Origin of the sequence: Streptomyces rapamycinicus NRRL 5491, assembly GCF_024298965.1 — a bacterium.
In the GTDB taxonomy this organism is placed as follows: Bacteria; Actinomycetota; Actinomycetes; order Streptomycetales; family Streptomycetaceae; genus Streptomyces; species Streptomyces rapamycinicus.
Map to the genome: position 1 here is coordinate 6,231,388 of NZ_CP085193.1, position 56,026 is coordinate 6,287,413.

General features: G+C 70.4%; 50 protein-coding genes, 2 tRNA genes and 2 pseudogenes (2 of these 54 running past the window's edge). 28 read left to right on the top strand and 26 right to left on the bottom strand.

Going from position 1 to position 56,026, the window contains the following annotated elements:
• Together ribD and LIV37_RS26110 are read left to right on the top strand one after the other, a co-directional pair.
• Positions 1–667 carry the 3' portion of a bifunctional diaminohydroxyphosphoribosylaminopyrimidine deaminase/5-amino-6-(5-phosphoribosylamino)uracil reductase RibD gene (ribD, locus tag LIV37_RS26105; protein WP_020870090.1) on the top strand. Its footprint begins 218 nt before the window's first position, so 667 of the gene's 885 nt are visible here — the last part of the coding sequence; its start codon lies off the left edge, out of view; it ends in the stop codon at positions 665–667.
• 1,326 nt (positions 668–1,993) lie between these two features.
• Positions 1,994–2,986, top strand: a complete 993-nt coding sequence (locus LIV37_RS26110) for a Shedu anti-phage system protein SduA domain-containing protein (RefSeq protein ID WP_158634886.1) — start codon at positions 1,994–1,996, stop codon at positions 2,984–2,986.
• Between the two features lie 1,128 nt (positions 2,987–4,114).
• Here LIV37_RS26110 and LIV37_RS26115 read toward each other — a convergent pair.
• Positions 4,115–4,516 (bottom strand): hypothetical protein, encoded by a 402-nt coding sequence (locus LIV37_RS26115; RefSeq protein ID WP_121824497.1) that lies wholly within the window; start codon positions 4,514–4,516, stop codon positions 4,115–4,117.
• Positions 4,517–4,664: 148 nt separating this feature from the next.
• Here LIV37_RS26115 and LIV37_RS26120 point away from each other — a divergent pair.
• Both LIV37_RS26120 and LIV37_RS26125 read left to right on the top strand, forming a co-directional pair.
• Positions 4,665–4,814, top strand: a pseudogene (locus LIV37_RS26120) (XRE family transcriptional regulator); the annotation flags it as partial.
• 2 nt (positions 4,815–4,816) lie between these two features.
• The gene (locus LIV37_RS26125) at positions 4,817–5,287 is read left to right on the top strand and encodes an NUDIX domain-containing protein (protein ID WP_020870096.1); all 471 of its coding nucleotides are present in this window, start codon (positions 4,817–4,819) and stop codon (positions 5,285–5,287) included.
• 121 nt (positions 5,288–5,408) lie between these two features.
• Here the strand turns inward: LIV37_RS26125 and LIV37_RS26130 are convergent, their stop codons facing one another.
• Positions 5,409–6,860, bottom strand: coding sequence for an amidase (locus LIV37_RS26130; RefSeq protein WP_121824496.1), 1,452 nt, complete (start codon positions 6,858–6,860; stop codon positions 5,409–5,411).
• Between the two features lie 394 nt (positions 6,861–7,254).
• Here LIV37_RS26130 and LIV37_RS26135 point away from each other — a divergent pair, with 394 nt between their 5' ends.
• The 4 genes from LIV37_RS26135 (at position 7,255) to LIV37_RS26150 (ending at position 12,995) form a co-directional block, all read left to right on the top strand.
• Positions 7,255–7,875, top strand: coding sequence for a hypothetical protein (locus LIV37_RS26135; RefSeq protein WP_020870099.1), 621 nt, complete (start codon positions 7,255–7,257; stop codon positions 7,873–7,875).
• A 522-nt stretch (positions 7,876–8,397) separates the two neighbouring features.
• Positions 8,398–10,701, top strand: a complete 2,304-nt coding sequence (locus LIV37_RS26140; RefSeq protein ID WP_121824495.1) for an MMPL family transporter — start codon at positions 8,398–8,400, stop codon at positions 10,699–10,701.
• Between the two features lie 207 nt (positions 10,702–10,908).
• Complete coding sequence (locus tag LIV37_RS26145) at positions 10,909–12,318, top strand: sensor histidine kinase (protein WP_020870101.1); 1,410 nt, start codon at positions 10,909–10,911, stop codon at positions 12,316–12,318.
• Complete coding sequence (locus LIV37_RS26150) at positions 12,315–12,995, top strand: response regulator transcription factor (protein ID WP_020870102.1); 681 nt, start codon at positions 12,315–12,317, stop codon at positions 12,993–12,995. The genes LIV37_RS26145 and LIV37_RS26150 overlap by 4 nt, the downstream gene beginning before the upstream one ends.
• A gap of 55 nt (positions 12,996–13,050) precedes the next feature.
• Here the strand turns inward: LIV37_RS26150 and LIV37_RS26155 are convergent, their stop codons facing one another.
• Entirely contained in the window at positions 13,051–13,530 is a 480-nt protein-coding gene (locus LIV37_RS26155) for a hypothetical protein (protein ID WP_020870103.1), read from the bottom strand.
• Between the two features lie 142 nt (positions 13,531–13,672).
• Here LIV37_RS26155 and LIV37_RS26160 point away from each other — a divergent pair, with 142 nt between their 5' ends.
• Together LIV37_RS26160 and LIV37_RS26165 are read left to right on the top strand one after the other, a co-directional pair.
• Entirely contained in the window at positions 13,673–14,101 is a 429-nt protein-coding gene (locus tag LIV37_RS26160; protein ID WP_243146163.1) for a hypothetical protein, read from the top strand.
• 70 nt (positions 14,102–14,171) lie between these two features.
• A tRNA-Met gene (locus LIV37_RS26165) sits at positions 14,172–14,245 on the top strand.
• A gap of 101 nt (positions 14,246–14,346) precedes the next feature.
• Here the strand turns inward: LIV37_RS26165 and LIV37_RS26170 are convergent.
• Positions 14,347–14,970, bottom strand: coding sequence for a hypothetical protein (locus LIV37_RS26170; protein ID WP_020870105.1), 624 nt, complete (start codon positions 14,968–14,970; stop codon positions 14,347–14,349).
• Positions 14,971–15,211: 241 nt separating this feature from the next.
• On the opposite strand from LIV37_RS26170, the gene LIV37_RS26175 reads away from it, so the two are divergent.
• Positions 15,212–16,078 (top strand): amidohydrolase family protein, encoded by an 867-nt coding sequence (locus LIV37_RS26175; RefSeq protein ID WP_121825263.1) that lies wholly within the window; start codon positions 15,212–15,214, stop codon positions 16,076–16,078.
• Between the two features lie 242 nt (positions 16,079–16,320).
• Here the strand turns inward: LIV37_RS26175 and LIV37_RS26180 are convergent, their stop codons facing one another.
• Positions 16,321–17,193 carry an LLM class F420-dependent oxidoreductase gene (locus LIV37_RS26180; protein ID WP_020870108.1) on the bottom strand — a complete coding sequence of 291 codons (873 nt, stop codon included), beginning with the start codon at positions 17,191–17,193 and terminating at the stop codon, positions 16,321–16,323.
• Positions 17,194–17,366: 173 nt separating this feature from the next.
• Here LIV37_RS26180 and LIV37_RS26185 point away from each other — a divergent pair, with 173 nt between their 5' ends.
• The 6 genes from LIV37_RS26185 to LIV37_RS26210 all read left to right on the top strand — a co-directional run bounded on the left by LIV37_RS26185 (position 17,367) and on the right by LIV37_RS26210 (position 26,355).
• Entirely contained in the window at positions 17,367–18,104 is a 738-nt protein-coding gene (locus tag LIV37_RS26185) for a response regulator transcription factor (RefSeq protein WP_254807116.1), read from the top strand.
• A gap of 62 nt (positions 18,105–18,166) precedes the next feature.
• Positions 18,167–20,113, top strand: a complete 1,947-nt coding sequence (locus LIV37_RS26190) for a sensor histidine kinase (protein WP_214663811.1) — start codon at positions 18,167–18,169, stop codon at positions 20,111–20,113.
• Positions 20,114–20,139: 26 nt separating this feature from the next.
• On the top strand, positions 20,140–21,438 hold the full coding sequence (locus LIV37_RS26195) for a bifunctional glycosyltransferase family 2/GtrA family protein (RefSeq protein ID WP_121825262.1): 1,299 nt from the start codon (positions 20,140–20,142) through the stop codon (positions 21,436–21,438).
• Entirely contained in the window at positions 21,435–23,777 is a 2,343-nt protein-coding gene (locus LIV37_RS26200; protein ID WP_121824493.1) for a glycosyltransferase family 39 protein, read from the top strand. Before LIV37_RS26195 ends, LIV37_RS26200 begins: the two co-directional genes overlap by 4 nt.
• A 172-nt stretch (positions 23,778–23,949) precedes the next feature.
• Positions 23,950–25,473: an MFS transporter gene (locus LIV37_RS26205; RefSeq protein ID WP_020870112.1), complete on the top strand. Its 1,524-nt coding sequence runs from the start codon at positions 23,950–23,952 to the stop codon at positions 25,471–25,473.
• 81 nt (positions 25,474–25,554) lie between these two features.
• On the top strand, positions 25,555–26,355 hold the full coding sequence (locus LIV37_RS26210) for a TetR/AcrR family transcriptional regulator (protein WP_020870113.1): 801 nt from the start codon (positions 25,555–25,557) through the stop codon (positions 26,353–26,355).
• Positions 26,356–26,380: 25 nt separating this feature from the next.
• Here the strand turns inward: LIV37_RS26210 and LIV37_RS26215 are convergent, their stop codons facing one another.
• From LIV37_RS26215 to LIV37_RS26225, 3 genes are all read right to left on the bottom strand, one after another.
• Positions 26,381–27,232: a YceI family protein gene (locus LIV37_RS26215; RefSeq protein ID WP_121825261.1), complete on the bottom strand. Its 852-nt coding sequence runs from the start codon at positions 27,230–27,232 to the stop codon at positions 26,381–26,383.
• A 269-nt stretch (positions 27,233–27,501) separates the two neighbouring features.
• Positions 27,502–30,021, bottom strand: a complete 2,520-nt coding sequence (locus tag LIV37_RS26220; protein ID WP_476718417.1) for an MFS transporter — start codon at positions 30,019–30,021, stop codon at positions 27,502–27,504.
• A gap of 128 nt (positions 30,022–30,149) precedes the next feature.
• A complete protein-coding gene (locus LIV37_RS26225; RefSeq protein WP_020870116.1) occupies positions 30,150–30,638 on the bottom strand; it encodes a MarR family winged helix-turn-helix transcriptional regulator in 489 nt (162 codons plus the stop codon).
• Between the two features lie 211 nt (positions 30,639–30,849).
• Between LIV37_RS26225 and LIV37_RS26230 the strand changes: the two genes are divergently transcribed.
• Positions 30,850–31,053 (top strand): hypothetical protein, encoded by a 204-nt coding sequence (locus LIV37_RS26230; RefSeq protein WP_020870117.1) that lies wholly within the window; start codon positions 30,850–30,852, stop codon positions 31,051–31,053.
• An 88-nt stretch (positions 31,054–31,141) separates the two neighbouring features.
• Here the strand turns inward: LIV37_RS26230 and LIV37_RS26235 are convergent, their stop codons facing one another.
• The 4 genes from LIV37_RS26235 to LIV37_RS26250 all read right to left on the bottom strand — a co-directional run bounded on the left by LIV37_RS26235 (position 31,142) and on the right by LIV37_RS26250 (position 34,216).
• Positions 31,142–31,969, bottom strand: coding sequence for a hypothetical protein (locus tag LIV37_RS26235; RefSeq protein ID WP_020870118.1), 828 nt, complete (start codon positions 31,967–31,969; stop codon positions 31,142–31,144).
• 66 nt (positions 31,970–32,035) lie between these two features.
• Entirely contained in the window at positions 32,036–32,866 is an 831-nt protein-coding gene (locus LIV37_RS26240; protein WP_020870119.1) for an RNA polymerase sigma factor SigF, read from the bottom strand.
• Positions 32,867–33,054: 188 nt separating this feature from the next.
• The gene (locus LIV37_RS26245; protein ID WP_121824492.1) at positions 33,055–33,882 is read right to left on the bottom strand and encodes an RNA polymerase sigma factor SigF; all 828 of its coding nucleotides are present in this window, start codon (positions 33,880–33,882) and stop codon (positions 33,055–33,057) included.
• Between the two features lie 169 nt (positions 33,883–34,051).
• On the bottom strand, positions 34,052–34,216 hold the full coding sequence (locus LIV37_RS26250; protein ID WP_020870122.1) for a hypothetical protein: 165 nt from the start codon (positions 34,214–34,216) through the stop codon (positions 34,052–34,054).
• A 232-nt stretch (positions 34,217–34,448) separates the two neighbouring features.
• On the opposite strand from LIV37_RS26250, the gene LIV37_RS26255 reads away from it, so the two are divergent.
• Entirely contained in the window at positions 34,449–35,474 is a 1,026-nt protein-coding gene (locus tag LIV37_RS26255; RefSeq protein WP_020870123.1) for a 6-phosphofructokinase, read from the top strand.
• 157 nt (positions 35,475–35,631) lie between these two features.
• On the opposite strand, the gene LIV37_RS26260 is transcribed toward LIV37_RS26255, so the two are convergent.
• Positions 35,632–36,516: a universal stress protein gene (locus LIV37_RS26260; RefSeq protein WP_020870124.1), complete on the bottom strand. Its 885-nt coding sequence runs from the start codon at positions 36,514–36,516 to the stop codon at positions 35,632–35,634.
• 330 nt (positions 36,517–36,846) lie between these two features.
• Between LIV37_RS26260 and LIV37_RS26265 the strand changes: the two genes are divergently transcribed.
• Positions 36,847–38,214: a DUF6777 domain-containing protein gene (locus LIV37_RS26265; protein ID WP_121824491.1), complete on the top strand. Its 1,368-nt coding sequence runs from the start codon at positions 36,847–36,849 to the stop codon at positions 38,212–38,214.
• A gap of 107 nt (positions 38,215–38,321) precedes the next feature.
• Positions 38,322–38,870 carry a potassium channel family protein gene (locus LIV37_RS26270; protein ID WP_121825260.1) on the top strand — a complete coding sequence of 183 codons (549 nt, stop codon included), beginning with the start codon at positions 38,322–38,324 and terminating at the stop codon, positions 38,868–38,870.
• A 133-nt stretch (positions 38,871–39,003) separates the two neighbouring features.
• Here LIV37_RS26270 and LIV37_RS26275 read toward each other — a convergent pair whose 3' ends face one another.
• The 5 genes and pseudogenes from LIV37_RS26275 to LIV37_RS26295 form a co-directional block, all read right to left on the bottom strand.
• The gene (locus tag LIV37_RS26275) at positions 39,004–39,927 is read right to left on the bottom strand and encodes a CPBP family intramembrane glutamic endopeptidase (RefSeq protein ID WP_020870127.1); all 924 of its coding nucleotides are present in this window, start codon (positions 39,925–39,927) and stop codon (positions 39,004–39,006) included.
• Positions 39,928–40,200: 273 nt separating this feature from the next.
• Positions 40,201–41,400: an SMI1/KNR4 family protein gene (locus LIV37_RS26280; RefSeq protein ID WP_020870128.1), complete on the bottom strand. Its 1,200-nt coding sequence runs from the start codon at positions 41,398–41,400 to the stop codon at positions 40,201–40,203.
• Between the two features lie 78 nt (positions 41,401–41,478).
• Positions 41,479–41,718, bottom strand: coding sequence for a hypothetical protein (locus tag LIV37_RS26285; protein ID WP_208928764.1), 240 nt, complete (start codon positions 41,716–41,718; stop codon positions 41,479–41,481).
• 43 nt (positions 41,719–41,761) lie between these two features.
• Positions 41,762–43,326: pseudogene (locus tag LIV37_RS26290) on the bottom strand (alpha/beta hydrolase).
• 165 nt (positions 43,327–43,491) lie between these two features.
• On the bottom strand, positions 43,492–43,803 hold the full coding sequence (locus LIV37_RS26295; protein WP_148717798.1) for a hypothetical protein: 312 nt from the start codon (positions 43,801–43,803) through the stop codon (positions 43,492–43,494).
• A 153-nt stretch (positions 43,804–43,956) separates the two neighbouring features.
• On the opposite strand from LIV37_RS26295, the gene LIV37_RS26300 reads away from it, so the two are divergent.
• The 3 genes from LIV37_RS26300 (at position 43,957) to LIV37_RS26310 (ending at position 46,831) form a co-directional block, all read left to right on the top strand.
• Positions 43,957–45,138: a sensor histidine kinase gene (locus LIV37_RS26300; protein WP_020870131.1), complete on the top strand. Its 1,182-nt coding sequence runs from the start codon at positions 43,957–43,959 to the stop codon at positions 45,136–45,138.
• Positions 45,139–45,816: a response regulator gene (locus LIV37_RS26305; RefSeq protein ID WP_020870132.1), complete on the top strand. Its 678-nt coding sequence runs from the start codon at positions 45,139–45,141 to the stop codon at positions 45,814–45,816.
• Between the two features lie 136 nt (positions 45,817–45,952).
• Complete coding sequence (locus tag LIV37_RS26310) at positions 45,953–46,831, top strand: LysR family transcriptional regulator (RefSeq protein ID WP_020870133.1); 879 nt, start codon at positions 45,953–45,955, stop codon at positions 46,829–46,831.
• Between the two features lie 96 nt (positions 46,832–46,927).
• Here the strand turns inward: LIV37_RS26310 and LIV37_RS26315 are convergent, their stop codons facing one another.
• The 5 genes from LIV37_RS26315 to LIV37_RS26335 all read right to left on the bottom strand — a co-directional run bounded on the left by LIV37_RS26315 (position 46,928) and on the right by LIV37_RS26335 (position 49,351).
• Positions 46,928–47,359 (bottom strand): ester cyclase, encoded by a 432-nt coding sequence (locus LIV37_RS26315; protein WP_020870134.1) that lies wholly within the window; start codon positions 47,357–47,359, stop codon positions 46,928–46,930.
• A gap of 431 nt (positions 47,360–47,790) precedes the next feature.
• Positions 47,791–47,877, bottom strand: a tRNA-Ser gene (locus tag LIV37_RS26320).
• A gap of 69 nt (positions 47,878–47,946) precedes the next feature.
• Positions 47,947–48,447: a tRNA adenosine(34) deaminase TadA gene (gene tadA / locus LIV37_RS26325; RefSeq protein ID WP_020870135.1), complete on the bottom strand. Its 501-nt coding sequence runs from the start codon at positions 48,445–48,447 to the stop codon at positions 47,947–47,949.
• An 18-nt stretch (positions 48,448–48,465) separates the two neighbouring features.
• Positions 48,466–49,002, bottom strand: coding sequence for a tRNA adenosine deaminase-associated protein (locus LIV37_RS26330; RefSeq protein ID WP_165556255.1), 537 nt, complete (start codon positions 49,000–49,002; stop codon positions 48,466–48,468).
• 181 nt (positions 49,003–49,183) lie between these two features.
• Positions 49,184–49,351, bottom strand: coding sequence for a hypothetical protein (locus tag LIV37_RS26335; RefSeq protein WP_020870137.1), 168 nt, complete (start codon positions 49,349–49,351; stop codon positions 49,184–49,186).
• A gap of 178 nt (positions 49,352–49,529) precedes the next feature.
• On the opposite strand from LIV37_RS26335, the gene upp reads away from it, so the two are divergent.
• Positions 49,530–50,165, top strand: a complete 636-nt coding sequence (upp, locus tag LIV37_RS26340; RefSeq protein WP_020870138.1) for a uracil phosphoribosyltransferase — start codon at positions 49,530–49,532, stop codon at positions 50,163–50,165.
• A 24-nt stretch (positions 50,166–50,189) separates the two neighbouring features.
• On the opposite strand, the gene LIV37_RS26345 is transcribed toward upp, so the two are convergent.
• Positions 50,190–50,873: a LytR C-terminal domain-containing protein gene (locus LIV37_RS26345; RefSeq protein ID WP_121824490.1), complete on the bottom strand. Its 684-nt coding sequence runs from the start codon at positions 50,871–50,873 to the stop codon at positions 50,190–50,192.
• Between the two features lie 132 nt (positions 50,874–51,005).
• Positions 51,006–51,305 carry a type II toxin-antitoxin system VapB family antitoxin gene (locus tag LIV37_RS26350; RefSeq protein WP_014061825.1) on the bottom strand — a complete coding sequence of 100 codons (300 nt, stop codon included), beginning with the start codon at positions 51,303–51,305 and terminating at the stop codon, positions 51,006–51,008.
• Between the two features lie 353 nt (positions 51,306–51,658).
• Here LIV37_RS26350 and LIV37_RS26355 point away from each other — a divergent pair, with 353 nt between their 5' ends.
• A complete protein-coding gene (locus LIV37_RS26355) occupies positions 51,659–53,239 on the top strand; it encodes an SDR family oxidoreductase (protein ID WP_020870140.1) in 1,581 nt (526 codons plus the stop codon).
• A 33-nt stretch (positions 53,240–53,272) separates the two neighbouring features.
• On the opposite strand, the gene LIV37_RS26360 is transcribed toward LIV37_RS26355, so the two are convergent.
• Complete coding sequence (locus tag LIV37_RS26360) at positions 53,273–54,586, bottom strand: cytochrome P450 (RefSeq protein ID WP_020870141.1); 1,314 nt, start codon at positions 54,584–54,586, stop codon at positions 53,273–53,275.
• Positions 54,587–54,748: 162 nt separating this feature from the next.
• Between LIV37_RS26360 and LIV37_RS26365 the strand changes: the two genes are divergently transcribed.
• Together LIV37_RS26365 and LIV37_RS26370 are read left to right on the top strand one after the other, a co-directional pair.
• Positions 54,749–55,162 carry a BlaI/MecI/CopY family transcriptional regulator gene (locus LIV37_RS26365; RefSeq protein ID WP_020870142.1) on the top strand — a complete coding sequence of 138 codons (414 nt, stop codon included), beginning with the start codon at positions 54,749–54,751 and terminating at the stop codon, positions 55,160–55,162.
• Between the two features lie 3 nt (positions 55,163–55,165).
• On the top strand, positions 55,166–56,026 hold the 5' portion of the coding sequence (locus LIV37_RS26370) for a M56 family metallopeptidase (RefSeq protein ID WP_121824489.1). The gene runs 87 nt beyond the window's last position; only the first 861 of its 948 coding nucleotides appear in the window; it begins with the start codon at positions 55,166–55,168; its stop codon lies off the right edge, out of view.

Consider the following 56,026-nt stretch of genomic DNA (forward strand, 5'->3'; position numbering starts at 1 on the left):
CGTGACCCTGGAGCCCTGCAACCACCACGGCCGGACCCCGCCGTGCCGACAAGCACTGATCGATGCCAAGGTCTCCCGCGTCCTGATGGCCGTCATGGACCCCACCTCGCGAGGGGAGGGCGGCGCGGCGGTGCTGGAACAGGCCGGCATTGAGGTGGAGCGTGGCGTCCTGGAGCAGGAAGCGCTGCTTGTCCTCGGCCCGTGGCTGCACTCACTCCGTACGGGCAGGCCGCACATCACCTGGGCGTACACCGCCGGGGCCGACGAGGACGACGGTGACCAGGCCGCGAAGCTGCGCGGCACATACGATCTTGTGATTCGGCGAAACGGAGCGATTGAGGAAGGAGCCCCAGGCGGTCACGGTGAGGGCACCTTCTGCGTCCCGCTTCACCTGGCTGACCACAAGCCCCAGCAGACTTTGCGCGCGTTGGCTGAAGCAGGGGCGCGTGCAGTGCTGATCGAAGGCACCCCCAACGAAGCGGCACGACTGCTCGCTGATGCTGTGGACCGAGTGATCATCGATGTACCGCAAACGACCCCGTCGGCCCGACCGACAGCAGTGAGCGGGAGATTGCTCCCCGACGGGTTCAGTATGGCCGCCATACAACCCATCGGCCGATACGTGCGGCTCACTGCGGAACGGGCGGCTCAGAGCGTGTCTCTTTGATGGAGTGATCACCCATCGGATGCGTCCGTCCGATGGGTGATCACTGATGCGATGTGGGATTGGAACGAGCCGTTGATGCAGGCCGATCCGCCCCAAGGACAGTGGTGAGCCGACCTCGTCTCACGTTGGAAGCTGTCGCGTGACTTGTCAGTGCGGCGTGCCACAGTGCCGCCATGAGTTACGACCTGGCGGTGTGGGAAGGCGAGAGGCCCGCGGACAACGTAGCTGTGGGAGAAGCCTTCACTCGCTATAGCTGCTACATCGCTGTGGACGAGGGGTTCCAGCCGTCACCGTGCATCGCCGAATACGTCGCGGGACTGTTGGCGCGATGGGTGGATTGCACGGAGGCCAAGGAGAGAACTTTTCCTTGGCCGACGGGCTCACTGACACGCGACGCCGCTGGCCCGTTCACTACTTCTCGAAGTGCTACAGCATGGCCGAAGGGGCTTCGGCCTATGCCGCAGAGCTCGCGGCATCGATGGGATTGGCTTGCTACGGCCCCAGGTTGGGCGTTGCGGCCGTGAAGACTGCCCTTCAATGGACTCCGAAAGACGAGCGATCCCCCTTCAGCATGGAGAGAATTTTGGTTACGACGATGTATCGATCCACATCATGTTTTGGCTGTTAGGCGTTGGAAGGGGACGCGTGAGGTATTGGCTATTCGCTGCCGAGAATAAGACATCAGCCTACGAAATGACTCGGGAGACATCCCGGACGGATGAGAATTGGGACTCATCGACTACAACGATCACCCACCTTGAAGCCGAAGTGGGTGATGCGGTCCTCCTGTGGCGTAAGGGGCGTGGCGGTGGTGTTGTGGCGCTGGGGGAGATTGCCAACACGACTCCCTTGGAGGACAGGCTTCCCTGGGCTCTCGCACGGCTACAAGAGAGGGGCGAGGGCGGCGTGGTTCCCCCGCATGTGAAGGTCCATATCTCCTTCGGAAGGCTTTCATTCGCAACCCCCGTCTCAGCCCCGGCCCTTCGGGCTTCGGAACTTGGACACGTGGCGAAGCAAGCACGTTCAACTACTGAGGGGCGCAAACTTATATCGCTCGATCTGACTGCCAAACTATGGGGCGACTTGGTTCAACTCGTAGATCAAGTGCAGCCGCCGGACGAAATGCCCACCGCGTGGAACATCCCGCCCGGTGCGGTAGTCAAGCGAACTCAACTGCATGACGTCTACGGGGGTAACCCACGCCTCACAGCCGGAGCTAGTGGAAGGACGCCCAACGCATTCCTGTTCCTGGAGTGCGGAAGTGTAGGTGATCTCGCACCACGGTGGCAGGGTCCTGTGCTGGTGGCTCCAGGACAAGCGCAGTGGATGGACGGCGTCTCGTACGACAATCTGGCTGTTCTCGCGCACCGTCGGCGCGGCGTGCCACTCAGGGTGTTTATGGTGCATCATGGCGAGTGCCTGTACGTTGGCGAGTTCGCGGTTGAGCCCGAATCGCCCATAGAACGCTGGGTGGATACCGGAAAGCGGGACATCGCGACCCCCTATTCTCGTCGACGACCGAACATGGTGGATACCCGGGCGCCCCTGTTCCGACTTCGTCAATTGCATGGTGTGTCAATTCCGGCAGGCCACGTGGATCCATTTCAGAAAGCTCATCGCATCAACCTTCGCCCCCAACCTGGCGCCGATCAGTTTCCTGCCGCCACTGCTATTCGCGATCTGCTGACTGCTTTGGAAAGCGAGCCATCGACTGCTGCGTCACTCGGGGAACTGGATGAGGCTCAGCTGCTCGCAACTTTGGTACAACGGGCCAGAAGGCAGGCCGACCTGGATGAGCTGCGCGCTGTCGTCGAGAACCTCGACAGCCGCGAGAGTGACTTGCAGCGACTCGTCGAGCGGATGACTTGGATCTTTGGTGGCGAGTTCCTGCCGGGTACAGCCCGCCGCAACCTCACCCTGCGGGACCAGCTCGACCTCACTCTGCTTCGGCCCGACGGAACCTTGCACGGTGTCGAACTGAAAAAGGCCAACATCGAGCGGCTCGTCACTGGCCAGCGTAACCATCTGATCGTCGGGGCGGAAGTCAACAAGGCCGTAGGTCAGGCGATGAACTACCTGCGCGAACTGGATGAAAAGCGGCCGCAGATCCTGATCGACCTCGGTATCGACTGTAGGCGGGCCTCAATGACGGTTGTCATTGGACACACTGCATTCGCGGCCACGGATGCGTCGCCCGAGGAGATTGACGAAGCCATTCGGACCTACAACTCACACCTGACCCGGGTGAGCGTTACAACGTATGGTCGCCTGATTGAGAATGCGCAGCGGATGATCGACCTGACATCTTCGGAGCGTTAGGGCCTGTCTCCTTTATCAGACTCGAATCAGTGGCTTAGTAAGGCCGCGAGATTGACCGTATGGCGCGGGCTCCGACCATGAGTTTGGTCGGAGCCCGCGCCTTAACAGCGCTGTCCACGGGAGACCATTGGGCTTACCCGTCTTTTCCTACTGACTGACGCGGTCTGCCATTGGGAGTCGTACTGCTGTCGGTCAGTCGCTGGTGCCCAACGCCGCGTGTACATCAGCGGCCCTGAAGGGAACGACCCAGGCCATGCGCCCAATGGAAGCCTGTGCTAGCCACACGGAGTTGAGGACGATCAGCGACCAGATCAACTCCTGAGCTTGTGGAACGGCTGCCCACAAGATGCAGATGATCACACTGATCACCAAGACTGATTGATGGTTACGAGTTGACACCCGAGGGGTGGACGGGGGGACACTCAATCGGACCTCCTAGGTTCCTTGCCCACCCTGCCGCTCTCGTTGGGAAGCCTGCGCGGCTATGGGTGGGCGTTTTCGTTGTTGGGGCCATGGTGGCCTGTCGATTGGCTGTCCGAGAGGTCGAGCTTGAGTTGGCACGGAAGGCCGCCTGAGTAGACATTGGTTTGGGACCCGCAGCGATTGTTTGAGACGCGACTGTCCCGTGCAGCCCTCTGACCTGCAGGTTTAACCCTCTAGTCAGGCTTATACCGCACGACACCGACAAATCTGTGGTCTCGCTGCACCCCCATGACGCAAATGACCTCTTTGCCCCTTCTTGGCTTTACTCAGTCTTTGACGTCTTGCTTGGGCTGAGCGTAGGAAATAGCCCTTGTTTTGAGGAAGTGGGCATGGCGCGACTGTCGTATTTCGGTGTAGTCAAGATCGTGAAACGTTCCGTGAAACCGGCCGGATCTCGATGTCCATGTCCCCGTAGGCGGGCCGTCACTTCGGTCGTGACATCAGCGCTGACATCAACGACGGCACACGCTGCCCTCCATCGGTCCCCCACGGGCACCGGGCCGGACCGCCGCCGAGGCGCGCACCAGGCCCCCGCCCGAACCTACGGATCAAGAGGTTGCAGGTTCGAATCCTGCCGAGCGCGCAGCAGCCTCTTGCGTATGCGATGACGGCAACGGTGAGAGCAGCTCTCGGAGCGATCACTCTTTATCGCTCTGTTGGTGCGGTGGGGCGGAGCAGTGTCAGGAAGCCGCCGAGCAGAGCGAACGCGAGAAGGAACAGCTCCGTTTCCATCCTGCTGATGCCGCCCTCGGTCAGCTGGGTCCCGAGAATGATCCAGGTCGCTGATCCCATGCACACCAGCAGCTGATTGTCCCGCTCCCGCAGCATCCGCATCCCCGCCCACAGCAGCACGGGTACCAGTGTCAACCAGGCGAGTGTGGCCAGCGCTCCTTCTATGAACCCTGCGCCGACACCCGCGTCCGGATTGGCCCGTCGCGCTTCCGACTCCCACCGCTCGGCGGATTCCCAGACCCAGTACGTCGCATGCGCCGCGGCCGCCGAGACGACGATGCCCTTTGTCCAGCGGCCCATCCTGCTGCTCAACATGGCTTCACCATGCACAGCACAGACCTCGCATGCCTGAGTACCCATACTCAAAGCGGACCAGAAGGTGCACAGAAGGCCATCGCTCCGCAAGCCATGCCCTGCCCGTGCGGTGAGCCGCGAGCTTGTCGCGCGCTACGGGCAGATCGACGTGCTGGTGTACGCCCATGTGTGGGGTGTGAACGCCTTTGCGGCCTCGGCGTGGCATCTGCGGCGAAGTGGGGTGGGCGGGATGTTCGATGCCTACGCTGTCGGCTTCGACGGGGTGTGGGCGATCGCGATACCGGTGGGGGAGGGCTGACCGTGGCACGGACCGAGTACTACGACGACCCGGACGCACCAGAGCCGAACAGCTTGGTGGTTGCCGCGTCCGCTGTTGTCACCGACGAGGAAGGCCGCATCCTCCTCCAGCGCCGCTGGGACAACGGCCTGTGGGCGCTCCCGGGCGGGGGCATGGAGATGGCCGACTCTCTGCCGGGCACGGCTGTCCGCGAGGTCAGGGAGGAGACGGGGCTGGACGTCGAGATCACGGGCCTCGTGGGCACGTATACCGATCCGCGCCACGTCATCGCGTATTCGGACGGTGAGGTGCGGCGGCAGTTCAACGTTTGTTTCACGGCCCGAGTGGTTGGCGGACAACTGGCGATCTCCGACGAGTCCGCGGAGCTGCGGTTCGTTTCGCTGGACGAGTTGGACGGGCTGTGGATGCACCACACACAGCGGCTGCGGTTGGACCATTTCTTGGAGCACCGTGAGTGCCCGTACTTGGGCTGAGTGGTCAGGTTCGGATCCTGACAAGCGCGCGTCAGCCCAGGGAGCCCCCCTTCCGGTGATCGGAAGGGGGGCTCTCGTCGTGATCCGTGGCTCGCCCATCGACGGGCCTCGGGTAGTACGACTACTCCGGTGGCTGGAAGCCGCCGATCTTCTGCTCCAGTAGTTCGGCCAGCCGCAGTGGGGTGCGGTCCTCGTGCATTGGGCCGATGAGCTGGACTCCCACCGGTAGGCCCTCGGGGGATCGGGTCGCTGGGATGGCGGTGGCGGGTAGGCCGGGCATGGTGGCCAGACCGGCCCAGACGAGCTGGTCGAGGTACGGGTAGTCGGTGCCGTCGATGTCGAGTCGGCGTTCCCTCAGGTCGGGGTTGTGGTCGTGGGGGAACGCGGGGGTGGGCGTGATGGGGCACACCACGGCGTCGAACTCGGCGAAGAGCCGGCGCCAGCCGTGGCGGTGGAGTTCGCGGCGGCTGTCCGCCTCGATCCAGTCGCGGTGGCTGAACGCCATGCCGCGCAGCAGCGCCGCATCGAGGCTGTGGTCGTCCGCGCTCAGTTCGGCGGCGTGGGTGCGCAGCTGCTCGTACGCTTCGAGGGGGAAACGTCCGCTGAAGCCCGAGAACAGCAAATGGGTGTAGAGGACCGCGGCTTCGCTCAGGTCGGGTAGCAGCGGACTGTGGCGTTCGACGCGGGCGCCGGCGTCGGCGAGTGCGTCGGCCACTCGGGTCACGCCCGCACGCACGGCGGAGCCGGTCGGGATGAGCGGGTGGTCGTCGAGGACCAGGACCCGGAAGTCGTGGAGTTGCTCGTGGCGCGCGGGCGGCAGTGTGACGGCGTGTGCCACGCCGAGCGTCAGGGGATCGGGTCCGGCCATGACGTCGAGCAGGAGTGTGAGGTCGCGGGCGGTGCGCGCCATCGGGCCGACGACGGCGAGGTCGGGTTCGGCCGGCAGTGCCGGTGCGGTCGGCGGGACCATGCCGCGGCTCGCCGCCAGTCCGAGTGTCGGCTTGTGCGCGTAGACACCGCAGAAATGTGCGGGGGTACGCAATGAACCGGCGATGTCGGAGCCGATGGACAGCGCGCCGAATCCGGACGCCAGGGCCGCCGCCGATCCGCCGGAGGATCCACCCGACGTACGACCGTGATCCCACGGGTTGTTGGTGGTGCCGTAGATCTCGTTGAAGCTCTGTATATCTTGCAGCCCCAAGGGCACGTTGGTCTTGCCGAGTACCACCGCGCCCGCGTCCTTGAGGCGCGACACCTGGACCGCGTCCTCGGCCGGCATGTAGTTCCGGTGTGGCGGCATGCCCCAGGTCGTCGGCAGCCCGGCTATGTCGTAGGACTCTTTGACCGTCACCGGAATGCCGAGCAGCGGCCGGTCCTCACCGCGGGCGCGCGCCTGGTCGGCGTCGCGTGCGGCGGCCCGCGCACGGTCGAAGTCCGGCACACAGATCGCGTTGATCGCCTTGTCGTCCCGCTCAATACGGGCGATCACCTCGTCGGTCAGTTCCGCCGAGGTCACTTCACCGGCACGCAAAGCAGCCGTGAGTTTTTCGGCCGTCAGAAAATTCCGCTCCATGAATCCGACCGTATCGGCCTCTGGGGCGGGCCATAAAACACCATTTCGCGCAATGGAGTGGAGGGCTCAATGCTCATTGTATTTTCTCTCCGGCCGACCTCGAAGCGGTCGGCGACTCGCTGTGCCGTGAGTTGGCGCCGTTGGGTGTGCGGGTGGTGGTGGTCGTCGAGCCCGGCGCGGTCCGTTGGGTACTGCTCGACCGGCTGCCCGACCGGCTGCTCGACCGCATCCTCGTGGCCGGCCTCCGTCCGCACAGACCCCGGTTCGGCTGGATCTGGCCTTGCGGCCACTGCTGCACGGTATTAGTTGTCCGTTAGTAGAACGCCAACGCGATCTTCGAAGCTGGTTGTCGTCCGGGAGCGAGACGACAGAACACAGCAACGAAGAGGTCACGATGAACACCACCACCAACCGCTTCCGCGGCCGCGCCGGCCGCCGTATCGCCGCCGCCCTTGTCGCGGCCGCGGCGCTGAGCCTGGGGGCCACGGCCTGCGGGCCGGATGACTCCGGGGCCGACTCCTCCGGCTCCTCGGCCTCGGCCCAGCCCACCAGTGGCTCCTCTTCGGACAACTCCGGTTCGCAGGGCCAGAATGGCGGGAAGCAGGGCCAGGGCGGCGGCAAGACCGACACGGCGCCGCCCGCCGCGGGCAACGGTGGCGGCAAGGGCGGCGGCAACGGTGGCGGCAACGGTGGCGGCGCCGCCAACGCGGGGAACCACCGTATGTACGTCGGCACGCTGAAGTACCTCGCGCCCGGCAAGATGACCATCAAGCCCGAGAGCGGAGGCATGGAGCAGGCATTCCTGATCTCCAACGCCACGAAGATCCTCGGCGCGGCCGCTATCTGCTCCGACGACGGTGGCACCGTGTCCATCGGCGACGACGGTTACGGCACCTCCAAGTGCACCGTGGAGCAGTTGGAGAAGGCCGCGAAGACCAACAGCGTGACCGTGCGCGTCACCATGAACCCCAAGTCCGGCGCCGCCGAGACGGTCGAGGAGAAGTACCACCCGTAAGCCCCGCATTCCACACTCCCGCGCGCCCGGTGGGCCCTCCGCCCCGCCGGGCGCGCGGGTTTGCGCGATCACGCACGCTGATGCCTTATCGACGGAAATTCTTTATCGGTTTTCGGCGGCGCGGCCGATTCGCGTCAATTCCTGCGGCGACGCCCTTGTCCGTAGGGGCGGCTGCGATCGTGTGCCCGCCACTCCTCCGTTGCTCATCGCCGAAACCCCGCGGCCGCGCTCGGGCAGCGGTGCGTCGGACGCCGGTATGAGGGCGATCTGTTTTAGCTTCGGACGCTCCGGCTCAGCCGCGGTGTCCCCCGGGCGGGTGTGTCGTACCAGAGGCGGACCCGATCGGCCGGTGTGTACTGCGTTCTCAGTAGCGCGAAATGTCGGCAGGCGCACGACGACAGGGCGGCCCGCTCCCGGAGAGCCTGGGCGAACAGTCGGCACCAGATGCGGACAGTCGGCACCAGATGCGGACAGTCGGCACCAGATGCGGACAGTCGGCACCAGATGTGGAGACCTCCTGTCGTGGCTACATTCCTTTACCAAGTGGGCCGTCTGGCCTTCCGGCGACGCTGGTACGTCGCCCTGGTCTGGGCGGCCGTCCTGACCGCCGTCGGGCTGGGCGCGCTCAAGGCTTCGGGGGCTTCCGACGAGGAGTTCTCGATGCCGGGCATCGAGTCCCAGAAGGCGTTCGACCTGATGGAACAGCGCTTCCCCGGAGCCTCCGCCGACGGCGCGACCGCCCGGGTCGTCTTCGTCGCGCCGAGCGGTGAGAAGGTCACCGCCACCGAGAACCGGCAGGCCGTCGAGGAGGCCGTGGCCAATCTGGGCGACGGGGCTCAGGTCGCGAGCGCCGTCGACCCGTTCCGGGCGAAGGCCGTCAGCAAGGACGGCACGACGGCGTACGCGACGGTCACCTACAAGGTCGCCGCCAACGACCTCACCGACACCAGCAAGAACCAGCTGGAGCGGGCCCTCCACACGGCCCAGGGCTCCGGGCTGACCGTCGAGGCCGGTGGAAGCGCGATGGACGACGGTGGCGGGCCCGGCGGTGCGGCCGAGGTGATCGGTGTCGCGATAGCCGCCGTCGTGCTGCTGATCACCTTCGGTTCGCTGGCCGCCGCCGGACTGCCGCTGCTGACCGCCATCATCGGCGTCGGCGTGAGCATGGCCACCATCCTGACCCTGTCCGAGGCGCTGGGCCTGTCCACGACGACCGGCACCCTGGCGATGATGCTGGGTCTCGCCGTCGGCATCGACTACGCCCTGTTCGTCGTCTCCCGCTATCGCGAGGAGCGAGCCAGGGGCCGGGTGCCGCGGGAGGCGGTCGGTCTGGCGGTCGGCACGGCCGGTTCCGCGGTCGTGTTCGCCGGGCTCACCGTCGTGATCGCGCTGGCCGGACTCGCGGTGGTCGGCATCCCGATGCTCACCAGGATGGGCCTGGCCGCGGCGGGCGCGGTCGTCGTCGCCGTACTGGTCGCGCTGACGCTGGTCCCGGCGTTCCTCGGCTTCTGGCCGAACGCCGTGCTCCGGCGGCGGGCCCGTCGGAGCGGACGGATCGAGGAGGAGGGCACCCGGGACAACGGGGGCAGCCGTTGGGCGCGGTTCGTGCTGCGGCGTCCGCTGCCCGTGCTGCTGCTCGGCGTGGTGGGCCTCGGGGCCCTCGCGGTGCCGATGACGGATCTGCAACTCGGCATGCCCGGGGACGAGGCCAAGTCGACCTCCACCACCGAGCGTCGGGCCTACGACGCGCTCGCCGAGGGCTTCGGGCCGGGCTTCAACGGGCCGCTGACCGTCGTCGTGGACGCGAAGGGGGACACCGACCCGAAGGGCGCCGCCGACACGGTCGCGAAGGAGATCGGCGGTACCGAGGGTGTCGTGTCCGTCTCCCCGGCCCGCTTCAACGAGGCCGGTGACACGGCCGTCTTCCAGGTCGTGCCGTCCACGGCGCCGACCGATGAAAGGACCAAGGACCTGGTCACGACCATCCGGGGCGAGCGGCCCGGGGCCGAGTCCGAGACCGGGGCGACCTTCGAGGTCACCGGCACCACCGCGCTGAACATCGACGTCTCCGACAAGGTGCAGTCCGCGCTGGTCCCCTATCTGGTGGTCGTGGTGGGTCTCGCGATCGTGCTCCTGCTGGTGGTCTTCCGGTCCCTGTTCGTCCCGCTGAAGGCGGCCCTCGGCTTCTTGCTGTCGGTGCTGGCCTCCCTCGGCGTGGTCGTCCTCGTCTTCCAGCAGGGCCACGGCGCCGGGCTCCTGGGCGTGGAGCAGACCGGCCCGATCATGAGCCTGATGCCGATCTTCCTGGTGGGCATCATCTTCGGCCTGGCCATGGACTACGAGGTGTTCCTCGTCTCGCGGATGCGGGAGGCGTACGTCCACGGCGAGCGGCCGGGCCAGGCGATCACATCCGGGTTCCGGCACAGCGCGCGCGTGGTGGTGGCCGCCGCGCTGATCATGATCGCGGTGTTCGCCGGGTTCGTCGGCGAGAGCGACTCCATGGTCAAGATGATCGGGTTCGGGCTCGCCTCCGCCGTCCTGTTCGACGCCTTCGTCGTACGGATGGCGATCGTGCCCGCCGTGCTCGCCCTGCTCGGCGACAGGGCCTGGTGGCTGCCGAAGTGGCTGGACCGGCTGCTGCCCAAGGTCGACGTGGAGGGCGAGGCGCTCGGCCGCCGGGCGGAGGCGGGGCCGGGTCCGGGGTCGGGTCCGGGCTCGGGGTCGGGACCGGGATCGGACCCGGATTCTGGGTCGGGACCGGGACCGGGACCGGGATCGGACCCGGAACCGGCCGGGACGACCGGCCTGGAAGTGACCCGCACCTGATCGACCGCCCGACCCGCCCCCGCCGGGGACGCCCGTGGCGAACGCCATGGGCGTCCCCGGCGGCGGTCCGCGCGGGGAACGGGCACGGTGGTGCACCGAGCACCGAAACGGTCATGGTGGCCCACGGGCCACCGAATCCGTCACGGTGGCCCACAGAGCGCCGAATCGGTCACGATGGCCCACAGCACCGAGCGGAGAGCCCAGCCGATGAGCACCAGCCTTGAGCGTTACACGGACCGTTTCGAGCAGTACGCCGACCGCTACCCCCACGTCATCGACGTGGTGCTGGTCCTGTCGCTGATGGGCTGCGCGGCCCTCGGCAGCAACCTCACCATGCCCGGCGCCGACCCGCCCGACCAGGACAGGGCCGCCACCGCTCTCATGGGCGTGTCCTGCCTCGCCCTGCTGAAGTACCGCAGCCATCCGCGTACCGCGGTCGTCGTGACCGCGGTCTGCACCGTGATCGCGATCTCGCTGGGGTACCTGCTCACCCCCCTGCTGCTGGGGCCCGTCATGGCGGCGCTCTACTGGCTGGCCACGCTCACCGACCGCAAGACCACACGCGTCTTCGGTGTCGCCGTCATGGCGGCGCTGATGGTCGCGTCGGCGGTCTCCGACTCCATGGACGGTCTGTCCCTGCTGCTCCGGACGATCGGCCCCTTCTTCTGGCTGATGCTGCCGCTCGCCGCCGGCAACATGACCCGGCTGCGGCGCGCCTACCTGGCATCGGTGCAGGCCCGCGCCGAGCACGCCGAGCGCACCCGGGAGGAGGAGGCACGGCTGCGCGTCACGGAGGAGCGCATGCGCATCGCCCGCGAGTTGCACGACGTCGTGGCGCATCACATGGCCCTGGCCAACGCGCAGGCCGGTACGGCCGCCCACCTCGCGCTCACCAGTCCGCAGCAGACGAAGAAGATCCTCACCGATCTGACCGGCACCACGTCCTCCGCGCTGCGCGAACTGAAGGCCACGCTGGGGCTGCTGCGCCAGAACGACGACTCGGCCTCCGCGCCGCTGGAGCCGTCTCCCGGCCTCGCCCGGCTGCCCGAGCTGGTCTCGGCGTGCGCGTCCGCGGGGCTCGCCGTCACGGTCAGCACGACAGGGGAGCCCCGCCCGCTCTCCCCCGGGGTGGACCTGACCGCGTTCCGGATCGTGCAGGAGGCGCTCACCAACGTCTCCAAGCACGCCGCCGTGGACTCGGCACAGGTACGTCTGGCCTACTCCGGTTCACGCCTGCTGATCACGGTCAGCAACGACGGTCCGGGCACCAACGGTTCGGACACCAACGGTTCGGACACCGACGGTTCGGACACCAACGGCACCTCCGATGCCGCCAAGGCCGTGACCGACCGGGGCTTCGGCGTCATGGGCATGCGTGAACGCGCCCGCACCATCGGCGGCGAACTCTGCGCGGGACCCCGCCCGGAGGGCGGCTTCGAGGTCACCACCGCGCTGCCGCTCCAGCCCTCGGCACCCGAAGCACCTGAAGCATCTGAATCACCTGAAGCGGCCGAAACATCAGAAGCACCCGAGGCCGCCGAAACATCAGAAGCACCCGAAGCGGCCGAGGCGACCGTAGGCGCCACAGACGCTCCCGCGCGAGGAGAGAAGTCATGACCATCAGGGTGCTGCTCGCCGACGACCAGACCTTGCTGCGGGCCACCTTCCGGATCCTGATCGACTCCTGCGAGGACATGGCGGTGGTCGGCGAGGCATCGGACGGCGCGGAGGCGCTGGAGCTGACCCGCGCCCACCACCCCGACATCGTCCTCATGGACATCCGGATGCCGGGCACGGACGGGCTCGCCGCCACCTCCGCGATCTGCGCCGCCCCGGAGCTGGCCGCCACCCGCGTCCTCATTCTGACGACGTTCGAAACCGAGGACTACGTCGCCCAGGCCCTGCGCGCCGGCGCCAGTGGCTTCCTCGGCAAGGACGTCACCGCCGACACCCTGCTGGCCGGTCTGCGCACCGTGGCCTCCGGCGAGGCGCTGCTGTCCCCCGCCGCGACCCGCACCCTCATCACGAACTTCCTCATGTCCCCCGCCCCAGACGCCCACCTCGCGCCTCCGCAACGCCTCTCGGAACTCACCGTCCGCGAGCGCGAGGTGATGGCCCTGGCCGCCGAGGGCAAGTCCAACACCGAGATCGCCGAGGTCCTCACGCTCAGCCCGCTGACCGTGCGCACCCACGTTCACCGCGCGATGACGAAACTGGGCGCCCGCGACCGTGCCCAACTGGTCGTGATCGCCTACCAGACGGGCCTGGTACGGGCGACTCCGCCCGCACCGTGACCGCGACCGTGGCCGCCGACCGGCGTCCCTGGCGTCCCGGCGTCACGGCAGCAGCTCACTTCTCGATCGGCGGGCAGTAGCCGGTGTCGTTGCCGATGGAGTTGATGGTGGCGTTGTCCCTGTGGTCGCCCGCGTAGTTGATCTGGTCCGTGCACTTCATGTCACCCTTCCTGAGGGTGCCCTTGGAGGTTTCTTCCTTCTGGATCGGCGGGCAGTAGCCGGTGTCGTTGCCGATGGAGTTGATGGTGGCGTTGTCCCTGGTGTCCCCGGCGTAGTCGATCTGGTTCGTGCACCTCATGCCGGGCTTCCTGGGGGTGCCCTTGGCGGTGTCCTTGGCCTGGTCCTGGCCCTGGTCCTGGTCGTTCGCCGTGGGCGCGGGGGACTGCGGGGCGCTCGCGGAGGCGGAGGGCGAGGACGAGGAGTCGGTCTCGCCGTCCTGGCATGCGGTGAGTCCGAGGGCGGCGACCGCGATGATCATGGCGGCGGCGGCCTTGCGGGCGTGGCGGTTGTGGCGGAGGGCGGTGCGGTGCGACATGGTCTTCCCCGTTCTCGTGTGGTGTCTCGCGACGTGGTGGTTCGGGCTCGTGAGAACGAGACTGTCGGTCACCGCTGTTGATCCACCGCCGTACGGCTAACGCTCCGCTAATGCCGGGCCGGGCCGCCGGATCGGAGTGGAGTTGGTCGACGACTATGCGGCCGCGATCCGGGAGCGCTATGGCGCGCGGAGCGCGCGGGGGAAGCGGGCGGCCGGGGTCATGGGGGCGTTGAACGCGGTGGTGTTCATCGCCGTGCCGGTCGCCGGGATGGTCGATCTGCACGGTCGAGCCGACGGCGGGCTCGGCTTCTGGCGCGCGTTCGTCTTCGGTGCCCTCGTCTGGCTCGCGCTCGTCGTCTTCGACTTGGTGGTTCTGGACTGGTGGCTGTTCTGCACGGTCCGGCCCCGGTTCATGGTGCTGCCCGGCACGGAGGGCATGGCCGAGTACCGGGACTATGCCTTCCACTGGCGGGTGCTCGTTCCCCGGCCCGTTCCCTGGCCGCTGCTGACGGTCCTTGGGTACGGGGCGGTCGTCGGTGCTGTCTCGGCCCTGGTCGAGGCGCTTTTCTGAGCGGTCGGGCCGGAGGCGGCGGTATGGATTTCCCTTAGCGGGGAGAACGACGTAGAGTTACGTCTACCGACGCGGGGTGGAGCAGCTCGGTAGCTCGCTGGGCTCATAACCCAGAGGTCGCAGGTTCAAATCCTGTCCCCGCTACTCAGGTATCGAGGGCCCGGCACTTCTCCAGTGCCGGGCCCTCGGTCGTTCGGCCGCGCCGAGGGCCCCGCCGCCGTCAGAGCGTGGGGCCGTCGCCGCCGTCAGCGGGTGACTTTCCAGCTCACCGGGCGCTTGGTGTCATCGCCTGTGCTGTACGTCACCACCGACGGCCGTATGCCGTTGGGCACCAGGAACACCTTGCACAGGGAGACCTTCGCCCCCACCGCGAAGTCGTCCGGGTCCTTCCCCGGGCAGGCCGTCACCTCGGTGTCGCCGGTGATGAGCGGCTGGTCGTCCACGCCGCCTGTGTCCTCGAGGCCGGTGGGGGTGTTGAGGAAGGGGTAGTGGAGGGAGTTCTCGCCGGTGTTCTCGAAGGTCATGGTGACGTAGTACGGCTGGGTGGTCCGTATGTCGGACGGTTCCACACCCGCCGTCCTCAGCTCCGCGTGGGTGCCCTTGCGCACGCTCACCGCCGTGACCCGCAGGGCGCCGCGCATATGGTCCGAGCCGCGCTTGTAGGTGACCGAGGTGTGCTCGCCGAGCCGCAGGGTCTTGCCGCCGTCGCTGTCGGCCGCCATGTCGGCGCGGGTCGCGGGCTGCCGTCGGCCGGACGCGGCGCTGTCGTCCTCACAGCCGGCGGTGGCGAGGCCGAGGAGGGTGACGCCGAGGGCGCAGACGAGGGCGGTCCCGGATCGGGCGGCGCGGCGAGGCGGGCGGTTGGGCATGGACGGTCCCCCGGTGGTCGGTGATGGTCGGTCGGTGATGACGTCGAGCGAGTGGTGACTGCCTGGATGGATACGCCGGTCACGGAGCGTCAGTTCACCTTCTCGGTTCCCCTTGTGGTGATCTTGCTACCGCAGATCATCATGGTCGTGACAAAACCACTGGTCGAGGCTGTGATCAACTCAAGGCGAGAGCTTGAGACGAGGCTGTAGCAATACGCCCGGGGCAACTACCGTGATCCGCATGGACGATCCCGCCGTGGTGTCGGCGCAGCGGTTCTGGCAGGAGCTCGGGCTGCCCGGACTCATCGATGTGCACACCCACTTCATGCCCCAGCGCGTACTGGACAAGGTCTGGGCCTTCTTCGACGCCGTCGAGCCCCGCTGGCACATCACCTACCGCGAGGAGGAGGACGAACGCCTCGCGACGCTACGGGCGTTCGGGGTGCGGGCCTTCACCTCGATGCTCTACCCCCACAAGCCCGACATGGCGCGCTGGCTGAACGGCTGGGCGGCCGATTTCGCCGCCCGTACGCCCGACTGCCTGCACACCGCGACCTTCTTCCCCGAGCCCGGGGTGGACGGGTACGTGCGCGCGGCGCTCGAGGGCGGGGCGCGGGTGTTCAAGGCCCATGTGCAGGTGGGGGCGTACGACCCGGGTGATCAGCTGCTCGACCCGGTGTGGGGCATGCTCGCCGAGAGCGGGACGCCCGTGGTCATCCACTGCGGCTCGGGGCCCCACCCGGGCAAGTACACCGGCCCGGAGCCGGTGGGGCGGGTGCTGGCCCGCCATCCTCGGCTGCGCCTGATCATCGCGCATATGGGGCTGCCGGAGTACTCGGACTTCCTGGGGCTGGCGGAGCGGTACGAGGAGGTCCACCTGGACACCACGATGGCCTTCACCGACTTCACCGAGCGCCAGTGGCCGTTTCCGCGGTCGGAGCGGGAGCGGCTGGCCGCCCTGGGGAACCGGGTGCTGTTCGGGAGCGACTTCCCCAACATCCCGTACGGATACCGGCATGCGCTGGACGCGCTGACGCGGGTCGGGCAGGACGAGGAGTGGCTGCGCGGGGTGTGTTACGGGAACGCGGCGCGGCTGTTCGGGATATGACGGGTTGTGGCCGCTCCGGATGCGCCCCTCGCGGGTGGAGCGTGGATGTTCCGGATGCGCTTGTTGTGGGTGGAGCGTGGCCGCCCGGATGCGCCCCTCGCGGGTGGAGCGTGGATGTTCCGGATGCGCCCGTTATGGCTAGGGCGCGGCCGCTCCGGATGGGGGGCTCGCCCGGTGCCCGCGTCGGCTGGGGCTCGCCCGGTGCCCGCGTCGGCGCCGGGCGAGGAGGCCGCGGGGGTCGGTCAGCTCTTGTCCAGCGGCAGTGCCTCGGCCAGCGTGCGCCACTGCTCGCGGGGGAGCCCCTGGTCGTCGCTCACCACCTGGATCGCGAGGTGGTCCGCGCCCGCGGCCAGGAACTCGTCCACGCGCGCCCGGATCGCCTCCGCGTCGCCGAGCGCGTACATGGCGGCGAGGAGACGGTCGCTGCCGCCGTCCGCGAAGTCCGCGTCCCCGAAGCCCAGCCGCTTGAAGTTGTTGGTGTAGTTGGGCAGCGCCAGATAGCGGCCGAGGTAGTCGCGGGCGGTGGCGCGGGCGCGTTCCAGGTCCGTGTCGAGGACGACCTTCAGCTCGGGCGCGAGCACGGCCTCCTTGCCCAGCACGTCCCGGGCCTCGGCGGTGTGCTCCGGGGTGACGAGGTACGGATGCGCGCCGGCCGCGCGGTCGCGGGACAGCTCGAGCATCTTGGGGCCGAGCGCGGCCAGGACCCGCTCGGCGGCGGGGACGGGGGCCGGGGCGGAGTCCAGTGCGGTCAGGTACTCCTTCATCGCCGTGTACGGGCGCTTGTAGCGCTCACCGGCGAGCGCGCTGTGGCTCACGCCGAGGCCGAGGAGGAAGCGGCCGCCGTGGGCGGCGTTGAGCGCGGTGTGCCGCTCGGCGACGTAGCCCGCCTCGTGGTCCCAGATGCTCAGGATTCCGGTCGCGACGGTGATCCGGGAGGTGGCGTCCAGCAGGACTCCGGCCTGATCCGGGCTGGGACTGCCACCGAGCCAGACGGCGCCGTACCCCAGCTCGTCCAGCTCGGCCGCTGCCTCGCTGACCTGCTCTGATGGGGTGAGGTCCGTCTTCAGGGCCGCGGTCCAGATGCCGATCTTGCCAAGTGCGGGACGAGAAGTCATACAGGGGGAAGCCGGAGAGTCCTTCCGGTTATTCCGTGGCCCGCCCAGCCGTTCCGTGCCCAGGATCCGCTGTTTCGCCCCCGGCCGGTCCCGTCCCCGCCGCCACAGGATTCTCAGGTAATTCACAGGCAGCCGAAAGGGACCTCTCAGGGCCCGCTCCGAAGGTGGAGGTCATGATGCCGACCTCGCCTCATGGGCGTACCGAACTGCTGCGCCCCGACGGTAGCCCCGTCCGGGTGCTGGTCGTGGACGACGAGTCGGCGCTCGCCGACCTGCTGTCGATGGCACTGCGCTACGAGGGGTGGGAGGTGCGCACCGCGGGTGACGGCGCGGAGGCGATCCGGATCACCCGTGAGCTGCGCCCGGACGCGGTGGTCCTGGACATCATGCTGCCCGATATGGACGGGCTCGCCGTGCTGGGGCGGCTGCGCCGGGAACTGCCCGATGTCCCGGTGCTGTTCCTGACCGCGCGCGACGCGGTGGAGGACCGGATAGCGGGCATCACGGCGGGCGGCGACGACTATGTGACCAAGCCGTTCAGCCTGGAGGAGGTCGTCGCCCGGCTGCGCGGGCTGCTGCGCAGGTCGGGGGCGGCGGCCGCGCGCAGTGAGTCGGTGCTGGCCGTCGGCGATCTGATCCTGGACGAGGACAGCCACGAGGTGGCGCGCGGGGGACAGGAGATCCATCTCACCGCGACCGAGTTCGAACTGCTGCGCTATCTCATGCGCAATCCGCGCCGGGTGCTCAGCAAGGCGCAGATCCTCGACCGGGTCTGGAGCTATGACTTCGGCGGCCAGGCCAACGTGGTCGAGCTCTACATCTCGTATCTGCGGCGCAAGATCGACGCGGGGCGCAGCCCGATGATCCATACCCGGCGGGGCGCCGGGTATCTGATCAAGCCCGGGGAGTAGGCACGGTGGCGCACCCCCCGCCCCGGCCGCCCCGAGGCCCCGACCTGCCCGGCCCCGACGGGATGCCCGGCGCCTCCCAGCCGCCCCAGGGCGCGGGAGCGGCGCAGGGGCGCGCGCACGCCCGGCGCGCCCAGCGTGCGGGACGCGCTCAGCGTGCGGGGAACGCGCAACGAGCCGGAGCCGCGCAACGAGCCGGGCGCACTCAGGGGGCCGGGCGCACTCAGCGGGCCGGGCGCCGCCCCTGGTCCCTGCGCACCCGTCTGGTCGTCTCGGCCGTCGCGCTGATCGCGGTGGTCTGCGCGGTGATCGGCTCGGTCACGACCCTGGCCCTGCAGTCGTACCTCCAGGGGCAGGTGGACGACGATCTGCGCGCGTCCGTCGGGCGGTTCCTGAACAAGCCGGGACCGGAGCGCGAACTCCCCCGGAACGATGTGCTCTTCGTCGCCTCGCCCGGTCAGCCGATCGGCACGGTCGGGGCGCGGTTCGGCCAGGACGGCGAGATCTCCATGTCGGGCAAGAGCAATGACTCGCCCATGACGGACGAGGTCGACGCCGAGAGCCGGGTGGACCCCCTGACCAGCGGTCAGCAGAAGGCGATCGCCGCCGTCCCGCTGGACGGGGACGTGCACACCATCGATCTGCCCGGCCTCGGCGGCTATCGGGCGGTGGCCCAGCCGGACCACCGGGATGGCGGCATCATCCTCGCCTTCCCGCTCGACCAGACGCAGGAGACGGTCAACACCCTCATCCTCGTGGAGGTCTGTGTGGCCGCGGCCGGGCTGGTCGCGGCCGGGATCGCCGGGGCCGCGATGGTCGGCATCTCGCTGCGGCCGCTGCGCCGGGTGGCCGCGACCGCGACCCGGGTCTCCGAACTCCCCCTGCACAGCGGCGAGGTGGCGCTGCGCGAGCGCGTCCCGGCCTCGGAGGCCGATCCGCGTACCGAGGTCGGCCAGGTGGGGGCGGCGCTCAACCGCATGCTCGGCCATGTGGAGTCGGCGCTCGCGGCCCGCCAGGAGAGCGAGACGCGGGTGCGGCAGTTCGTCGCCGACGCCAGCCATGAGCTCCGTACGCCGCTCGCCTCGATCCGCGGCTACGCCGAGCTGACCCGGCGCGGCCGGGAGGAGATCGGGCCCGACACCCGGCATGCCCTCGGCCGGGTCGAGTCCGAGGCCGGGCGGATGACCGGGCTGGTCGAGGATCTGCTGCTGCTGGCCCGGCTGGACGCGGGGCGGCCGCTGGAATGCGCGGAGGCCGATCTGTCCCCGCTGGTCGTGGACGCCGTCAGCGACGCTCGGGCGGTCGGCTCGGACCACGAGTGGCGGCTGGAGCTGCCCGATGAACCGGCGGTCGTCTTCGGCGACGACGCCCGGCTGCGCCAGGTGCTGGTGAACCTCCTCGGCAACGCGCGGACGCACACCCCGGCCGGTACCACGGTCACGGCGCGGGTGCTGTGGGGCGGGCCGCGGGCGTCGCCGTACCCCTCGCCGTATCTGGCGCCGTACGGGCTCTCCTACGGGATGTCTTACGGCGCGTCCTCCCATGGCCACCGTAAGGGGCGCGGCTCGCCACACGCCCAGACGTACGCCCCGCCGCATCACCAGACCCAGCCGCATGACCAGACGTACGCCCAGCCGCACGCCCAGACGTACGCCCCGCCCTACGGCTCCCCGTACGCGGCCGCCCGCGCCGCCGGGGCCTTCGGCCCGCCGCAGCCGCCCTCGTACGTCTCGCTGGAGATCGAGGACGACGGTCCCGGCATCCCGCCCGAGCTGCTGCCGCATGTCTTCGAGCGGTTCGCGCGCGGCGACGCCTCGCGCTCCCGCGCCGCGGGCAGTACGGGGCTCGGCCTGGCCATCGTGCACGCGGTCGTGGCCGCACACGACGGGCAGGTGACGGTGGACAGCGTGCCCGGGCGCACCGTCTTCGGCGTCCACCTGCCCGTGCACCGGGTCGTTCACCATGGCGTAACGGACTCACAGGCAGGCCACAGGCTGACCACACAGCCGTGACAGCGCGGCTCGCGACCGTCGACCTCATGCGAACCGACACCCCTCTCGGGGCTCCGCCCGAGACACCTCTCCAAACCTTGCCCGTGCGCGGGCCGGTGACGGTCGTGCGCGGCCGTCCGGTGCTGGACGTCGTCATCCCCGTCTACAACGAGGAAGCGGACCTCGAGCGGTGCGTACGACGGCTGCACGACCATCTGGCCCGCACCTTCCCGTACGGCTTCCGGATCACCATCGCCGACAACGCCAGTACGGACCGCACGCCCGACCTCGCGGCCTACCTGGACGAGAGCATCGAGGAGGTGACGGCGGTCCGGCTGGAGCAGAAGGGGCGCGGGCGGGCGCTGCGCACCGTGTGGTCGCTGTCCGAGGCTCCCGTGCTCGCCTATATGGACGTCGATCTGTCCACGGACCTCAAGGCGCTGCTGCCGCTGGTGGCCCCGCTGATCTCCGGGCACTCCGACCTGGCGATCGGATCGCGGCTGTCCCGCAGTTCACGGGTGGTGCGCGGGACCAAGCGGGAGTTCATCTCGCGGGCGTACAACCTGATTCTGCGCGGCAGCCTGGCGGCCCGCTTCTCCGACGCCCAGTGCGGATTCAAAGCGATCCGTAAGGACGTCGCGGAGCGGCTGCTGCCCCTGGTCGAGGACACCGGGTGGTTCTTCGACACCGAGATGCTGGTGCTGGCCGAGCGGGCCGGGCTGCGCATCCACGAGGTGCCGGTGGACTGGGTGGACGACCCCAATAGCACGGTCCACATCGTGAAGACGGCCACCGAGGACCTCAAAGGTGTGTGGCGGGTGGGGCGCGCGCTGGCCACCGGTGCGCTGCCGCTGGACCGGGTGCGCCGTCCGTTCGGCGACGATCCGCGCGACCGGGAGCTGAGCGGGGTGCCGAAGGGCCTGGCCCGCCAGCTGGTCGGGTTCTGTGTGGTCGGCGCGCTGAGCACACTGGTCTATCTGCTGCTGTACTCCCTCTTCCGGACGGGCACCGGCCCGCAGGTGGCCAACGCGCTGGCGCTGCTGCTGTCGGCGCTCGGCAACACCGCGGCCAACCGGAGGCTCACCTTCGGCGTACGTGGCCGGGACCGCGCGATGCGCCACCAGGCCCAGGGGCTGGTCGTCTTCGGCATCGGCCTCGTGCTGACCAGCGGCTCCCTCGCCGCCCTGGACGCCGTCCCAGGCACCGCCTCGCACGGCACCGAACTGGCCGTGCTGATCGCGGCGAACCTCGCCGCGACCGTACTGCGCTTCCTGCTCTTCCGGGCCTGGGTCTTCCCGTCGGACAGCGGGGCCACGACCGACCACGACCCGAGGACCGATCGATGACCACCTACGACTACGGCACCCGCGAAGCCGGACCGCCGCCGACCCCCGCCGCCGCTCCCCGGCCGGGGCCGCGGACCCCCGGTGGCTCGCGGCTGGCGCGGGCCTGGAGAGGACGGCCGGAGGACCCGCGCTGGGCGCGGCCCGCCCTGTGGGCCCTGCTGGCCGCCACCACCGTGCTCTACCTGTGGAGCCTGGGCGCGTCCGGCTACGCCAACCAGTTCTACTCGGCCGCCGTGCAGGCGGGCGGCGAGAGCTGGAAGGCGTTCTTCTTCGGCTCCTCCGACGCCGCGAACTCCATCACCGTCGACAAGCCCCCGGCCGCGCTGTGGCCGATGGCCCTGTCGGTGCGGCTCTTCGGCCTCTCCTCCTGGGCGGTCCTCGCCCCCGAGGCCCTGATGGGCGTCGCGACGGTCGGAGTGCTGTACGCGGCCGTACGGCGCAGGTTCGGCGCGGCCGCCGGGCTTATCGCGGGCGCGGCGCTCGCGGTGACCCCGGTCGCGGCGCTGATGTTCCGCTTCAACAACCCCGACGCGCTGCTGTGCCTGCTGATGGTCTCGGCGATCTACTGCGTGCTGCGCGCCCTGGAGGACGCGCGCACCAAGTGGCTGGTGCTGGCCGGGGTCTGCTTCGGCCTCGGCTTCCTCACCAAGACGCTCCAGGCGTGGCTGATCCTGCCGCCGCTCGCGGTGGTGTACGCGGTGTGCGCCCCGCCGAAGTTCGGCCGGCGGATCGGGCAGCTGCTGCTCGCGGGGCTCGCGATGGTGGTCTCCGGCGGCTGGTGGGTCGCGATCGTCGAGCTGTGGCCGGCGTCCTCGCGCCCGTACATCGGCGGTTCGCAGCACAACAGCTTCCTGGAACTGACCTTCGGCTACAACGGGCTGGGCCGGATCAACGGCAATGAGACCGGCAGCGTCGGCGGGGGCGGCCCGGGCGGTGGCGGTGGCGGTGGCGGCCGGTGGGGCGAGACCGGGATCGACCGGCTCTTCGGCTCCGACATGGGCGGTCAGATCGCCTGGCTGCTGCCCGCGGCGTTCATCCTGCTGGCGGCGGGGATCTGGCTGACCTGGCGGGCGAAGCGCACCGACACCCAACGCGCGGCGTTCCTGGTGTGGGGCGGGGCGCTGCTGATGACGTTCGCCACCTTCAGCTTCATGTCCGGGATCTTCCACCAGTACTACAACATCGCGCTGGCGCCCTATATCGCGGCGCTCGTGGGCATGGGCGCGGCCCTGCTCTGGGAGCGGCGGAACGAGGGCGGCCGGACGGGGGCGGCGGCCTCGGCGGTGCTGGCCGTCACGGTCGCGGTCACCGCGTACCTGTCGTACGCCCTGCTGGGGCGGTCGCCGGACTGGCACCCCTGGCTGCGCTGGGCGGTGCTGATCGGCGGGCTCGCGGCGGCGGCCGGGCTGCTGCTGACGGTGCGCCTGGGCCGGAGGGCGGCACTGGCCGCGGCGGGCCTCGGCCTCGCGGCGGGGCTGGCCGGGCCGGTCGCGTACACGCTCAACACGGTCGACACCCCGAAGCACGGCTCCATCGTGACGGCCGGTCCGTCCGTGGCGGGCGGTATGGGCGGCCCCGGCGGCGGCTTCCCGGGCGGCGGCCGGGGCGGTCCGCCGGGCATGCGGAACGGACGCCAGGGCGCGGGCCAGCAGGGGCAGGGCCAGGGTCAGGGCAACCAGCAGGGCGGTCAGCAGGGCGGTCAGGGTCAGGGCGGTCAGCAGGGCATGCCGGGCGGCGGCACCGGCGGTGGCAACGGCGGCGGCCAGCCGGGCGGCGGCCAGAACGGCTTCCCCGGCGGGGGCTTCCCGGGCGGCGGCCAGTCCCCGCGCAACGGCACGGGCAACGCCCAGGGCGGCCAGGGGCAGAACGGCCGGCCGGGCATGCTGCCCGGCGGCGGCGTGGGCGAGGGCGGTCGCCGTGGCGGCGGCATGGGCGGACTGCTCGACGGTCAGCAGGTCGACGCCGATGTGGAGGCGAAGCTGGAGAAGAACGCCGACGACTACACCTGGGCGGCCGCGGCGATCGGCTCCCAGAACGCCGCGAGCTACCAACTCGCCACCGGGAAGCCCGTGATGGCCATCGGCGGCTTCAACGGCAGCGACCCGTCCCCGACGCTCGCCCAGTTCAAGGAGTATGTGAAGCAGGGCAGGATCCACTACTTCATCTCCTCGGGCACCGGCATGGGCGGCGGGCCGGGCGGCGGCCAGGGGACCTCGTCCCAGATCACCTCCTGGATCGAGGCCACCTACAAGAAGGTCACCGTGGGCAGTGCCACGCTCTACGACCTGACCCAGAAGGCGTCGGCGAAGGCGTCGGCGTCCTCGAAGTCCTCCGGCTGATTCCGGAGTCCCGTCGGTACGGGCCGGTGGTCGCGGGTTCACCCCCGCGATCACCGGCCCGTACGCGTATGCGACGCGCGCACATAATTCGCTGTACGGCGTACAGCGCTACTTGTACGGTGTAAGGGCCAGCCCATCGTCATGCACCGTAGAAGACCCGCCTGGAGTCCCCATGACGGTCTCGACCGCCGACGCCGCCTCCGCGCCACCCGATCAGTCCCAGGGTGGCCATCCTCAGCGCTGGCTGATCCTCGCCGTGATCTGCCTCGCCCAGCTCACCGTGTTGCTGGACAACACGATCCTCAATGTGGCGGTGCCCTCCCTGGCCAGGGAGATGGATGCCCGCACCGCCGACATCCAGTGGATGATCAACGCGTATTCGCTGGTCCAGTCGGGGCTGCTGCTCACCGCGGGCAGCGCCGCCGACCGCTACGGGCGGAAGAAGCTGCTGGTCGCCGGGCTCGCCCTGTTCGGCATCGGCTCCTTCGCGGCATCGATGGCGCAGGACTCCGGCCAGCTGATCGCCGCCCGCGCGGGCATGGGGATCGGCGGGGCGCTGCTGATGACCACGACGCTCGCCGTCGTGGTGCAGGTCTTCGACGAGGGCGAACGGGCCAAGGCCATCGGGCTGTGGGGCGCGGTCGGCTCGCTCGGCTTCGCCGCGGGGCCGCTGATCGGCGGCTCGCTGCTGGAGCACTTCTGGTGGGGCTCGATCTTCCTGATCAATATCCCGGTGGCGCTGCTCGGGCTGGTGGCCGTGGTCTGGCTGGTGCCGGAGTCGAAGGCGCCGACCAGCGACCGCCCCGATCTGCTCGGCGCGCTGCTGTCCACGGTCGGCATGACCGGCATCGTCTTCGCGATCATCTCCGGGCCGGAGCACGGCTGGACTTCGGGCCGGGTGCTCCTGTCCGCCTTCATCGGCATCACGGTGATGACCGGATTCGCGCTGTGGGAGCGTCATATCCCGTATCCGATGCTGGACATGCACTTCTTCCGCAACCGCCGGTTCGTGGGCGCGGTGGCGGGCGGCATCCTGGTGGCCTTCGGGATGGGCGGTTCGCTCTTCCTGCTCACCCAGCATCTGCAGTTCGTGCTCGGCTATGACGCGCTGGACGCGGGGCTGCGCACCGCGCCCCTCGCGCTGGTGATCGTCGCGCTCAACCTCACCGGTGTCGGCGCGCGGCTGCTGCCGAAGCTCGGGACGCCGGTGACCATCGTCGGCGGGATGGGGCTGCTCGCGGCCGGTCTCGCCGCCGTCGCGACGCTCGGCGCCCACGGCTATGGCGGAATGCTCTTCGGGCTGGTGGTGATGGGGTCCGGTATCGCGCTGGCCATGCCCGCGATGGCGAACGCCATCATGTCGGCCATCCCGCCGGAGAAGGCGGGGGTGGGCGCGGGCGTCAACGGCACGCTCACCGAATGCGGCAACGGGCTCGGCGTCGCCGTCCTCGGCGCCGTGCTCAACTCCCGCTTCGGCTCGCTGCTGCCCGCGGTCGCCACCGGAGCGGGCTCGCTCCCGGCCGCCCTCGCCGCCGCCCGTACCCCCGAGGACCGCGAGGCCGTCGCGGACGCCTTCGCCTCGGGTGTGGAGACCAGCCAGCTGGTCGGCGCGGCGGCCGTGCTGGCGGGTGGAGTGCTGGCCGCGCTGCTGCTCAGCAGGGCCGAACGATCTTCACAGGAGGCCCGGGCGGCATAGCATCTTCAGGTAGTGAGGTGCCGCGTGCCCGGTCCCGGGCCGTATGTGGCGCCAGCTCATCGGAGAAAGAGAGGCGCCGCCATGGCAACCGGCAGCCGCACCGTCCCCCCGCGGTCCAGCGTCTGGCTCTCCGAGCGTAAAACCACCAAGCGCAAGGGCGACCAGCAGCCCGTCGGGCTCGACCATCTGAAGATCGTCGCGGCGACGATGCGGCTGCTGGACGCCGAGGGGCTTTCGGGTTTCTCGATGCGACGGCTCGCGGCGGAGCTCGGGGTGACCGCCATGTCGGTCTACTGGTACGTGGAGACCAAGGACCATCTGCTCGAACTCGCCCTCGACGCGGCCATGGGCGAGATAGCGCTGCCCATCGAGGCCGTCGGCCCCGTCGGGGCGGTCGGCCCCGTCGAAGGCCTCGAGCACGCCCCGGCCGAGCCGCGGGACTGGCATGAGCAGCTGCGCCAGCTCGCCTCCGAGTACCGGCGGGTGCTGGCGCGCCATCCCTGGCTGTCGGCGCTGCTGGGGGAGTACCTCAACATCGGGCCCAACGCGGTGAGCTTCCAGAGCGCCGCGCTGGCCGTGATGCGCAACAGCGGACTGCCGGACGACAGGATCACCAGCGCGCTGGCCCTCGTCTATCAGTTCGTCTACGGCTTCGGCACGATCGAGGGCCGCTTCACCGCCCGCTGCCGGGCGGCGGGAGCCACTCAGGAAGAGCTGTTCCACGAGATGATGGGCGCGGTCGAGGACCGTATGGAGTTCGACGAGGCGCGGAAGATCATGGAGGCTCGCGGCGGCACCACGGTCCAGGAGATGCAGGACCGCGACTTCACCTTCGCCCTGGATCTCGCGATCGCCGGTATCGAAGCCCTGAGGGAGCGATAACGCGCGGCGGCGGCCGGGCCGGGACTCAGGCCGTGGGGAGCTGCTCGCCCTGCACCGCCTGTATGTCCAGCTCGACCCGCAGGGTGGTGCCGATCGCCGCGATGCCCGCCGCGACCACCTGGTTGTAGTTCATCGCGAAGTCCTCGCGGCGCAGCTCGGCGACGGCCCGGAAGGCCGCCCGCACCCCGCCCCAGGGGTCGGGGCCCGTGCCCAGGTACGTCAGGTCCAGGTCCACGTCCCGGACCACGCCGTGCATCGACAGCTCGCCGTGGACCGTCCAGCGGTCGGCCCCGGCCGCGCTCAGATGCGTGCTCCGGTACGTCAGCTCCGGGAACTCCTCCACATTGAGGAAGTCGGGCGACTTCAGGTGGCCGTCCCGCATCGTGTTGCCGGTGTCGATGCTGGCGGCCCGCATGACCGCCTCGACGCGCGACTTCTCGATGTCCTCGGCGACCTCGATCCGCCCGCCGAACTCCGTGAACCGGCCGTGGACGCTGGAGATCCCCAGGTGCTGGGCGACCGCGGCCACCGTCGAATGCGCCGGGTCGATCGTCCACGCCCCGGGCGGCGGAAGCTCCACCCCGCCCTGGCGCGCCAGCACCACCGTGCCCACGTCGGCCCGCCCGGAGGCCGTGACGATCGCCGTGGACGCGACCGGGGCGTAGCCGACCGCGGTGGCGATGATCGTGTAAGCCCCCGGCGGCAGCGGCTCTTCGGTCCGCACGGCGCCGTCCGTGTCGGCCTGCGCGCGCAGCACCTGGGCGCCCGTCATATCGGTGACGGTCAGCACCGCGTGCTGGACCGCCCAGCCGTCGCGGGTGTGGATCCGGGCCCGCAGTCCCGCTCCCCCGCCTGCTCCTGCTCCTGTGGTCGTCATGCCGCGTTTCGCTCCCGCTCGGGTGTCGCCGTGTTGCTCGTGTCGCTCATGTCGCCCGGCGCGGTCGTACTCGCCGTGCTGGTCGTACTCGTCGTACTCGTCGTGCTCGTCGTGTCTGTGCACCGGATCCGGGCGGCGGCGTCAGGCCGTCCCCTGCCTTCACTACACCGCCGCCGGGATCCGGGTTCCGGGTCCGGCCGAGAAATCCGCCACCCGGGCCGGACCCGGGGCGCGACTCCGCTCTTGCGCGCCCCGGGCCCGGGGTTCCGTCACTCGCCCGGGTGGGCGAGTTCCACGTCGTGGCCGTCGACGCCGGGCCCGGAGACCGTCAGCGCCCCCGCGACCGGCGGGTAGCCGCTCGCGATGACCGTGTAGTCGCCCGCGTCCAGGTCGGTGAAGGCGTACGCGCCGTCCTCACCGGTGGTGGCGGTGGCGACCACGTTCCCGGCCGAGTCCACGAGGGTGACCCGCGCGTCGGGCAGCGGCCGCCGGTCGGCACCGGCCCGGACTATGCCCTGCACCCGGGCGCCGGCCTGCAGGGCTATCTCCACCCGGGTCAGCCCCTGGGCCCCCACCTCGACGGGCAGGGCCGCGGGCCGGTAGCCCGGCGCGTTCACCGCGACCGTGAAGGTCCCGGAGACCAACTCCTCGAAGCCGAAGTCGCCCTGCTCACCGGTCTTCCCGGTGGCCAGCACCTCACCGCGGACATCGGTGACCACGACCATCGCCGCGTCCACCGGCCGGCCGTCGGCGGCACCGCGCACGGTGCCCACCAGACCGCTGGTGGCCGACAGGACGATGTCGAAGCCGAGCGGCTCGTCCCCGACCACGACCGTGGACGCCTGCGGCTGGTGGCCGTCGGCCGCCGCGATCAGGACGTACGAGCCGGAGCCCGGCGCGTCCAGGGCGTACGAGCCGTCGGGGTGCGCCACCGAACGGCCCAGCTGCCGCCCGGCGAGCGAGATCAGCGTCACCGCGGCGCGGGCGACGGGGCCGCCCTCCGCGTTCCGCACGAAGCCGTGCACACCCTGCCGGGGCTGACGGTCCGCGCCGTCGCCCCCGGCGGAGGCGAAGGCCGCAAGGCGCTGCGGAGCGATGGCCGTCCGTGGGGCGGTGGCCGCGAGGACACCGCCTGCGTCCGGCTCGTAGCTCTCGGCGGCCGGGGCGCCCACGAGCGCGGGCTCGAGGTCGGCGACCTGCCCGGTGGCGGCCGTGGCCGCCATCGCGTCGGCCGGGGCCGCGTCGGCGGCCGGGGCGTCCGAGGTGGCCGTGGCGGCCTGCTGGGAGCCGGAGTTGGTCTTCAGGGCGACCTCCTTGATGAACAGGGTCAGCAGCAGACCGAGGAACGCGGCCGGGGCGGCGGAGAGGAAGACGTTCGCGACACCGTGGCCGTAGGCGGTTTCCATGATCGTGCGCAGCGGCTCGGGCAGCGCCTTGACGTTGGGGATGCCACCGCCGCCGGTGCCGCCGTGGCCCAGCGCGGCGCCCTTGGGGCCGAGGTCGGCCAGGCCGTCCTTGACGTAGTGGGTGACGCGGTTGGCGAGCACCGCGCCGAGCGCCGAGACGCCCACCGCGCCGCCCAGGGAGCGGAAGAAGGTGACGACGGCACTGGCCGCGCCGAGGTCCTGCGGGGCCACCTGGTTCTGGGTGGCCAGCACCAGGTTCTGCATCATCATGCCGATGCCGAGGCCCATGAGCGCCATGTAGATCGCCATGTGCCAGTACGGGGTGTCGTACCGGATGGTGCCCAGCAGCCCGAGACCCGCGGTCACCAGCACACCGCCGATGACCAGCCAGGCCTTCCAACGACCGGTCTTGGTGATGACCTGACCGGAAACGGTCGAGGAGATGAACAGGCCACCGATCATCGGGATGGTCATGACGCCGGACATCGTGGGCGTCTCACCGCGCGCCAGCTGGAAGTACTGGCTGAAGAAGACGGTGCCGGAGAACATCGCGATACCGACGAAGAGCGACGCCAGCGAGGCGAGGGTGATCGTCTTGTTGCGGAACAGCCGCAGCGGGATGATCGGCTCGCTCGCCTTGGACTCGATCAGCAGGAAGATCAGACCGAGCGCGATCGAACCGCCGACCATCGCGTAGGTCTGCCACGAGATCCAGTCGTACTTGTCGCCCGCGAAGGTGATCCAGATCAGCAGCAGCGAGACCGCGGCGCTGATGAAGAAGGCGCCGCCCCAGTCGACCTTGACGTCCCGCTTCACCACCGGGAGCTTCAGGGTCTTCTGGAGGACGATCAGCGCGATGACGGCGAACGGCACGCCGACGTAGAAGCACCAGCGCCAGCCCAGCCATTCGGTGTCGGTGATCACGCCGCCCAGCAGCGGACCGCCGACCGTCGCGACGGCGAAGGTCGCGCCGAGGTAGCCGCTGTAACGGCCGCGCTCACGCGGGGAGATCATCGCCGCCATGACGACCTGGGCGAGGGCGGACAGACCGCCGACGCCGATGCCCTGCACCACACGGCAGGCGATCAGCATGCCGGGGTTCTGCGACAGACCGGCCACCACGGAGCCGGCGACGTAGATCAGCAGGGCGATCTGGACCAGCAGCTTCTTGCTGAAGAGGTCGGAGAGCTTGCCCCACAGCGGGGTGGCCGCGGTCATGGCCAGCAGGGTGGCGGTGACGACCCAGGTGTAGGCGGACTGACCGCCGTGGAGATCGGAGATGATCTCGGGCAGCGCGTTGGAGACGATCGTCGACGACAGGATCGCGACGAACATCCCCAGCAGCAGCCCGGAGAGCGCCTCCATGATCTGCCGGTGGGTCATCGGCGCCGAGGAGTCCGCGTCGTGGCCGTGCTGGCCTCTGTGGCCTCCTCCGCCGTGCTTGGCGTGGGCGGGGTGCCCCGCGGGTCCCCGCACACCGCCGTCCGGTGTGGTCGTTGCCATGAAGTTCCTTAACGTTGCGAAGGTGTACGGGTGATGCTGGTCTCCGCCTGCTGCGGCAGAGTCCGGGAACGGGTGTCCCCGAAGCTCGACCGCAACCGGGCGAGAAGTTCATTGAGGCGGTCGACGTCCTCGTCCGACCAGTCGCTCAGACAGCTGGCGAGCGCGTCCGTGTAGCGCTCGGAGACCTGACCGAGCAGTGCTCGACCGCTGGGGTTGATGCTCAGCAGCCGCGACCGCCGGTCGAGCGGGTCGGGCGTGCGGTCCACCCAGCCGCGGTTCGCGACATGCGCCACATGCCGGCTGGTCACCGACATGTCGATGGCGAGCAGCTCGGCGAGCTTGCTCATGCGCATCTCGCCGTAGCGGTCGAGGAGCATCAGGACGATGGCGGAGCCCGACGGGCAGTCGGCCGGCAGGACGCGCCCGAGCCCGCGCTTGACGGTGCCGATGGCGCTGAGCTGCCGGGCCAGCTCCTCATAGTGGCGCTGCGCGGCCACGGCGCCCCCAGTGGGATTGGTCGGAATGGTCAGTTGCTTAAGGCAACCATAGAAGAAGTTAGTTGCTACAGGCAAATGAAAGGGCGGTCTGGGCGGTAAATTGCCGTTAAAGAGTCGGCCTGGAGTCGGTCAAGCGGGGCGGCTGAGGTGCAAGGGGCTGCTGAGACCCGGGGGTGTCCCGGAATCCGCTCGTTCGCTAGGGTCGGGGCTCATGGCGAACAACCCCCAGAGCCCCAACGGGAATCAGGACCCGGCCGGCTCCACCCAGATGTTCCGCGCCTTCGTCGACGAGGGCACTCGGCAGCCTCAGACGTCCACCGGATCGGGCGGCGGCGGTTCGCGCGTCGGCCTGATCGTCGGTGTGATCGCGGCGGTCGTGATCGTCGCGGCGGTGGCCTGGCTGGCGCTGGGCTGAGCCACGAAGCCCTGACGCTCACCGCGGGGGTCTGAGCTCCCTCGGGGAGCCCTGAGCTCCCGCGCCCCTTACGGCTGCCGGACCGGCCTTACGGCTTCCAGCTGACCGAGATGTCCTGTGTCTCGATATGCATGCCCAGCGGCACCCGCCAGTCGTCCACGCACACCGTCCAGGTCTTCTCCTTCTTCTGCCCCGCGCCGATCGGCGCGGGCAGCTCTTCCTTGGACTCCAGCGTGGCCCAGTCGATGCCGAGCGCGTCGATCACATGCGTCCCGAAGGTGACGGTGCCCGAGGCGACCGGCGCTCCTCCGGTGTTACGGAACTCGACCTTCACCTTCTCGCACCAGCGCTCATCGGTCGCCGTGCGCTCCGGCTTGCCGACCTTGAGGGCGGCCGGTCCGGTGGGCGCGGGGGTGCCGGAGGGGTCCGAACCGGAGCCGGAGGGCGAGGGCTCGCCGGGTTCGTCGCCCTTGGGGCCGTCGTCGCCCTTGGGGCCGTCGTCCGTACGCCCCGGGGTCCCGGGGCCGCCCTTCCCGTCGCCCGGGCCGCCTGAGCCGTCCGTACGGCCGGGGGCCTTCGCGGATGCCGAGGGCGCCCGCGAGGCCGGTCCGTCCGATCCGCCGTCCGTGGTGGCCTCGGGTCCGGCCGCGCCCCGATCGCGCTTCCCGTCCGTGCCGCCCTTACCGTCGCCATCGTTGTCCGCGCCGTCCTCGTCCAGGGGCACGAGGTCGACGTCGCCCTTGGGCGGCACGGCGCTCGCGGCCCGCCGGCCATCGGGTCCGGCCGCTCCGGCGGCCACATAGCCGTCGCCGCCACCGCCGCAGCCGCTGAGGAGTGCCCCCAGGCACAGCGCGGCCGCCGAGGAGGCGATCGCCGTGCCTCGGCGGCCCGTTGTCCGGCTCCATGCGTATCGCATCGGGCCAGTGTGGCTGACGGCCCGTCAGGTGTACAGGGATCCGGCAGGGGACCGGCCAGTGGCGGCTCAGTCCGAGATCAGGCCCTCGCGCAGCTGGGCCAGGGTCCGGGTGAGCAGCCGGGAGACGTGCATCTGGGAGATCCCGACCTCTTCGCCGATTTGCGACTGCGTCATATTGGCGAAGAAGCGCAGCATGATGATCTGGCGCTCCCGCGGCGGCAGTTTGGCCAGCAGGGGCTTGAGCGACTCGCGGTACTCCACGCCCTCCAGCGCGCTGTCCTCGTACCCCAGCCGGTCGGCGAGCGACCCCTCGCCGCCGTCGTCCTCGGGGGACGGGGAGTCCAGCGAGCTGGCCGTGTAGGCATTGCCCACCGCGAGCCCGTCGACCACGTCCTCCTCGGAGACGCCCAGCGCCGTGGCGAGCTCGGTGACGGTCGGGGAGCGGTCGAGCTTCTGTGACAGCTCGTCACTGGCCTTGGTGAGGGCCAGGCGCAGCTCCTGGAGCCGCCGCGGGACCCGCACCGACCAACTGGTGTCGCGGAAGAACCGCTTGATCTCGCCCACGACGGTCGGCATGGCGAACGTCGGGAACTCCACGCCGCGTTCGCAGTCGAAGCGGTCGATCGCCTTGATCAGGCCGATGGTGCCGACCTGGACGATGTCCTCCATCGGCTCGTTACGGCTGCGGAACCGGGCCGCGGCGTAACGGACGAGCGGGAGGTTCAGCTCGATGAGGGTGTCACGGACATAGCCGGCTTCCGCACTGTCCTTGTCGAGTGTGGCGAGCCGCAGGAAGAGGGAGCGGGAGAGGGTGCGGGTGTCGATGGCGTCGCAGTCGTCAGGCATGAGCGGTGCGTCGTTGTTGAGCACCTTCGAGCTGCCCAGTTCTACGGACATGCCACCCCCTAGAGGTCGCGGACGGATCCCAGCTGCGCGGTTCGCGTCCGACGCAGCCTCCCCCTGAATACCGGAGGTCGGGCCGCGGCAAACGCGGTTCCTGCAGAATGTCACATGTCGGCAACACGCTGTAGCGCCATGTCGACATTACAGCCTTGAGGCCTCTGGGCGGAGGTCCCTCGCAAGGATCAGGACTCGATCCGGTTCGCGGATCTCAGCCGGGCGAAGCTCCGGGACAGCAGCCGGGACACATGCATCTGGGAGACGCCGAGCTCGGCGCTGATCTGCGATTGCGTCAAGTTGCTGTAGTAACGGAGCAAAAGGATACGCTGTTCGCGCTCGGGCAGTTGTACGAGCAGATGGCGCACCAGATCGCGGTGCTCGACTCCGGCGAGCGCGGGATCCTCGTAGCCGAGCCGGTCGACAAGACCGGGCAGTCCGTCGCCCTCCTGGGCGGCCTCCAGGGAGGTGGCGTGGTACGAGCGGCCCGCCTCGATGCAGGCCAGCACCTCCTCCTCGCTGAGCTTGAGCCGTTCGGCGATCTCGGCCGTCGTCGGGGAGCGGCCGTGCAGCACGGTCAGATCCTCGGTCGCGCCGTTGACCTGTACCCATAGCTCGTGCAACCGGCGCGGGACGTGGACGGTGCGGACGTTGTCGCGGAAGTAGCGCTTGATCTCGCCCACGACGGTCGGCATGGCGAAGGTCGGGAACTGCACCCCGCGGTCCGGGTCGAACCGGTCGATCGCGTTGATCAGGCCGATGGTGCCGACCTGGATCACGTCCTCCATGGGCTCGTTGCGGCTGCGGAAGCGGGCCGCGGCGTAGCGGACCAGCGGCAGATTGGCCTCGATGAGCGCGGCGCGCACGCGGGCGTGCTCGGGGGTTCCGGGGGTGAGGCCCGAGAGCTCGGCGAAGAGCACCTGGGTGAGCGCTCTGGCGTCAGCCCCGCGGCTTCTGCCGCTTTCGCTGCCGCCATCGCCCTGGGGCGGGGTTCTGGGCGCGGTACGAGCCGACACGGGTCACGCCACCCCTTCACGATGTTCTCACCCGGCAAAAGCGGTCATAGCATCACAAGACATGTGCACTGTGTGCAAGCACCGCTTTACCACGTGTTGGTGGAGAAATCGCCCGATAAGGAGCCGAGGGGAGCGTGGGTTCGAGGGCGGGAACGGGAAGCGCGCGAGGCTAGTTGGTCAGTTCCGTCATGAACTCGCCGACGCTCTTGGCGGCGTCCGATATGCCCTCGAAACCGACCTGGACGAGGTCGGCTGCCCGGGCCGGCGTCTTGATGATCGTGTACAGCACGAAGACGATCAGCATATAGAGCACGATTTTCTTCGCCTGGGCCATCTGTGCTGCCTCTCCCCGCTGTGCCCTTGTGCAGTTGCGAGAGTCTATCCACACCTCTGGCGCATCAGTCGTATCAGTCGGATGAACGGACCGGTGTTGTGGGGACACCCCTACGCCGCTGTGGGCACCGCGCTACATATGGGTGGATTCTGGAGAAAGAGGGGGGTGGCAAGAGTGGCGCCGGAAGGAGCGGCGACGGCAGCGGCTCGCGCCGCCGGCGGAGGGAGCGGAGATGCGTGTCGGTGTGCTGACCGGCGGCGGTGACTGCCCCGGGCTCAACGCCGCGATCCGCGGCATCGTCCGGAAGGGCGTGGAGGTCCACGGCTTCGAGTTCGTCGGAGTGCGGGACGGCTGGCGCGGCGCGCTCGAAGGAGCCATCGTGCCGCTGGACGTCCCGGCCGTGCGCGGCATCCTGCCGCGCGGCGGCACCATCCTCGGCTCCTCCCGGACCAACCCCCTGGCCGGCGAGGACGGGGTCGACCGGGTGCGGGAGACACTCGCCGAGTACGAGGTGGACGCGCTCATCGCGATCGGCGGCGAGGACACGCTCGGGGTCGCCGCGGCGCTGGCGGGCGAGGGCATCCAGGTGGTCGGGGTGCCCAAGACGATCGACAACGATGTGGCGGGCACCGACTACACCTTCGGCTTCGACACCGCCGTCAATATCGCCACCGAGGCGATCGACCGGCTGCACACCACCGCCGAGTCCCACACCCGCACCCTGGTCGTCGAGGTCATGGGGCGGCACTCCGGCTGGATCGCCCTCCACTCGGGCATAGCGGGCGGTGCCAACGTCATCCTGATCCCCGAGCAGCCCTTCGACATCGACCAGGTCTGCGCCTGGGTGGAGAACCGCTTCACGATCAGATATGCGCCGATCGTGGTGGTCGCGGAGGGGGCCGTGCCGAAGGAGGGCCAGATGGTGGTCAAGGACTCCAGCCTGGACGAGTTCGGCCATGTCCGGCTGTCCGGTATCGGCGAGTGGCTGTCCCACGAGATCGCCGATCACACCGGCAAGGAGGCCCGCACCACGGTCCTGGGCCATATCCAGCGCGGTGGGACGCCCAGCGCCTTCGACCGCTGGCTGGCCACCCGCTTCGGGCTGCGCGCGATCGACACGGTCAAGGACCGGGACTTCGGCACGATGGTGGCGCTGCGCGGCACGGACATCGTGCGGATACCGCTCGCGGAGGCCACGGTGGGCACCAAGGGCGTCGATCCCGCGCTGTACTCGGAATTCGGGGTGTTCTTCGGCTGAGCGCCTGCGGGGTGCGGTATGCGGGGCGCGGGCGCGGGGTGCGGTGTGCGGGGACGCGGGAGGTGGCTCAGGGCTCAGGTGCGCGGGGAGGCGGGCTCAGGGTTCCGGGCGTGCGGGAGGGCGGGCTCAGGGCTCCGTCGTGCGGGAGGGCGGCGGCTCAGGGGCCGGGGTGCGGTACGACCGTCACCGGGCAGTGGGCGTGGTGCAGCACCGCATGGGCCACCGGCCCCAGCCGCAGCTGGGTGGGCCGGGTGGCCGTACGGCGCCCGATCACCAGCAGCCCGGCCCGCTCCGAGGCTCTGACCAGTGCCTCCGCCGGATTGAGCAGAACGACATCCGGCACCACGGTGACCTCGGGGCAGCCCTCCCGCCACGGCCGCAGGGCGTCGGAGACCACCTGGCTCTCCTGGTCCTCCCACATCGCGCGGTCCTCCTCCAGCACCGTGAGCATCCAGGCCGACGGGGAGGCCGGGGGCAGCGCCCAGGCGTGCACCACCCGCAGCGGGACGCCCCGCTCCTGGGCGGCGCGGAACGCGAAGGCGGCCGGCGCCTCCGCCGGGGCGTGCGCGTCGAAGCCGAGCTGCACCTCGTCCGCGTCCGTACCGTCCCACCCGGCACCCGTACGGCGCTCATCCGGCACCGTGACGACGGGGCAGTCCGCCATCGCCGCCACCCGCAGGGCCACGGAGCCCACCGCCAGCCCCTCGAAGCCGCCCCAGCCCCGGGCCCCGACCACCAGCAGCCCGGCGCTCGCGGCGGCCGTGAGCAGGGCCTCGGCCGGTTCGGCGGCGGTGTGCTCACCGTCGATCCCGAGCTCCGGAAGGCGCGCCCGGAAGTCGGCCACGGTCTGCCCGAGCATCTGCTCGCCCACGTTCTGCCAGGCGTCCACCCCGGGCACCGGCGAGACCCTGCGCGGCAGCGGCGGACAGGCGTGCACGAGGCGCAGCGCGACCCCGCGCCGCGCCGCCTCCCGCGCGGCCCACTCGGCCGCCGTAAGGCTGCGCCGGGAGCCGTCGACCCCCGCCACGACAGGGCCGCTCATCGGGTCCTCCTCGGCTGCCGTCCGTCACTCGGATCCGTCACTGAGGTCCGTATCTCCGGTCCGTTCCGCTGCCAACTGGAGCACGTCCGTTTAGTCTAGATACGCGGCGAAGATCCGACATGGTCGGAGGATCCGCCGCGCACAGACCGCGAGGGGTAGTGACCGCCCCCGGCCCGGGTGTACCCCGGACCGGGGGCGGTTCTGCGAGTGGCGACGGGCAAACGCGGCCCAAGCCCCCCAAAAGTGGGGTGAGATGTCAAGGTTTCGGGGGAAGCGGGGGTGTGCGGAGCGAGCGCAGGATGGGGGGCGAGGTAAGGGAAGGAGAGGGAAATGCGCTCAATCTCATGGCACCTCACCTCGCGTCGTTCAGCATTCGTCGTCGGTTTCGTCGTCGTGGTCGCCGTCGTGGTGGTCCTTGGGATGGTCTCCTCCTCCGAAAAGGCATCCGGGAAAGCCACCAAAGAGGCGCCGGGAGAAGCCCCCGGATATGCCTCGACGGTCGAATACCGGCGGGAACCCGTCGGAAAGACCTCGGTCCCCGCGTTCACCTCCTCCGTGGGCCGGGACCGCAAACACGTGGTCTCGCCCTCCAACGGAGGCCGTGCCTTCCGCGGCGACACCCCCGGTCTCTACGCCGGGGTCCGGAACCGGCAGCCCTGTGACCGGCAGGGCTTGCTCCACGACCTCGACGCCGACAAGCAGAGGGGCGCCGCCTGGAGCAAGGTCCAGCACATATCGCCCGACGGTATCCCCGATTTCGTCAACAGGCTCACGAGCGTCACCCTGCGCTCCGACACCTACGCGAAGACCTACGGCTACCGCGGTGGGGTGAAGCCGGTGTCCGCCGTTCTCCAGGCCGGAACGGCGGTTTTCGTCGATGAGCGCGGTCTGCCCGTCGTGAAGTGCGACTCCGGAAATCCCGTAAGGGTCTCGGCCCCGCCGCGCAACACCAAGCCGACCTTCACCGGGCCCGAGTGGAACGGTTTCTCCCGGAGCACGGTGACCGTCATCCGACCGGCCACGAAGAACGCCAAGCACCTCGTCCTGGTGGGCATCGGCAAGGCCGAACTGCTGAAGCGCCCGCTCGGTGACGGCGACGGCAGCGGCGACCCGCGGGACACCGTGCTGGCCCGCGCCGACTACCCCTCGTTCCTGGCGATGCCGGGCGAGCAGCACGCCCCGCGGCTGCGGGAGGCGCCTAAGGTCACCATGAAGCCGTCGGACCGGTTCACCCCGCTGGAGACCGAGCGCCCGTCCGGGACCCCCTCGCAGCAGTCGCAGCCCTCCGACGAGCCGACGGATCCGAACCAGCAGCAGCCGCAGGACCAGCCCTCGGACCCGGGCCAGCAGCAGCCGCAGGACCAGCCGTCGGATCCCGGTCAGCAGCAGCCGCAGGACCAGCCGTCGGATCCCGGTCAGCAGCAGCCGCAGGACCAGCCGTCGGACCCGGGCCAGCAGCAGCAGCCGCAGCCGCAGCCCCCTCCGAACCAGCCGCCCCCCAACCAGCCGCCGCCGAACCCGCCTCCGCCGCCCCAGCCCCCTCCGAACCAGCCCCCTCCGAACCAGCCCCCGCCCAACCAGCCGCCCCCGAACCAGCCCCCGCCCCAGCAGCCCCCGAACCAGCCCCCGCCCCAGCAGCCCCAGCCCGACCCCAACCAGCAACAGCCCCCGCAGCAGCCGCCCCCGTCCGGCCCCTGACCACCGGGGCCACCCCGGCCCCGGCCCGGCCGTGACGGCGTCCGTTCGGCGCAACCGAACGGACGCCGGGCGCGCTCCGCGCACCGCCCGGCGGCAGCATGGTGACCATGGTTCTGCCCGCGTTCCTGACCAGGACGATCAGGCTGCTGCTCGGCCGCGCGGACCGGCCGCTGCACACCCAGGCGGCCGTCGTGGCCACGCTCGTCCTCGGCGTGACCATGCTGCTCGGCTCGTACGCCGCCGTAGCGGCCGAGCGCGGCGCCCCCTCGGCGAACCTCACCAGCTACCCCAAGGCCCTGTGGTGGTCGGTCGAAACCGCGACCACGGTCGGCTACGGCGACTTCTACCCGGTCACGCTCTGGGGGCGGCTGATCGCCTGCGTGGTGATGTTCGTCGGCATCACGGCCTACGGCATGATCACCGCGGCCATCGCCGCCTGGTTCGTCGGCCGCGAACAGAAGCGGCAGCACCGCTTGACCCAGGGGGCCCATGACCGCCTCCTCGGCGGTGAGCGGCGGCTCTCGGCGGACGCCGAGGCGCTGTACGCACGCTTCGACCGCCTGGAGGGGATGATCGCCTCGCGCGGCGGACGGCACGGCGGTGGCGACGATCTCACACGCGGCTACGGGGAACCCCGACCGGGAGAACGGAGCTGAGGCCCGTGCCCCCGCCGAAGCGAACCGCTCAGAAAGTCGTTGCCGTACCGCAAGGCAAGAGCGCCTGCGGAAATCTTCCGTAGGCGCTCTTCGGATCGGTGGCCGGGGTCCGTGGCCGCGACGGCCGCGGTGGTCAGGAGAATGCGGACGTCCTCGCGGACTGGAGCTGGCGGCGGGTGTAGAGGCGGCCTCGACGCTTGGCCATGCTCAGGAATATGACCGTGGGGACGGCGCAGACGAGGATGGCGAAGACACTGGCGTCCGGACCGAAGCCGCCTCCGCTGATCACGTCGGGGCCGGACAGCACGCCGTGGACCAGGCCGCCGGGCAAGTCCTCGTTGCCGGAGGCCGTGATGCCGAAGATGCCACTCTGGGCGAAGTTCCAGGCGAAGTGCAGGCCGATCGGCAGCCACAGGGTGCGGGTGGCCGCGTAGGCTGCGCCGAGCATCAGGCCGGCCTCGATGGCGATGGCCAGCGAGCCCCACACGGTGGCACCGGGGTTGACCAGGTGAATGGCTCCGAACAGCAGGCCCGAGATGGCCAACGCACCCCGCGTACCGGCGAGATCCTCGACGAGACGGAAGACGGTGCCGCGGAAGAGGAGTTCCTCGACGACCGCGACCCCCGCCATCATCCCGAAAAGGGTCACCGCGCCGCCGACGGACACCCCGCCCTTCGTGCTGTATCCGCCGAACAGGGCGATCAACGCGAACGTCGCGACGAAGAGCCCGAGGCCGACGGGGATGCCGATGCGTAGGCCGGACCCGGCCACGGTGGTGTCCAGGTCGGACGCGGGGCGCTGTTCGAGGAACCGTACCGCCGCCGCGTAGACCGTCAGGGCGATCACCACGGCCGCCGCGCCGAACAGCAGGGACAGCACCGGGTTGTCGCCCGCCACGCCCCTCATCCCCGCAGCGAATCCCGTCACCAGGACGAACAGCACCACCATCACCGCAAGCCGCACCCCGGTCGGCCACACCCGGCGCGTTGGCTCGAACGGTGACTGCGAGAACTGGCGCTTCACCCACTGCGCTGCCTGTGCGTTCCAGAGCGACATGACACTACTCCCTCGTTGACCAGCGGCCCGGCCGCCCCTGCATCGATGGGAACGCTATGAGCAGGGGGCACCCTGGAACGTGCCCCCGAGGTGGACAATCGCGTGTAGCTCGCACGGGGGACAACGGGAGAGGTGCGCCAGGACGGTTCAGCCCTGCGCGGTGACCGGGCCCACCCGGCGGGCGAGCACAAGTCGAGCCGTACGTCCATCCCAAGGGGCCTTCCACGGCGCTGTTCGGAAACGAGCACACCGTTGATCCCGCGAACGGGCGGCTCACCAGTAGGCGCGGTCGTCCCAGGGCTCGAACCCCGCGCATTCGACGGGGTCGTCGTCCTCGTCCAGCGCTGCCAGCCCCGCGGTGGCGAAGGTGCCGCGCTGCCAGGCGAGGAGCGCGTCGACGAGGCCGCGGTCCCACGGCCGGTCCTGCCGGGCGTGGCGGGGCCAGACGATGAGGGGCCAGCCGTCGGGGTCGTCGCCGTCGGTGATCCAGCCCAGGTAGTCGCCGTCGATGGAGTTGGCGAAGGGCAGAAAGCCGCCGGGCTCGGGCCACCTCGCGAGGGGAAAGTCCTCCGGGTACTCCTCCTTGAGCTGCCCGTAGCCGTCCAGGGTGGACTCGACGTGCCGGACGAAGCCCAGGCCGGCCGGGCGCAGCGGGGTGTGGAAGCGCAGCCAGCCGCTCCAGCACCCGGCGCCGTACAGGTCCAGGAGGGCCAGGTATTCCCGTGGCAGCCGCGTGCCCAGCTCCTCGAAGAGCCCCTCCCAGGTGCCGCCGCCCAGGTACGGCGCTTCGGGGGGCGGGGACAGCAGGCGCAGGGCATCCAGCCCGGTGCCGGTTTCCAGGGCGGCGTGGCGTTCGGCGTCGGTGAGGCGGGGAACCGTGGGCTCGGGCGGCGTCCAGGGCCCGGCCTCCGGCAGAAAGGCGGTGCGGGCGACGGTGCCGGGCAGCGGGCCCATCAAGGGGCCGGGCGGGGAGGGGAGTTCCCAGGTCTCACGGACCATGTGCCGCAGGTAGCCGGTGAGTGTGAGGTCGTACCGGTGCCAGGGGAGGAGGCCGCTGCCGGGGACGGGCCCCGCGTGGAGGACGACCACGGTCCACTCGTTGGGATCCTCTGAGACGGAGGTGTCCCAGAACAGCACGTCGCTCCCGCGGGTTTCGCCCCAGGCGAGGAGTCCGCCGGGGGCCGGGTGGAAGGCCGGCCGCTCCGACTCCGGCAGCTCGCGGCTCTCGATACGGGCCTCGCGGTGCGTGTCGCGCAGCCAGTTCCCGTAGTCGAAACGTTCCGCCTGGACGCACGGCACGTGGATCCATACGAACTCGCCGAAGTCCAGTGGCCCGTAGGCGTCGGCCAACCGCTTGTAGTCGTCCGGCAGCGCCACCCCCAGCCACGCCTCGACCGCTGCCCAGTCGACGGGGAGCGACGCGGGCGGCCGCTCCGGGCCGGGGGTGGTGAACGCGGCGATGTCCAAGGTCACGTGTGGTCCTCCGGATCGGATGGTCGGACCTACATCGTCGCTGTTCCGCGGTGTTACGCGGTTACGCGTCCGACCGGACTACGGGGCGGTACCGTTCTTGTCCGCCCCGCCCCGCCCCGCCCCGCCCCGCCCAGCCCAGCCATCGAGGTCGCGCCCGCCCGCGCTGTTGGCGGCGACGGCTCGTTTCAACAGCACGGGATCGGCCAGGGTATCGGGGTGGCGCAGCATGGACTGGACGTCGCCGAACGCCGGCGCGAGGCGTCGACCACCAGTCCCCGCCCCGGCGGGCGGCTCGGCCGCCACGAGCCGCTCAGACACGGAAACTGTCGACTCGGACATGGATGTACCTACCGGGGATCTCTCAACTCGTGTGGCTGGGCGGGCTGTCAGGCTTCGCCGGGCAGGCGAGGTCCTGCGCCGGGCGCTGTCCGCCGGTCAGGAATGCCGTCACCGCGTCGTTCGCGCACGTGTTGGGGCCGTATGGATAGACGCCGTGTCCGCCCTGGTCGGCCGTCACCATCGTGGCCCGCTTCCCGAAGGCCCGCCGCAGCTTCTTGGCGCCGGCCAGCGGTGTCCCCGGGTCGCGCTCGTTCTGCACCATGAGCACGTTCGACGGGCCCCGGCCGCCGATGCGCACCGGCGGCTCGACCCGCTCGTCCGGCCAGAACGCGCACGGTCCGATGCTTGCCGCGGACCCGCCCAGCATCGGGTACCTCAGCCGGTCGACCGCGACATCGCGCTGATACTCCCGGACCGTGCCCGGCCAGCGCGAATCACCACACATGACATAAAACCGGGCGGCCATGAAGTTCTCCATGCCCTCCATCGACGGCGGGGTGTCGGGCGGCAGCGGCCGATCCTTGTCGAGCGCCTGCCACATCTCGGCCACCAAGGGCATGGACGCGTCGCTGTAGAGGCGGTCAAAGGTGATTCCGCGGACAACGTCGCGTCGATGCCCCGGACCGGCTTCGCCTCCAGTCGCTTCGCGAGCTCGAAGAACTTCGCGGTCACCTGCTCCGGTGTGGTGCCCAGACCGTACTCGGGGTGCGCGGCCGCGAACGCCGCGAAGTCCGGGAACCGGTCCTCCATTCCACGGGCGAGCGACCGCATGGCCGTGACGTCGTAACCGCCGGGGCTCAGGTTGCTGTCGAGCACGATCCGGTCGCTGCGCCCCGGGAACAGCGTCGTGTACACCGCGCCGAGGTAGGAGCCGTAGGACCCACCGAGGTAGGAGAGCTTCGGCTCGCCCAGCACCGTCCGGATCCGGTCCATGTCGCGCGCGGTGTTCGCGGTGGTGGTGTGCGGCAGCATCCACGCCGTCCGCGAGGTGGCGCACTGCTTGGCGACGGTCCGCGCGTTCCCCGCCGCCCGCGCGACATCGGCCGCGGTGTGCGCGTACGGCGGCAAGTTGCCGCGGTTCCGCTGTTCCGGCGTCAGGTCGCAGGTCACCGGCGTGCTGCGGCCGACACCGCGCGGGTCGAAGCCGATCACGTCGTAGGAGTCCAGCACCTTCTGCGGCAGCTTCGAGGCGGCGAGGACGGCCGGGTAGCCGAGCCCTGTGATGCCGGGGCCGCCTGGATTGGTCAGCAGCACACCGCGGCGTTGCGAGGGGTTTTTGCTCGCCAGCCGGGAGATCGCGATCTCTATCTGACGGCCGTCGGGATCGCGGTAGTCCAGCGGGACTTTCAGCGTCGAGCACTCGAGACGGGGTGAGTCGGCCTTACGAGATGAGTCGGTCTTACGGGATGAGTCGGCCTTGCGGGATGAGTCGGCCTTCTCCGAGCACGGGCCCCACCGCACGGTCTCCGGCGTCGCCGCCGCCGTGTCCGGCGTCGCCACCGACACTTCCGGAATCACGGTCAGCGCCACCGCGGTCGCCGCCACCGTGGTCGCGGCGAGGGCGAGGGACAAGGTTTTTCTGCGCATCTGATGTCTTCCTGAGGGGGCGGGAGGAGGTACGGGGGCGTACGAGGGCGTACGGGGCGCCGAAAGTCGTGGGCGGCCGGGCCGAGCGCGTGGACGGCGGGTGCTCTCCCCGGGCGCGCCGGCGCATCTGCCGCAGGTGTGGGTCCGTCGTGTCCCGGATGGGCGTCAGGTCGTTCCCCGGTCGCGGATTCCTCCGGAGTTTCCGGGCCGCTCGGCGGTCGGTTCCTTGCGCGTGTGTGCCCAGCCACCGGACACCATGGCGACGAGCGCGATGAATCCGAGGACGATCATCTGGCCGGTGAGGCCGCCGGGAACCCCGTTGAGGATGCCCCACAGCGGCTCGGAGTCCGGGTTGAGCAAAGCGCGGATCATCGCTTGGGCGGCCAGGACTGTGATGACCATCCCGACTGCCTCAAGGGCCACATAGCCACCCTTGCGCATCGCGTTTCTTCGTCTGGTGTTCGGTCGTCTCGGCACGGACACGAGTCTGTTCGGGCGGCCCGGCAGGCACATCGGCCCGGCGGCTCGCATCGCCTTCGACCGAGGACGAGGTGGTGATCCGACCTTGGTCGAGGGCGCATCATCCCGCGGCCCGACTCATCGGCCGCACGGTGTCGCGATACTGGCCAGGTGAACACGGACGTCGCGCCACGGCTGGGGTGGTGGCAGCAGGCATGGCGGCTGGGTGCGGCCGCGGCAGTGGGTATACCGCTCTGGCTCTCCATCGGTGTGGTGGCGCAGGGGCAGACGGGTGAAACGGGCTCGTGGTTCCTCATCGGTGATCCGCTGGTGGCTCTCGGCTGCCTGACGGCGCTTCTGTGGCGGCGGCGGTTCCCGCTCGCCGTCGCCATGACGGTCGCGATCGCCTCGACCGCGTCGGCACTCGCCACCGGCGCCGCGTGTCTTGGGCTGGTTTCGCTCTCCACGCGTCGCCGTCCGGTGGAGAGCGGGGTCGTCGGGCTGGCCTTGGTGACCGCGTCGCAATTCACCGGCGGGCTCTACCCGGTCCAGCGCTCGCCCGGCTCGTGGTGGCTCGAACTCACGCTCCCGGCACTGACCGCGGGCATCGCGGTGGCCATGGGCATGGCCATCGGCGCGCGCCGCGTCGAATTGCGGTCCTTGCGGGACCGGGCGGAGAGCGCGGAACGGGAACAGACCGCACGAGCGGCGCAGGCACGGGCCCTGGAACGGAACCGGATCGCCCGCGAGATGCACGACGTACTCGCGCACCGGATCTCCCTGGTCGCCATGCAGGCCGGAGTGCTGGACCACCGCGGCAACCTCACAGCCGAGGAGAACCGGGTGCTGGTCCGCGGCATCGCCGACGGCTCCCACCAAGCCCTGGAAGAACTACGGGACGTCCTCGGGGTGCTCCGGGCCGACGCGGCCCGCCCGGAACCACCCCAGCCCTCCCTCGACCGCATCCCCGACCTGGTGGCCGACGCGCGCACATCCGGACTGGACGTCACGCTCACCACCACCGTGGCGGGAACACCGTCCGACGCCATCGGACGCACCTGCTACCGGATCGTCCAGGAAGGCCTGACCAACGCCGCCAAACACGCCCCCGGCGCACGCGTACACATCACCCTCGAAGGAACAGCGGGCGACAACCTCGACGTCAGCGTCCACAACTCGCCATCCACCAGGGCGACCGCACCACCACCGACATCGGGATTCGGCCTGCTCGGCCTCACCGAACGCATCACCCTCGCCGGCGGAGAACTCGACCACCACCCCACACCCGACAACGGGTACCTCCTCACCGCGCGACTACCGTGGCCGAACCCCACCCACGAAAAGAGAGCATGAGTGGATACCGAGCGGGAGCCGGTGCGCGTCGTCATCGTCGACGACGACCAACTGGTGCGCATGGCGCTGCGCCTCGTCATCGACGGTGAACCGGACCTGACCGTCGTCGCGGAGGCGGCCGACGGGGACGCCGCGATCACCGTGGTGGACGAGCAGCGGCCGGACGTCGTCCTGATGGACGTGCGGATGCCCGGCCGCGACGGTCTCAGCACGACCCAGGAACTCCTCACCCGACCGGCGCCGCCGCGGGTGCTCATGCTGACCACATTCGACTCCGACGATCTGGTGCTCGGCGCACTGCGCGCCGGAGCACTCGGGTTCGTCCTCAAGGACACCCCGCCGGCGCGGATTCTCGACGCGGTGCGGATCGTCGCGGACGGCGACCCCGTGCTGTCTCCAGCGGCCACGGCGCGGGTGATCGCCGCGGCCACCAGCCCGCAGTCCGCTCACGCTCGCGACTCGTCCCGCGGGGCCGCGCGGAAACAGCTGTCCACACTGACGGAACGAGAACTCGACACCGCTCGGGCCATCGCGGACGGACTGGGCAACCCGGAGATCGCCGAGCGGCTGCACATCAGCGTCGCGACCGTAAAGGCGCACATCGGCAGCCTGTTCGCCAAGCTGGCGGTCGACAACCGGGTGCAGATCGCACTCCTGGTCCGCGACGCGGAGGAATGACCGGCCCGGCGCGGCGGGCGGTACCGGCACGGCCGCGCTCGCCCAAACAATCTGCGTACGGGGTGCGGCCGTCGATTTGTTCGATCCTGAAGCCGTTTCGGCATATGCCGTGACGGCCGTGGCTACCATGAGCCTCATGGACCTCGACATGCGCCGGGTGCGCTACTTCGTGGCCGTGGCAGAAGAGTGCAGCTTCGTGCGGGCAGCGAGCCGCCTGTACATGACTCAGCCGGCACTCAGCCGCCAGATCCGGGCGCTGGAGGAGGATCTGGGCGTGGTCCTCTTCCTGCGCGACCGGCAGGGCACTGTACTGACGCGGGCGGGGCACCAATTGCTGGAGGACGCCCGGCCGATGCTGGCGATGTCACAGGCGGTGCAGCAGCGGGTCCGGACGGCGAGCCGGGAGGTGAACCACTTCACCATCGGCTTCATGCCGGGTGTCATCGTCACACCCATCGTGCGGGAGTTCGCCCGGATGGCGCCGCAACTCGACATCGAGGTCGTGCACACCTCGATCACCGACCAGGTCGACTTCCTGCTCGACGGGCGGGTCGACGTCTGCTACGTACGGCTGCCGCTGCCCGAGGCCATGTTCGAGGTGGTCCCGCTCTTCCCGGAGCCCCGTGTGGTGGCGCTGTCCACCGCGCATCCGCTCGCGCAACTCAAGGCGGTGCATGTCGAGGACCTGTATGACACGATCCTGTTGCAGGATCCGCGGGACGTCCCGGAATGGCGCGGGCGAGTCCCGCGCGATCCGGTCGCGCCGCAGGCGGACACCGGACGGTTCCCGGTGACGATCGAGGAGTGCCTGGAGGCCGTCGCTTCCGGCGCCGGATGCTACGTCATGCCGGCCGGCATGGCCGGCTTCTACCGCCGTGACGACGTGACCTGCCTGACGCTGGAGGGCGTCGCCCCGCGCACGGTCGCCCTGGCTTACACCAAGCACCGGACCATGCCCGAGCTGCACCAGTTCGCTGAGCTCTCCCGTCGCATGCTCGGCCCGGACCCCGACTGACATCCGGTACCGGCGGCCCGGCGGCATGCGGGGCCCGCGCGCCGCCGGTACCGAGAGCCCAGCGGCGCGGTGCCGCCCGACCGGATCGCCGACCGTTCAGCCCAGGGACGGCATGAGGCCGGTCTGCATGAGGAAGCCCGCGAAATTCCAGTAGTCGCGGTTCTCAGTGATGAGCTCGTTGGCCCGCACACCGATGGTGACGCCGGGGCATTCGAACCGCTTCCCGGTGGCCGGTATCCCGAGTTCGAAGTCGGAGCGGTCGTGCGTGCCGGAAAGGACCCATTCGAACGAGTAGGAGTCGCCCGACTCCACGACCTTTCCCAGGGTGAAGAAGTAATCACTGGAAAAGCTCGCGTCCATTCTGTCGATCAACGCCTTGGCCGCCTGCTTGCCCTTGAAGGTGCCACCGAAAGCGGTATCGACGACCTGGATGTTCTCGCTCATCATGTCGACGACTGCCTGCGAGTCGTGCCTGTTGCAGGCATCGACATAGCTTTTCACCCAGGAGGGCGGGTTCTGCTCGTTCATGGGTTTCCTAACCGGTCTCAATCGGATGCGACGGCGCGCATGGCGAGGCACATAAACGCCCGACGGTACGGAGTGGCCTTATGGCTGGTCCGTTCCGGGAGGGGCAAATATTTGCGTACTGATTGTTGAGCAGGCGGAGCCCGCGCCGCCAATGCCGAATCGGGCCGTCCTGATGCCGCATCGGCATGTTGGGAGTTCGCAGTCGGGATCTCGGCGCACTCGCCGTACTGAAGTGTCCGTTCGGCTACGGCCGCGGACCCGCCGTCGGTACCGGGCCGGCGTTCGCGGTTGTCGGCGCCGGGCCCCGCTCATAGCGGCGGCGTCCGTTCGTCCGCCACGTTCCACCGCCTTCGTCGACCCGACTGGTGGACGCGCTCCGGCACGCAAAACACCCCCTGCCCTGCGTTTCCGCAGTTCAGGGGGTGTAAGAGCGGTAGCGGTGGGATTTGAACCCACGGAGGAGTTGCCCCCTCACGCGCTTTCGAGGCGCGCTCCTTCGGCCGCTCGGACACGCTACCGAGGGAGAGCCTAGCGGACGGGTGGCCGGGAACCGAAATCGGTTCCGGGACCGGCCCGCGCGGCGGGGTTCAGGGCTTGCGGAAGAAGGCGGTCAGGGGGGCCGCGCAGGCCTCCGCCAGGACGCCCGCGATGACCTCGGGGCGGTGGTTGAGGCGGCGGTCGCGGACGACGTCCCAGAGGGAGCCGACCGCGCCGGCCTTCTCGTCCACGGCGCCGTAGACCAGCCGGTCAAGGCGGGACAGGACGATCGCGCCGGCGCACATCGTGCACGGCTCCAGGGTGACCACCAGGGTGCAGCCGGTCAGCCGCCAGCCGCCGAGGTGCTGGGCGGCGGCTCGGAGGGCGAGGACCTCGGCGTGGGCCGTGGGGTCGCCGTGGGCCTCGCGCTCGTTGCGGCCGCGCCCGAGTACCGCGCCGTCCGGGCCCAGCACGACGGCGCCGACCGGCACGTCTCCCGTCTCGGGCGCCCGCACCGCCTCCTCCAGCGCCAGGCGCATCGGTTCGCGCCAGGGGTCGCGCAGGGGGTCGGGGTCGGGGCCGGGCAGGAGGCCGGTCAGCGGATCGGTCATGACATCAGTGTGCGGCGGTCAGCGCACCGCCTCCAGCCCCTCCATGCTGCATCCGAGCATCTCGGCGATCGATTCGAGGGCGTCCCCGTCGAGTGCCTTCAGCTCCTTCTCGTCCATACCGAGGTCGGCCAGGATGTCGGCGTCGCCGAGCGGGCCGATCGGGACCGGGGCGTCGTCCGCGTCCTCGTCGTCCCGGTCCGGCTCGCCGTCCTCGGTGCCGTCCAGGTCGACCAGGCTGTCCAGATCGTCGTCGGGGTCCCGGCCGAGCAGCTCGTCGGTGAGCATCGAGCCGTACGAGGTGCGGGCGGCCGCTGCCGCGTCCGATACGTAGATGTGCGGGTCGTCCTCGCCGTCCACGCGGACGACGCCGAACCACGCGTCTTCGTGCTCGATGAAGGCCAGTACCGTGTCGTCGTCCTTGGAGGCCAGACGGGCCAGTTCGATCAAGTCCGTCAGGGTTTCCACGTCATCGAGCTCTGTGTCGCTCGCTTCCCACCCTTCTGCGGTGCGCGCGAGCAATGCGGCGAAGTACACCGTGACTCTCCCACTGGTCATAGGCGTGCCGGGGGCGGGCGGGACAGTGTCCCGCCCCAATCGGAATCGTGGCAGAAACCGTCGCTTCGCGAGAGGTCTTCCACGCTGCGTCGTGCACCAGTCCAAAGAGATGTGGCTCACGCGGACGGAATCGAAACGCGCGGAAACCGTCTCCGGCGGTTCGGCGGAAGCTCACCCGAGCTCACCAGGAGAACGTCCGCATGTGTATCGCGCGGCGCATCCGGGCCGCGCGGGCCTGCCGGGGACGCACCTGGTCCCGTACCGCCCGGGCCTCGTTCAGCGCGCGCAGGAAGCGGTCGCGACGGCGGCGGCGGTCCGCGGCGGTTTCCCTCGCGGTCGCGTCGGCCATGGTCACTCACTCCTCGGGGCCGAGGTATCGCCCGGCGGGGGCCCGAGCGCTGTTGCCCACTTTCCCCCGAATCAGAGGTTTGATGCCAGTACGGTGGCAGACGGTCGAGCGCGGGGAGGCGCACCGAGGGCGTCACCGGCGGGAGCCGGGCTCCGGGGGCTCGGTTAGTGTCGTTGCCATGCGGATCCACGTCGTCGACCACCCGCTGGTGGCGCACAAACTCACCACGCTGCGCGACAAGCGCACCGACTCCCCCACCTTCCGGCGGCTCGCCGACGAACTGGTGACCCTGCTCGCGTACGAGGCCACGCGCGATGTGCGCACCGAGCAGGTCGACATCGAGACCCCGGTGACGGCCACGACCGGGGTACGGCTGTCCCATCCGCGCCCCATGGTCGTGCCGATCCTGCGGGCCGGTCTCGGGATGCTCGACGGCATGGTGCGGCTGCTGCCCACCGCCGAGGTCGGCTTCCTGGGCATGATCCGCGACGAGGAGACGCTCCAGGCGTCCACCTACGCCACCCGGATGCCCGAGGACCTCTCCGGCCGTCAGGTCTACGTCCTGGACCCGATGCTCGCCACCGGCGGGACGCTCGTCGCGGCGATCAGGGAGCTGATATCGCGGGGCGCCGACGATGTGACCGCGCTGTGTCTGCTGGCGGCGCCCCAGGGCGTCGAGCTCATGGAGCGCGAACTCGCCGGGGCGCCGGTGACGGTGGTCACCTCGTCCGTCGACGAGCGGCTCAACGAGCAGGGGTACATCGTGCCGGGGCTCGGCGACGCGGGCGACCGGATGTACGGGGCCGCGGGCTGAGCCCCTCAACGGCCCCTCAACGGCTCAGCGGCAGGGCGATCCGGAGGGCGCGGGCGAGGGCTTGGCCAGGGCGGCCAGCGCCTTGTCCGCGTCCTTCTGCTCGACCAGGTCCTTGAAACCGTTGCCGATGATCAGGTCGATGTCCTTGCCGTCGCGCGCGTCGTTCTTGGTCTGGGCACCGGCGAGTTGCGTGCCGAGCACGTTGAAGGCCCCGTCGCCGGCGCCGGGGGCGCCGAGCAGCATCCCGGTGGCCTTGACCTTCTTGTCGTACCGGGTCGGGGCGTTGCCCACCTTCCCGATCTTGAAGCCGCGCTTCTCCAGCTCCTTGGCGGTGTCCTTGGCGAGGCCGGAGCGCGTGGTCGCGTTGTAGACGTTGACGGTGATCTGGGAGGGCTTCGGCAGCCTCCCGCCCGTACGGCCGCCCTGGCCGCTGTCGGACCGGCCGGACTTGGCGTTCTCGTCGGGGTGCTTGCCGCCGCGCTCGCACTCGCCGGTGCCGTGCGCCGCGCGGACCTTCTGGCCGCCGCTGTCGCCGGAGAAGACGTCGATGAGCTGAAGTGTTCCCCACCCGACCAGGCCGAGCGCCAGGACCGAGCCGAAGGCGGTGAACATCAGCCGCCGACGGTTCCGGGGCCGGCTCATCCGCGGGTAGCGATCGCCCGTAATGCGGTACTTTCCGCCCATGCCGGGAGGGGTCAGCATGCTCATGTGCGCAGCGTAGTGCGGCCAGGTGGCGATGCCTACTAAATGATCAATGGTTGGTGCTCAGACCAACCCGAAAGGGTCAACAGAGATCGGAAGTCGATCAACGGCGATCGGTCACCGGGGGCGGGGGCGCGGTCAGCCCTCGAGCTCCAGAACGCGCGCGTGCAGCACCTGGCGCTGCTGGAGCGCGGCGCGCACCGCCCGGTGCAGCCCGTCCTCCAGATAGAGGTCGCCCTGCCATTTCACGACATGGGCGAAGAGGTCCCCGTAGAACGTGGAGTCCTCGGCGAGCAGCGTCTCCAGGTCGAGCTGCTGCTTCGTCGTGACCAACTGGTCAAGACGTACCGGGCGTGGGGCGACATCCGCCCACTGGCGGGTGGATTCCCGGCCGTGGTCGGGATAGGGCCGACCGTTTCCGATGCGCTTGAAGATCACACGGAAAGCCTACCGGGCAAGCCCCTCCCGGCGCAGCCAAGGCGCCCGAGTGCCGGGCCGGAGCCGGGTCCGGCCGCACTCGGAAAATTGGAAAAAATGCGCGAAAGGGGCTAGGCGCTCATGGGTGCCCGGAGTAACGTAAATAACAGCCTGCGGGGCGAGCGAGGGAGCTCGACCGGAGAGGCGCTCACGACAGAGGACGCAAGTCCCCCGAGAGGGTGTCTTCTAGATGGCCGGGCTGAGAGGCTCGAAGGTCGGGGAGACCTGAGAGCGACCTCCAACACCTGATACGGACAATGCCGCCGAAGGGAGCCCACCTCGCAGGTTTTGTCCTGCCCGCGCACCATGGCCTCATGGCTGTTCCCCAGCGCCCGCCGGGCCCACACGGCGCGCCGGAGCCGCGCCGCTGTCTGGTCACCGGCGCCACCGGCTATATCGGCGGCAGGCTGGTGCCCGAGTTGCTGGCCGCGGGGCATCAGGTGCGGTGCGTGGCCCGCTCGCCCGAGAAGCTGCGCGACCAGCCCTGGGCGGGGCGGGTGGAGACCGTACGCGGCGATGTGACCGACGAGGAGTCCGTGCGCGCCGCCATGGAGGGCGTGGACGTCGCGTACTACCTGGTCCACGCGCTGGGCACCGGATCCGGCTTCGAGGAGACCGACCGCCGCGCCGCCCGGATCTTCGGCGAACGGGCCCGGGCCGCGGGGGTGCGCCGGATCGTCTACCTCGGCGGGCTGACCCCGGAGGGCGTCCCCGAGCGCGAGCTCTCGCCCCATCTGCGGTCCCGGGCCGAGGTGGGCCGGGTGCTGCTGGACTCCGGGGTGCCGACGGCCGTGCTGCGGGCCGGGGTGATCATCGGTTCGGGCTCGGCCTCGTTCGAGATGCTGCGCTATCTGACCGAGCGGCTGCCGGCGATGGTGACGCCCCGCTGGGTGCGCACCCGCACCCAGCCGATCGCCGTCCGCGATGTGCTGCGGCTGCTGGTGGGCTGCGCCACACTGCCGGACGAGGTGCACCGGGCCTTCGACATCGGCGGCCCCGACGTCCTCACCTACCGCGCCATGATGCGGCGGTACGCGCGGGTGACCGGGTTGCGGCGGCGGCTGATCGTGCCGGTGCCGGTGCTCACCCCCGGTCTTTCCAGTCTGTGGGTCGGCCTGGTCACCCCGGTACCCGGCGCCATCGCCCGCCCGCTGGTGGAGTCGCTGCGCCATGAAGTGGTCTGCGCCGAACGGGACATCACCCGCTATGTGCCGGACCCGCCGGGCGGGCCGCTCGGCGTGGACCGGGCGCTGGAGCTGGCCCTGCGGCGGATCCGCGACGCGGAGGTGGCCACCCGCTGGTCCTCCGCCGCCACCCCCGGCGCCCCCAGCGATCCGCTGCCCACCGACCCCGACTGGTCGGGCGGCAGCCTCTACCAGGACCGCCGCGAGCGCGCGGTGGACGCCTCGCCGGGGGACGTCTGGCGGGTGGTGGAGGGGATCGGCGGGGAGAACGGGTGGTACTCGCTGCCGCTCGCCTGGGTGCTGCGCGGCTGGATCGACACCCTGGCGGGCGGCGTCGGGCTGCGCCGGGGCCGCCGGGACGCGGCGCGGCTCAGAGTGGGGGACAGCCTCGACTTCTGGCGGGTGGAGGAGGTCCTGCCGCCCCGGCTGCTGCGGCTGCGCGCCGAGATGCGGCTGCCGGGCCTGGCCTGGCTGGAGATGGTGGTCGACCGGGACGCGCAGGGCGGGACGGTGTACCGGCAGCGGGCGCTGTTCCATCCGCGCGGCCTCGCCGGGCATCTGTACTGGTGGTCGGTCGCGCCATTCCACGCGCTCGTCTTCGGCGGTATGGCCCGGAACATCGCCGCCCGGGCCGAGAGGGGCGAGGCCGGGACGGGCAGGGGCGGGAAGGACGCGGCCGGGACGAGAGCGTCCGCGTTCCGCGCCCGGTGAGCCCCGCCGGTGCGGTGCTGCCGAACCCCGCCGTCACCGGGACCCGTTCGGGGACCCGTTCGCGGATCGTTTCGCGGATCGGTTCGCAGACCGGTCCGCGGATCGGTTCGGCCGCAGCCCCTCGAAGGCGAGCGGCAGATGCCGTGGCCCGCGCAGCACCGCGTTGCGCCGATAGGTCGGCGGGTCCTCCAGCAGCCGGGGCCCGTCCAGCCGGCGGGCCAGCTCGGTCAGCGCGATCTGCGCCTCCAGCCGGGCCAGCGGGGCGCCGAAACAGCTGTGGACGCCGCTGCCGAAGCCGAGGTGCTGGTTGTCCCGGCGCTGCGGATCGAACCGGTCGGGGTCGGGGAAGCGCTGCGGATCGCGGTTGCCCGAGGCCAGCAGCAGCCACACGGACGCCCCCTGGGGGATGGTCACGCCCGCGATGTCGATCTCCGAGAGCGGGGTGCGCCGGGGAAGCATCTGCACCGGCGGATCGAACCGCAGCAGCTCCTCCACCAGCGGGACGACCAGATGGGGATCCTTGCGCAGCCGGGCGAGCACGTCGGGGTTGCGCAGCAGGGTCAGCATCCCGTTGGTGATCAGGTTGACGGTGGTCTCGTGCCCCGCCACCAGCAGCAGCGCCGCGGTGCTCAGCAGCTCCACCCGGCTCATCCGCCCCTCCGGGCCGTCCCCGCCGACCAGGGCCGAGAGCATGTCGTCGCCGGGTGCGCGGCGGCGCTCCTCGATCAGCTCGGACAGATACGTCGCCAGTTCCGTACGGGCCTGCCGGGTGATCCGCCGCCGCTCGGCGGCGTCCGCCTCCGGGCCGGGGTCCGGACTGGCGGCGAGGGTGTCGGCCCAGGCGTGGAAGCGCGGCTCGTCCTCCCGTGGCACCCCGAGCAGCCGGGAGATCACGGTCACCGGGAAGGGGTAGGAGAAGTGGTCGACGAGATCGATCCGGTCCCGCCCCGCGAAGCCGTCGATCAGCTCGCCGACGATACGGGTGAGTTCACCGCGCATCTCGTGGAGCCGGCGCGGGGTGTGCGGCGGGCCGAAGGGCGCCGTCGCGAGCCGGCGCAGCCGGTCGTGCTCGGGCGGGTCCAGCCTCAGGAAGCTGGGCGGCAGCCCCGGGTCGTCGTCCTCCTCGGGCAGCTCCGAGGCGGCCCGGGGGTCCAGGTTGCGCGCGTCGGAGCTGAGCCGGGGGTCGTGCAGCAGACCGTGGATCTCCCAGTAGGTGGAGACGATGTACGGCCCCTCCTCGTCGTGCACCACGGGCGTCTTGCGCAGCTCGGCGTAGATCGGGTACGGGTCGGCTCGATGGGCGTAGTCGGTGATCTGCCGTACGAGCGAGCCTTGCGTCTGCGTCATGGCTGAGTGCGTTCCTTCGTCGGGGTCGTCCCCCTGCTCAGCATCGGTGAGGCGGCCCGGGCCCGCGCGTACAGCCGGGCAAAGGGGCGAACGCGCGAGCGTGGCCCGCTCGCTACGATGGAGCGCCGCACGCCGGGCGCGTGCGGTGGGGAAGGAGACGGTGTGACGGACCACGACCGGACCGGCGGGCCCGGCTGGCCCCGCCGCCCCCGTCGGCGTGGCCAGGGCGAGCTGGAGGCGCAGGTGCTCGCGGCGCTGAGCCGGGCGCCGGGGCCGGTGACCGCCGCATGGGTGCAGGAGCGGATCGAGGGCGAGCTCGCCTACACCACGGTCATGACCATCCTGTCCCGGCTGCACGCCAAACAGGCCGTGACCCGTGAGCGCGCGGGCCGCTCCTTCGTCTGGCGCGCGGCGTCGGACGAGGCGGGGCTCGCGGCGCTGCGGATGCGCCGGGTGCTGGACGGCCAGGACGACCGCGAGGCGGTCCTGGCCAGCTTTGTGACCGGGCTGACCCAGGACGACGAGCGGCTGCTGCGCGACCTGCTGAGCGACGTGGCGGAGGAGCCGGAGGACTGACCGATGGGCGTCTTCGTCTTCCTCCCGCTGGTTCTGCCCCTGACGGCGCTGCCGATCGCGCGGCTCGCCGAGCAACATCTCCATCCGCGCACCGCCACCCGGCTGCTGACGCTCGTCGGCACCGTGCTCGCGGTGTGCTCCACGCTGTGCCTGGGGCTGCTGATGGTCGTCGGCACGGCGCAACTGCCCGGTAACCCGCTGCCGGACAGCTGGTCGGACCCCGAGGTACGGGCGGCGGTGCCCTTCGACGTGGTGGCCGGGAAGGCGGCGATCGGCGCGCTGGCGGCGGTGGCCGCCTCCTGCGCCGCCACCTGTCTGCGTCATGGCCGGGTGCGGCGGGACGCCCGGCTCGCGCTCGCCGGACTGCCGGAGTCGCCGGTCGCGGTGCTGCCGGACGACAAGGCGTACGCGTACGCCCTGCCCGGGACCTCGGGGCGAGCCGGGAAGCCGGGCCGGATCGTCGTCTCCACCGGGATGCTGGACAGCCTTGAGCCCCGCGAGCGGCGGGCCCTGATCGCGCATGAGCGCGCCCATCTGACCGCGCACCACCACCGCTATCTGCTGGGCGCACAGCTCGCCGCGCGGGCCAACCCGCTGCTGCGGCCGCTGCGGGCCGCGGTGGACTACTGCGCCGAGCGCTGGGCGGACGAGGAGGCGGCCCAGGAGGTCGGCGACCGCCGGGTCACGGCGCGGGCGGTCGGCAAGGCCGCCCTGGTCTCCCGGGGCACGCCGGGGTCGGCGCTCGCCGGGTTCGCCGCGCCGGGGCCGGTGCCGCGCAGGGTCGCGGCGCTGCTGGAGCCGGTGCCGCCGTCCCGGCGCTGGCCGCCGACGTGGACGGCGGCGGGGCTGGCCCTGTGGATCGCG

Bases quoted from the DNA above. Each gene is read 5' to 3' on its own strand.
- LIV37_RS26270 (WP_121825260.1), top strand. From the start codon at position 38,322: ATGGTTCTGCCCGCGTTCCTGACCAGGACGATCAGGCTGCTGCTCGGC.
- LIV37_RS26235 (WP_020870118.1), bottom strand. From the start codon at position 31,969: ATGCGATACGCATGGAGCCGGACAACGGGCCGCCGAGGCACGGCGATC.
- LIV37_RS26250 (WP_020870122.1), bottom strand. From the start codon at position 34,216: ATGGCCCAGGCGAAGAAAATCGTGCTCTATATGCTGATCGTCTTCGTG.
- LIV37_RS26345 (WP_121824490.1), bottom strand. From the start codon at position 50,873: ATGAGCATGCTGACCCCTCCCGGCATGGGCGGAAAGTACCGCATTACG.
- LIV37_RS26230 (WP_020870117.1), top strand. From the start codon at position 30,850: ATGGCGAACAACCCCCAGAGCCCCAACGGGAATCAGGACCCGGCCGGC.
- LIV37_RS26115 (WP_121824497.1), bottom strand. From the start codon at position 4,516: ATGTTGAGCAGCAGGATGGGCCGCTGGACAAAGGGCATCGTCGTCTCG.
- upp (WP_020870138.1), top strand. From the start codon at position 49,530: ATGCGGATCCACGTCGTCGACCACCCGCTGGTGGCGCACAAACTCACC.
- LIV37_RS26240 (WP_020870119.1), bottom strand. From the start codon at position 32,866: ATGTCCGTAGAACTGGGCAGCTCGAAGGTGCTCAACAACGACGCACCG.
- LIV37_RS26175 (WP_121825263.1), top strand. From the start codon at position 15,212: ATGGACGATCCCGCCGTGGTGTCGGCGCAGCGGTTCTGGCAGGAGCTC.
- LIV37_RS26335 (WP_020870137.1), bottom strand. From the start codon at position 49,351: ATGGCCGACGCGACCGCGAGGGAAACCGCCGCGGACCGCCGCCGCCGT.
- LIV37_RS26260 (WP_020870124.1), bottom strand. From the start codon at position 36,516: ATGAGCGGCCCTGTCGTGGCGGGGGTCGACGGCTCCCGGCGCAGCCTT.
- LIV37_RS26135 (WP_020870099.1), top strand. From the start codon at position 7,255: ATGAACACCACCACCAACCGCTTCCGCGGCCGCGCCGGCCGCCGTATC.
- LIV37_RS26255 (WP_020870123.1), top strand. From the start codon at position 34,449: ATGCGTGTCGGTGTGCTGACCGGCGGCGGTGACTGCCCCGGGCTCAAC.
- LIV37_RS26330 (WP_165556255.1), bottom strand. From the start codon at position 49,002: ATGACCAGTGGGAGAGTCACGGTGTACTTCGCCGCATTGCTCGCGCGC.
- LIV37_RS26190 (WP_214663811.1), top strand. From the start codon at position 18,167: ATGCCCGGCGCCTCCCAGCCGCCCCAGGGCGCGGGAGCGGCGCAGGGG.
- LIV37_RS26155 (WP_020870103.1), bottom strand. From the start codon at position 13,530: ATGTCGCACCGCACCGCCCTCCGCCACAACCGCCACGCCCGCAAGGCC.
- LIV37_RS26265 (WP_121824491.1), top strand. From the start codon at position 36,847: ATGCGCTCAATCTCATGGCACCTCACCTCGCGTCGTTCAGCATTCGTC.
- LIV37_RS26220 (WP_476718417.1), bottom strand. From the start codon at position 30,021: ATGACCCACCGGCAGATCATGGAGGCGCTCTCCGGGCTGCTGCTGGGG.
- LIV37_RS26210 (WP_020870113.1), top strand. From the start codon at position 25,555: ATGGCAACCGGCAGCCGCACCGTCCCCCCGCGGTCCAGCGTCTGGCTC.
- LIV37_RS26310 (WP_020870133.1), top strand. From the start codon at position 45,953: ATGGACCTCGACATGCGCCGGGTGCGCTACTTCGTGGCCGTGGCAGAA.
- LIV37_RS26150 (WP_020870102.1), top strand. From the start codon at position 12,315: ATGACCATCAGGGTGCTGCTCGCCGACGACCAGACCTTGCTGCGGGCC.
- LIV37_RS26205 (WP_020870112.1), top strand. From the start codon at position 23,950: ATGACGGTCTCGACCGCCGACGCCGCCTCCGCGCCACCCGATCAGTCC.
- LIV37_RS26200 (WP_121824493.1), top strand. From the start codon at position 21,435: ATGACCACCTACGACTACGGCACCCGCGAAGCCGGACCGCCGCCGACC.
- LIV37_RS26315 (WP_020870134.1), bottom strand. From the start codon at position 47,359: ATGAACGAGCAGAACCCGCCCTCCTGGGTGAAAAGCTATGTCGATGCC.
- LIV37_RS26215 (WP_121825261.1), bottom strand. From the start codon at position 27,232: ATGACGACCACAGGAGCAGGAGCAGGCGGGGGAGCGGGACTGCGGGCC.
- LIV37_RS26130 (WP_121824496.1), bottom strand. From the start codon at position 6,860: ATGGAGCGGAATTTTCTGACGGCCGAAAAACTCACGGCTGCTTTGCGT.
- LIV37_RS26195 (WP_121825262.1), top strand. From the start codon at position 20,140: ATGCGAACCGACACCCCTCTCGGGGCTCCGCCCGAGACACCTCTCCAA.
- tadA (WP_020870135.1), bottom strand. From the start codon at position 48,447: ATGACCGATCCGCTGACCGGCCTCCTGCCCGGCCCCGACCCCGACCCC.
- LIV37_RS26145 (WP_020870101.1), top strand. From the start codon at position 10,909: ATGAGCACCAGCCTTGAGCGTTACACGGACCGTTTCGAGCAGTACGCC.
- LIV37_RS26185 (WP_254807116.1), top strand. From the start codon at position 17,367: ATGATGCCGACCTCGCCTCATGGGCGTACCGAACTGCTGCGCCCCGAC.
- LIV37_RS26355 (WP_020870140.1), top strand. From the start codon at position 51,659: ATGGCTGTTCCCCAGCGCCCGCCGGGCCCACACGGCGCGCCGGAGCCG.
- LIV37_RS26170 (WP_020870105.1), bottom strand. From the start codon at position 14,970: ATGCCCAACCGCCCGCCTCGCCGCGCCGCCCGATCCGGGACCGCCCTC.
- LIV37_RS26110 (WP_158634886.1), top strand. From the start codon at position 1,994: ATGGACGGCGTCTCGTACGACAATCTGGCTGTTCTCGCGCACCGTCGG.
- LIV37_RS26180 (WP_020870108.1), bottom strand. From the start codon at position 17,193: ATGACTTCTCGTCCCGCACTTGGCAAGATCGGCATCTGGACCGCGGCC.
- LIV37_RS26275 (WP_020870127.1), bottom strand. From the start codon at position 39,927: ATGTCGCTCTGGAACGCACAGGCAGCGCAGTGGGTGAAGCGCCAGTTC.
- LIV37_RS26360 (WP_020870141.1), bottom strand. From the start codon at position 54,586: ATGACGCAGACGCAAGGCTCGCTCGTACGGCAGATCACCGACTACGCC.